The sequence below is a fragment of the Bacillus sp. FSL M7-0558 genome (assembly GCF_038003245.1).
Taxonomy (GTDB): Bacteria; Bacillota; Bacilli; order Bacillales; family Bacillaceae; genus Bacillus; species Bacillus pumilus.
Genome location: NZ_JBBOOU010000001.1, coordinates 2,016,508 through 2,074,178, shown reverse-complemented (window position 1 = coordinate 2,074,178; position 57,671 = coordinate 2,016,508). Strand labels below are relative to the sequence as shown.

Annotated in this window: 61 protein-coding genes, 1 other RNA gene, 1 pseudogene and 1 riboswitch (2 of these 64 only partly in view); of the genes and pseudogenes, 51 read left to right on the top strand and 12 right to left on the bottom strand. The window is 40.9% G+C overall.

What is annotated here, in order from left to right:
• The 8 genes from MHB79_RS10300 to ypjB form a co-directional block, all read left to right on the top strand.
• On the top strand, positions 1-489 hold the end of the coding sequence (locus MHB79_RS10300; protein ID WP_034620428.1) for a tetratricopeptide repeat protein. Its footprint begins 783 nt before the window's first position; the window shows 489 of its 1,272 coding nt (coding positions 784-1,272); its start codon lies beyond the left edge, outside the window; the stop codon is at positions 487-489.
• Positions 490-564: 75 nt separating this feature from the next.
• Positions 565-1,104 carry a ReoY family proteolytic degradation factor gene (locus tag MHB79_RS10295; RefSeq protein WP_003215573.1) on the top strand — a complete coding sequence of 180 codons (540 nt, stop codon included), beginning with the start codon at positions 565-567 and terminating at the stop codon, positions 1,102-1,104.
• 61 nt (positions 1,105-1,165) lie between these two features.
• Positions 1,166-1,612 (top strand): YpiF family protein, encoded by a 447-nt coding sequence (locus MHB79_RS10290; RefSeq protein ID WP_044141115.1) that lies wholly within the window; start codon positions 1,166-1,168, stop codon positions 1,610-1,612.
• Between the two features lie 144 nt (positions 1,613-1,756).
• A complete protein-coding gene (locus MHB79_RS10285) occupies positions 1,757-2,263 on the top strand; it encodes a ubiquinol-cytochrome c reductase iron-sulfur subunit (protein WP_007500911.1) in 507 nt (168 codons plus the stop codon).
• 2 nt (positions 2,264-2,265) lie between these two features.
• On the top strand, positions 2,266-2,940 hold the full coding sequence (qcrB, locus tag MHB79_RS10280) for a menaquinol-cytochrome c reductase cytochrome b subunit (RefSeq protein ID WP_003215804.1): 675 nt from the start codon (positions 2,266-2,268) through the stop codon (positions 2,938-2,940).
• A 42-nt stretch (positions 2,941-2,982) separates the two neighbouring features.
• On the top strand, positions 2,983-3,750 hold the full coding sequence (locus MHB79_RS10275; RefSeq protein WP_003215888.1) for a menaquinol-cytochrome c reductase cytochrome b/c subunit: 768 nt from the start codon (positions 2,983-2,985) through the stop codon (positions 3,748-3,750).
• 100 nt (positions 3,751-3,850) lie between these two features.
• On the top strand, positions 3,851-4,444 hold the full coding sequence (locus tag MHB79_RS10270) for a DUF1405 domain-containing protein (RefSeq protein WP_113387110.1): 594 nt from the start codon (positions 3,851-3,853) through the stop codon (positions 4,442-4,444).
• A gap of 65 nt (positions 4,445-4,509) precedes the next feature.
• Positions 4,510-5,313, top strand: coding sequence for a sporulation protein YpjB (gene ypjB, locus MHB79_RS10265; protein ID WP_310024821.1), 804 nt, complete (start codon positions 4,510-4,512; stop codon positions 5,311-5,313).
• Positions 5,314-5,343: 30 nt separating this feature from the next.
• Here the strand turns inward: ypjB and MHB79_RS10260 are convergent, their stop codons facing one another.
• Positions 5,344-6,216 (bottom strand): YitT family protein, encoded by an 873-nt coding sequence (locus tag MHB79_RS10260; RefSeq protein ID WP_003215598.1) that lies wholly within the window; start codon positions 6,214-6,216, stop codon positions 5,344-5,346.
• 137 nt (positions 6,217-6,353) lie between these two features.
• On the opposite strand from MHB79_RS10260, the gene MHB79_RS10255 reads away from it, so the two are divergent.
• From MHB79_RS10255 to MHB79_RS10175, 17 genes are all read left to right on the top strand, one after another.
• Positions 6,354-6,689 (top strand): nucleotide pyrophosphohydrolase, encoded by a 336-nt coding sequence (locus MHB79_RS10255; RefSeq protein ID WP_024422788.1) that lies wholly within the window; start codon positions 6,354-6,356, stop codon positions 6,687-6,689.
• A 5-nt stretch (positions 6,690-6,694) separates the two neighbouring features.
• Positions 6,695-7,498: a 4-hydroxy-tetrahydrodipicolinate reductase gene (dapB, locus tag MHB79_RS10250; RefSeq protein WP_058014826.1), complete on the top strand. Its 804-nt coding sequence runs from the start codon at positions 6,695-6,697 to the stop codon at positions 7,496-7,498.
• 17 nt (positions 7,499-7,515) lie between these two features.
• Complete coding sequence (gene mgsA, locus MHB79_RS10245; RefSeq protein ID WP_050943855.1) at positions 7,516-7,935, top strand: methylglyoxal synthase; 420 nt, start codon at positions 7,516-7,518, stop codon at positions 7,933-7,935.
• Positions 7,922-8,626, top strand: a complete 705-nt coding sequence (gene bshB1, locus MHB79_RS10240) for a bacillithiol biosynthesis deacetylase BshB1 (RefSeq protein WP_050943856.1) — start codon at positions 7,922-7,924, stop codon at positions 8,624-8,626. Before mgsA ends, bshB1 begins: the two co-directional genes overlap by 14 nt.
• 2 nt (positions 8,627-8,628) lie before the next feature.
• Entirely contained in the window at positions 8,629-9,774 is a 1,146-nt protein-coding gene (gene bshA / locus MHB79_RS10235) for an N-acetyl-alpha-D-glucosaminyl L-malate synthase BshA (protein WP_050943857.1), read from the top strand.
• Positions 9,767-10,969 (top strand): CCA tRNA nucleotidyltransferase, encoded by a 1,203-nt coding sequence (locus MHB79_RS10230; protein WP_340989678.1) that lies wholly within the window; start codon positions 9,767-9,769, stop codon positions 10,967-10,969. The genes bshA and MHB79_RS10230 overlap by 8 nt, the downstream gene beginning before the upstream one ends.
• The gene (locus MHB79_RS10225) at positions 10,942-11,925 is read left to right on the top strand and encodes a bifunctional biotin--[acetyl-CoA-carboxylase] synthetase/biotin operon repressor (protein WP_003215865.1); all 984 of its coding nucleotides are present in this window, start codon (positions 10,942-10,944) and stop codon (positions 11,923-11,925) included. The genes MHB79_RS10230 and MHB79_RS10225 overlap by 28 nt, the downstream gene beginning before the upstream one ends.
• Before the next feature lie 197 nt (positions 11,926-12,122).
• A complete protein-coding gene (gene panB / locus MHB79_RS10220; RefSeq protein WP_050943859.1) occupies positions 12,123-12,962 on the top strand; it encodes a 3-methyl-2-oxobutanoate hydroxymethyltransferase in 840 nt (279 codons plus the stop codon).
• A complete protein-coding gene (gene panC / locus MHB79_RS10215; RefSeq protein ID WP_340989676.1) occupies positions 12,959-13,825 on the top strand; it encodes a pantoate--beta-alanine ligase in 867 nt (288 codons plus the stop codon). Before panB ends, panC begins: the two co-directional genes overlap by 4 nt.
• On the top strand, positions 13,818-14,201 hold the full coding sequence (gene panD / locus MHB79_RS10210) for an aspartate 1-decarboxylase (RefSeq protein ID WP_034620444.1): 384 nt from the start codon (positions 13,818-13,820) through the stop codon (positions 14,199-14,201). Before panC ends, panD begins: the two co-directional genes overlap by 8 nt.
• A 113-nt stretch (positions 14,202-14,314) precedes the next feature.
• Positions 14,315-17,107, top strand: a complete 2,793-nt coding sequence (dinG, locus tag MHB79_RS10205; RefSeq protein ID WP_137055052.1) for an ATP-dependent DNA helicase DinG — start codon at positions 14,315-14,317, stop codon at positions 17,105-17,107.
• 132 nt (positions 17,108-17,239) lie between these two features.
• Complete coding sequence (locus tag MHB79_RS10200; RefSeq protein ID WP_003215469.1) at positions 17,240-17,410, top strand: YpmA family protein; 171 nt, start codon at positions 17,240-17,242, stop codon at positions 17,408-17,410.
• A 12-nt stretch (positions 17,411-17,422) separates the two neighbouring features.
• Positions 17,423-17,908, top strand: coding sequence for a cell wall elongation/penicillin-binding protein regulator TseB (gene tseB / locus MHB79_RS10195; RefSeq protein WP_050943862.1), 486 nt, complete (start codon positions 17,423-17,425; stop codon positions 17,906-17,908).
• Between the two features lie 115 nt (positions 17,909-18,023).
• On the top strand, positions 18,024-19,316 hold the full coding sequence (gene asnS / locus MHB79_RS10190) for an asparagine--tRNA ligase (RefSeq protein ID WP_088001079.1): 1,293 nt from the start codon (positions 18,024-18,026) through the stop codon (positions 19,314-19,316).
• A gap of 98 nt (positions 19,317-19,414) precedes the next feature.
• On the top strand, positions 19,415-20,119 hold the full coding sequence (locus MHB79_RS10185; RefSeq protein ID WP_034661036.1) for a DnaD domain-containing protein: 705 nt from the start codon (positions 19,415-19,417) through the stop codon (positions 20,117-20,119).
• 17 nt (positions 20,120-20,136) lie between these two features.
• Positions 20,137-20,799 carry an endonuclease III gene (gene nth, locus MHB79_RS10180; protein WP_012010351.1) on the top strand — a complete coding sequence of 221 codons (663 nt, stop codon included), beginning with the start codon at positions 20,137-20,139 and terminating at the stop codon, positions 20,797-20,799.
• Complete coding sequence (locus tag MHB79_RS10175; RefSeq protein WP_212045969.1) at positions 20,796-21,305, top strand: YpoC family protein; 510 nt, start codon at positions 20,796-20,798, stop codon at positions 21,303-21,305. Before nth ends, MHB79_RS10175 begins: the two co-directional genes overlap by 4 nt.
• Before the next feature lie 34 nt (positions 21,306-21,339).
• On the opposite strand, the gene MHB79_RS10170 is transcribed toward MHB79_RS10175, so the two are convergent.
• The gene (locus tag MHB79_RS10170) at positions 21,340-24,054 is read right to left on the bottom strand and encodes a PBP1A family penicillin-binding protein (RefSeq protein WP_212045970.1); all 2,715 of its coding nucleotides are present in this window, start codon (positions 24,052-24,054) and stop codon (positions 21,340-21,342) included.
• Positions 24,055-24,097: 43 nt separating this feature from the next.
• Complete coding sequence (gene recU, locus MHB79_RS10165; protein WP_050943864.1) at positions 24,098-24,709, bottom strand: Holliday junction resolvase RecU; 612 nt, start codon at positions 24,707-24,709, stop codon at positions 24,098-24,100.
• Between the two features lie 46 nt (positions 24,710-24,755).
• On the opposite strand from recU, the gene MHB79_RS10160 reads away from it, so the two are divergent.
• Positions 24,756-25,712, top strand: coding sequence for a DUF2515 domain-containing protein (locus MHB79_RS10160; RefSeq protein ID WP_340989674.1), 957 nt, complete (start codon positions 24,756-24,758; stop codon positions 25,710-25,712).
• Between the two features lie 23 nt (positions 25,713-25,735).
• On the opposite strand, the gene sspM is transcribed toward MHB79_RS10160, so the two are convergent.
• A complete protein-coding gene (gene sspM / locus MHB79_RS10155; RefSeq protein ID WP_012010346.1) occupies positions 25,736-25,840 on the bottom strand; it encodes an acid-soluble spore protein SspM in 105 nt (34 codons plus the stop codon).
• A gap of 196 nt (positions 25,841-26,036) precedes the next feature.
• Between sspM and MHB79_RS10150 the strand changes: the two genes are divergently transcribed.
• The 3 genes from MHB79_RS10150 (at position 26,037) to MHB79_RS10140 (ending at position 27,258) form a co-directional block, all read left to right on the top strand.
• Positions 26,037-26,270 carry a DUF5446 family protein gene (locus MHB79_RS10150; protein ID WP_223251159.1) on the top strand — a complete coding sequence of 78 codons (234 nt, stop codon included), beginning with the start codon at positions 26,037-26,039 and terminating at the stop codon, positions 26,268-26,270.
• A 57-nt stretch (positions 26,271-26,327) separates the two neighbouring features.
• Positions 26,328-26,699: a YppE family protein gene (locus tag MHB79_RS10145; RefSeq protein ID WP_340989672.1), complete on the top strand. Its 372-nt coding sequence runs from the start codon at positions 26,328-26,330 to the stop codon at positions 26,697-26,699.
• Positions 26,700-26,805: 106 nt separating this feature from the next.
• The gene (locus MHB79_RS10140; RefSeq protein WP_050943868.1) at positions 26,806-27,258 is read left to right on the top strand and encodes a YppG family protein; all 453 of its coding nucleotides are present in this window, start codon (positions 26,806-26,808) and stop codon (positions 27,256-27,258) included.
• Between the two features lie 20 nt (positions 27,259-27,278).
• On the opposite strand, the gene MHB79_RS10135 is transcribed toward MHB79_RS10140, so the two are convergent.
• Positions 27,279-27,698 (bottom strand): Hsp20/alpha crystallin family protein, encoded by a 420-nt coding sequence (locus tag MHB79_RS10135; RefSeq protein ID WP_003215994.1) that lies wholly within the window; start codon positions 27,696-27,698, stop codon positions 27,279-27,281.
• Positions 27,699-27,865: 167 nt separating this feature from the next.
• Here MHB79_RS10135 and MHB79_RS10130 point away from each other — a divergent pair, with 167 nt between their 5' ends.
• A complete protein-coding gene (locus MHB79_RS10130; RefSeq protein ID WP_003216086.1) occupies positions 27,866-28,372 on the top strand; it encodes a PTS sugar transporter subunit IIA in 507 nt (168 codons plus the stop codon).
• Between the two features lie 52 nt (positions 28,373-28,424).
• On the opposite strand, the gene MHB79_RS10125 is transcribed toward MHB79_RS10130, so the two are convergent.
• The 4 genes from MHB79_RS10125 to MHB79_RS10110 all read right to left on the bottom strand — a co-directional run bounded on the left by MHB79_RS10125 (position 28,425) and on the right by MHB79_RS10110 (position 33,597).
• Positions 28,425-29,543, bottom strand: coding sequence for an NADH-dependent flavin oxidoreductase (locus MHB79_RS10125; RefSeq protein WP_268458300.1), 1,119 nt, complete (start codon positions 29,541-29,543; stop codon positions 28,425-28,427).
• Positions 29,544-30,150: 607 nt separating this feature from the next.
• Positions 30,151-31,455 carry a (Fe-S)-binding protein gene (locus MHB79_RS10120; RefSeq protein WP_050943870.1) on the bottom strand — a complete coding sequence of 435 codons (1,305 nt, stop codon included), beginning with the start codon at positions 31,453-31,455 and terminating at the stop codon, positions 30,151-30,153.
• 1 nt (position 31,456) lies between these two features.
• On the bottom strand, positions 31,457-32,866 hold the full coding sequence (locus tag MHB79_RS10115; protein WP_050943871.1) for an FAD-binding oxidoreductase: 1,410 nt from the start codon (positions 32,864-32,866) through the stop codon (positions 31,457-31,459).
• Between the two features lie 23 nt (positions 32,867-32,889).
• Positions 32,890-33,597 carry a FadR/GntR family transcriptional regulator gene (locus MHB79_RS10110; RefSeq protein WP_050943872.1) on the bottom strand — a complete coding sequence of 236 codons (708 nt, stop codon included), beginning with the start codon at positions 33,595-33,597 and terminating at the stop codon, positions 32,890-32,892.
• A 287-nt stretch (positions 33,598-33,884) separates the two neighbouring features.
• On the opposite strand from MHB79_RS10110, the gene MHB79_RS10105 reads away from it, so the two are divergent.
• From MHB79_RS10105 to pbuX, 14 genes are all read left to right on the top strand, one after another.
• Positions 33,885-35,216 (top strand): MFS transporter, encoded by a 1,332-nt coding sequence (locus MHB79_RS10105; protein WP_050943873.1) that lies wholly within the window; start codon positions 33,885-33,887, stop codon positions 35,214-35,216.
• Positions 35,217-35,300: 84 nt separating this feature from the next.
• Positions 35,301-36,479 carry an iron-containing alcohol dehydrogenase gene (locus MHB79_RS10100; RefSeq protein ID WP_050943874.1) on the top strand — a complete coding sequence of 393 codons (1,179 nt, stop codon included), beginning with the start codon at positions 35,301-35,303 and terminating at the stop codon, positions 36,477-36,479.
• A gap of 137 nt (positions 36,480-36,616) precedes the next feature.
• Positions 36,617-38,041: an NAD-dependent succinate-semialdehyde dehydrogenase gene (locus tag MHB79_RS10095; RefSeq protein ID WP_326849205.1), complete on the top strand. Its 1,425-nt coding sequence runs from the start codon at positions 36,617-36,619 to the stop codon at positions 38,039-38,041.
• 72 nt (positions 38,042-38,113) lie between these two features.
• Positions 38,114-38,305 (top strand): hypothetical protein, encoded by a 192-nt coding sequence (locus MHB79_RS10090; protein ID WP_050943875.1) that lies wholly within the window; start codon positions 38,114-38,116, stop codon positions 38,303-38,305.
• Positions 38,306-39,258: 953 nt separating this feature from the next.
• Complete coding sequence (gene cotD / locus MHB79_RS10085) at positions 39,259-39,495, top strand: spore coat protein CotD (protein ID WP_080984739.1); 237 nt, start codon at positions 39,259-39,261, stop codon at positions 39,493-39,495.
• Between the two features lie 49 nt (positions 39,496-39,544).
• Entirely contained in the window at positions 39,545-40,087 is a 543-nt protein-coding gene (locus MHB79_RS10080) for a DUF1273 domain-containing protein (protein ID WP_306461733.1), read from the top strand.
• 75 nt (positions 40,088-40,162) lie between these two features.
• Positions 40,163-40,468: a cell division regulator GpsB gene (gene gpsB, locus MHB79_RS10075; RefSeq protein ID WP_003215578.1), complete on the top strand. Its 306-nt coding sequence runs from the start codon at positions 40,163-40,165 to the stop codon at positions 40,466-40,468.
• Positions 40,469-40,529: 61 nt separating this feature from the next.
• Positions 40,530-40,913, top strand: an RNA gene (rnpB, locus tag MHB79_RS10070) — RNase P RNA component class B.
• A gap of 110 nt (positions 40,914-41,023) precedes the next feature.
• Positions 41,024-42,178 (top strand): THUMP domain-containing class I SAM-dependent RNA methyltransferase, encoded by a 1,155-nt coding sequence (locus tag MHB79_RS10065; RefSeq protein WP_340989668.1) that lies wholly within the window; start codon positions 41,024-41,026, stop codon positions 42,176-42,178.
• 106 nt (positions 42,179-42,284) lie between these two features.
• A complete protein-coding gene (locus MHB79_RS10060) occupies positions 42,285-42,482 on the top strand; it encodes a hypothetical protein (RefSeq protein WP_050943878.1) in 198 nt (65 codons plus the stop codon).
• Between the two features lie 74 nt (positions 42,483-42,556).
• Entirely contained in the window at positions 42,557-44,494 is a 1,938-nt protein-coding gene (locus tag MHB79_RS10055; protein ID WP_113387102.1) for an ATP-dependent DNA helicase, read from the top strand.
• Positions 44,495-44,622: 128 nt separating this feature from the next.
• Positions 44,623-46,128, top strand: coding sequence for a carboxypeptidase M32 (locus MHB79_RS10050; protein WP_003216050.1), 1,506 nt, complete (start codon positions 44,623-44,625; stop codon positions 46,126-46,128).
• Between the two features lie 136 nt (positions 46,129-46,264).
• Positions 46,265-46,364: riboswitch (purine riboswitch) on the top strand.
• Between the two features lie 118 nt (positions 46,365-46,482).
• Positions 46,483-47,067 (top strand): xanthine phosphoribosyltransferase, encoded by a 585-nt coding sequence (gene xpt, locus MHB79_RS10045; protein ID WP_003215672.1) that lies wholly within the window; start codon positions 46,483-46,485, stop codon positions 47,065-47,067.
• Positions 47,064-48,383, top strand: a complete 1,320-nt coding sequence (pbuX, locus tag MHB79_RS10040; RefSeq protein WP_003215893.1) for a xanthine permease PbuX — start codon at positions 47,064-47,066, stop codon at positions 48,381-48,383. Before xpt ends, pbuX begins: the two co-directional genes overlap by 4 nt.
• Positions 48,384-48,433: 50 nt before the next feature.
• Here pbuX and MHB79_RS10035 read toward each other — a convergent pair whose 3' ends face one another.
• The gene (locus tag MHB79_RS10035; protein ID WP_340989666.1) at positions 48,434-49,288 is read right to left on the bottom strand and encodes a polysaccharide deacetylase family protein; all 855 of its coding nucleotides are present in this window, start codon (positions 49,286-49,288) and stop codon (positions 48,434-48,436) included.
• A gap of 363 nt (positions 49,289-49,651) precedes the next feature.
• Here MHB79_RS10035 and MHB79_RS10030 point away from each other — a divergent pair.
• The 7 genes and pseudogenes from MHB79_RS10030 to MHB79_RS10000 all read left to right on the top strand — a co-directional run.
• Positions 49,652-49,933, top strand: a pseudogene (locus MHB79_RS10030) (transposase); the annotation flags it as partial.
• 314 nt (positions 49,934-50,247) lie between these two features.
• Positions 50,248-51,348: a type III polyketide synthase gene (locus MHB79_RS10025; protein ID WP_340989664.1), complete on the top strand. Its 1,101-nt coding sequence runs from the start codon at positions 50,248-50,250 to the stop codon at positions 51,346-51,348.
• Positions 51,345-51,854 carry an isoprenylcysteine carboxyl methyltransferase family protein gene (locus MHB79_RS10020; protein WP_340989662.1) on the top strand — a complete coding sequence of 170 codons (510 nt, stop codon included), beginning with the start codon at positions 51,345-51,347 and terminating at the stop codon, positions 51,852-51,854. Before MHB79_RS10025 ends, MHB79_RS10020 begins: the two co-directional genes overlap by 4 nt.
• Before the next feature lie 64 nt (positions 51,855-51,918).
• Positions 51,919-52,026, top strand: a complete 108-nt coding sequence (fbpC, locus tag MHB79_RS10015) for a Fur-regulated basic protein FbpC (RefSeq protein WP_306172627.1) — start codon at positions 51,919-51,921, stop codon at positions 52,024-52,026.
• Positions 52,027-52,159: 133 nt separating this feature from the next.
• Complete coding sequence (locus MHB79_RS10010; protein ID WP_340989660.1) at positions 52,160-55,759, top strand: dynamin family protein; 3,600 nt, start codon at positions 52,160-52,162, stop codon at positions 55,757-55,759.
• Positions 55,760-55,800: 41 nt separating this feature from the next.
• Complete coding sequence (locus tag MHB79_RS10005) at positions 55,801-56,064, top strand: YpbS family protein (protein WP_050943884.1); 264 nt, start codon at positions 55,801-55,803, stop codon at positions 56,062-56,064.
• A 274-nt stretch (positions 56,065-56,338) separates the two neighbouring features.
• Complete coding sequence (locus MHB79_RS10000) at positions 56,339-57,226, top strand: 5'-3' exonuclease (RefSeq protein ID WP_050943885.1); 888 nt, start codon at positions 56,339-56,341, stop codon at positions 57,224-57,226.
• A gap of 16 nt (positions 57,227-57,242) precedes the next feature.
• Here the strand turns inward: MHB79_RS10000 and MHB79_RS09995 are convergent, their stop codons facing one another.
• Together MHB79_RS09995 and MHB79_RS09990 are read right to left on the bottom strand one after the other, a co-directional pair.
• Positions 57,243-57,368 carry a hypothetical protein gene (locus MHB79_RS09995; protein WP_003215584.1) on the bottom strand — a complete coding sequence of 42 codons (126 nt, stop codon included), beginning with the start codon at positions 57,366-57,368 and terminating at the stop codon, positions 57,243-57,245.
• A 44-nt stretch (positions 57,369-57,412) separates the two neighbouring features.
• A protein-coding gene (locus tag MHB79_RS09990) for a reverse transcriptase-like protein (protein WP_003215503.1) crosses the window boundary here: on the bottom strand, positions 57,413-57,671 show its 3' portion. 137 nt of this gene lie beyond the right edge of the window; 259 of the gene's 396 nt are visible here — the last part of the coding sequence; its start codon lies off the right edge, out of view; its stop codon occupies positions 57,413-57,415.

The following is a 57,671-nucleotide window of genomic DNA, read 5'->3' as shown; positions in this document are numbered from 1 at the left end:
AAAGAGGGTATTAAAATTGATGAGTATAACAAAGAATTATATTTATATGGTGCAAAGATTGACTTGAAAAATGGGGATTCAGAAGATGCGAAAAAGCTGCTTCAAGAAGCACTTGCTCTTGATCCGGGATATATTGAAGCGGTCCAAACATTGCTCGCGATCTATTTAAATGAAGAGCTTTTTGATGAAATTCTGGATGTCATAAAAGAGGTTAAAAGCTTTGGGGAAGATGATCCAAAATGGAATTGGTATGCTGCATCTGCATCTGTTGGACGAGAAGAATACAAAGAAGCAGCTGAGTACTTCAAGCTGGCTCTGCCTGATTTTGATGAGGAACGTGACTTTTTATATGAATACGCATCGTTCCTTTTAGAAGAAGGCAGACAAAAAGAAGCATTGCCGCTATTACGTAAAGTTCTTCAGAAAGATGGCACGAATGAAGAAATCGAAGAAACGATTTTAAGAATTGAAGACGAAATTTCCTTATAGTTTGCAGGAATGAAGAACTGGTTTGTTGAATAATTCATGTATAGCAATTTAATTTACGATAGAGGAGGGAATAACATGCAGACCCCTGTTTCTGTCAATGAAAAGAAGGAATTCATCCGGTGGTTTTTAAACCATTATCAGTTAAAGCGAAGAGAGTGCGTTTGGATATTAAATTATTTAATGAGTCACGACTCTTTGATGGAAAAGGTTCATTTTGTAGAGCAAGCAGAATTTTGCCCAAGGGGAATCATTATGTCAACACACTGTGTGGATGAAGTTCCCTTTAGATTTTATAAAGAGAATATCATGACGACAGATGCTGAAAAGTCATTTCATGATATTCGTTTGAATAAACAGCAAGATTTGTTTATTCAATTGAATTTCCGTTCTGCTTATCGTTCGCCGGAATATGCAGCTGTGCTTGAAACAAATCCTCATATTCCAAAGGATCTTTATGAGAATGAAAAAGATAAGGATCTTGCAGAGAAAGTGCTTGAACACTCGATCGCAACTTTCCAAAAAGAACGGCTTATGAAAGAGATAGATGAAGCACTTGACCGTCATGATCAAGAAACATTTAATAAGTTAGCAAGAGAATTAAGCCTATTGTCATAAACTGAACGAATAAGCCTTGCCCTATCCAGGCAGGGCTTATGTCATGAAAGAGGGGAAATTGATGAAGTTTCAAGCGGAGGATGCAGATCGCTTTTTGCAATCTAGAGATTACATTGATACCGCTATCATTCCATTAGTTGGAATAGATGTGAATCAAATCAAACAAACCGTATCTTTAGGGGAGTTTACCATTCTTGTAACAGAGGAACTTGAAAGACAGCTGAAAGGGCGGGTCTTTCTTTTTCCACCACATACATATGTAGAAGCCAATGACCGAAAACTAGAAGACATCTTCACGATGAAGCAGTCGCTAGAAGATCATTTTCAGCATGTTGTGTTGATCTCATCTGATCACCAATGGAAAGAGCATGCGGCGGTTAGTGAATCACTATTTTTGTTAAAGCCGGTTCCGCTCGAGCATTTAAAGGTAGAATTAAAGCAAAAAATTGTTCAAGACAGTGTAGAACAAATTTTGAACTTTTTGTTACAAAAGTGGAACCCTTCATAAAAACCCTTACATTTGCATTGTACATAGCTTTTTAGGATGTTGACCTTGTGAATAGATTGATATATTATGAGGGTGTCCTAGTTTTATGAAATTTTTTCTAATTCAGTTATAAAGTAGCTGACGACCTGAGGGGGGGAGAAAAAAATGAGCGAGAAGAGACATGGAGTGTCCAGGCGTCAATTTTTGAATTACACGTTGACCGGCGTGGGGGGATTTATGGCCGCTGGAATGCTCATGCCTATGGTTCGCTTTGCGCTTGACCCTGTGCTAAAAGGAACAGAGGATCAGGATATGGTTCAAGTTGTCAGTGTAGATGAACTGACGAAGGAACCGAAGCGCTTTGACTTTAAAATTGATCAAGTAGATGCATGGTATGAGTCAAAGGAATCTAGGTCAGCATGGGTGTACAAAGAAGGGGATGAAATTGTCGCTTTATCGCCTATCTGTAAACATTTAGGCTGTACAGTGAACTGGAACAGTGATCCGAAAAATCCAAACAAATTTTTCTGTCCATGCCACTATGGGCTGTACGACAAGGATGGTACAAACGTACCCGGAACTCCGCCACTTGCACCGCTTGATCATTATAAGCAGCAAGTGAAGGACGGATACCTCTATCTTGGAAAAGCTGTGCCGAAAGGGGAAGGGTAACGATGCTTAACAAGATTTATGATTGGGTAGATGAGCGGCTAGACATTACACCAATATGGAGAGATATTGCGGATCATGAGGTGCCAGAGCATGTCAATCCAGCACATCATTTCTCCGCTTTTGTGTACTGTTTTGGCGGTTTAACGTTTTTTGTGACAGTCATTCAAGTCCTTTCGGGCATGTTTTTAACGATGTATTACGTGCCGGATATTAAAAACGCCTGGGAATCTGTCTATTATTTACAAAATGAAGTGGCATTTGGTCAGATTGTCAGAGGGATGCACCACTGGGGTGCGAGTTTAGTTATTGTCATGATGTTTTTACATACGCTAAGGGTCTTTTTCCAAGGGGCGTATAAAAAGCCTAGAGAGCTCAACTGGATTGTTGGTGTGCTCATTTTCTTTGTGATGCTTGGACTTGGTTTTACAGGTTATCTCTTGCCATGGGATATGAAGGCGCTATTTGCAACGAAGGTTGGTCTTCAAATTGCAGAAGCGACGCCTTTCATTGGTAAAGAGATCAAAACGCTGCTTGCAGGTCATCCTGACATTGTAGGGGCACAAACGCTGACGAGATTTTTCGCTATCCATGTCTTTTTCTTGCCAGCGGCATTATTTGGGCTGATGGCTGCCCACTTTATTATGATTCGTAAGCAAGGAATTTCTGGACCGCTATAAAAAATTTGCGTTTGATGAATGTTCAATGAGGAGGGGATGACTTTGCATAGGGGAAAAGGGATGAAGTTTGTCGGAGACTCTAGAATTCCGGCAGAAAGAAAACCTAACATACCTAAAGACTATTCCGAATATCCGGGAAAAACAGAAGCCTTTTGGCCGAACTTTCTTTTAAAGGAATGGCTTGTAGGTGCCGTTTTTTTAATTGGATTTCTTGTCCTAACTGTGGTTCATGCACCTCCGCTTGAGCGGATGGCTGATCCAACAGATACCGGCTATATTCCGCTGCCAGACTGGTATTTCTTATTCTTGTACCAGTTATTAAAATATGAATTTGCTGCAGGTGGCTATACGGTAGTTGGTGCGATGATTATGCCCGGGATTGCGTTTGGTGCACTGTTGCTCGCACCATTTCTTGATTCTGGTCCTGAACGCAGACCGTATAGAAGACCGGTTGCAGTGGGGATGATGATCCTTGCAGTCGGCGCAGCAACATATTTAACGTGGGAGTCTGTTGCTACTCATGATTGGGAAGCAGCGGCAAAGCAAGGTGAAATTAAGAAAGAAGCAGAGATTGATACCTCAGCGGAAGAGTATAAAATTTATCAGGAGCAGACATGTATCTCCTGTCATGGGGATAACATGCAGGGCGGAGCAGCCGGACCGTCACTTGTTGACAATGGTCTTGCACCTGAGGAGATTGCTAAAATCGCTGTTGAAGGTAAAGGCAACATGCCTAAGGGTATCTTTAAAGGCAGCGATGAAGAACTTGAAAAGCTGTCTAAATATTTATCTGAGGTCAAATCTAAATAATTCAGTTGTTTAAATGCAAGTACAAGGATATACTCAAAAGAGAAAAAGCTGGCGCTGTCAGCTTTTTTCTGATTTTAATAGATCGTGAGTGAAGAGACGTATGAGATGGATTCAATATCTGCTAGCCACGCGCTATATGCTTGTGCTAGTCTTGATGATCAATTTCCTTGGCACTGTGTACGGCTACTATTGGTATATTCCACAGCTTGTAGAGACGCCGGCTATCTTTTTAGCTTTTGTTCCAGACAGTCCAACGGCAAGCTTTTTCTTTTTATTTGTTCTACTTGCGTTTTTGATGAAACGAAACGCTCCTTATTTTGAAGCACTTGCCCTCGTGACCTTAATGAAGTACGGGTTATGGGCTGTAGGAATGAATATCTTTGTCCTTTTATCTGTGGATGATTTTCCGTGGGAAGGGTACATGCTGATTGGGTCCCACTTTGCGATGGCGGTTCAAGCCGTATTGTTTGCACCGTATTATCGTTTTAAAATGCGTCATTTGGTGGTAGCTGGCATATGGATTTTACATAATGATGTGATTGATTATGTATTTGGTATGATGCCGCGTTATTCTATGCTGTCTGCCTATACAAACGAGATCGGCTACGTCACGTTTTGGTTAAGCATTGCCGTTCTTCTTGTTTCGTATTATTTCGTCCTATCGAAAAAATCGGTCAAGCTCGAACTCCCTTAACAATATTGGTCTAACCTTGTCCTTTTCTTCATACGCTGTATGGAGAAGGGCTAGGAGGGACTTGCATGAAACGAAAGCCAATCGCGATGATTCTATTATTTTTTCTCGTATTACAGCCATCTGTTGCCAAAGGCGAGGAAACAGCCGCTAGTGTGCTGCAAGAATTAACGGAACTATCAGATTCAATCTTTCAATTAACGAGACAAGCTAAATATGATGAGGCGTTACAGGTCGCATTGTATGTTGAAAAGACATTTAAAGCTGAGAATTGGCGCGGAACGCTGACAAATACGCAGATTCGGCAAATTACAGTTGGCTATCAAGATATCATAAAAGGGCTGCCGCAGGAAGAATTGAATGAGCGCGAAAAGCTTCGTTATGCCTCTCAGTTTAGAATGCTGCTCGATGCGATCCAGTCAGACTCTGAGCCACTTTGGGGTTCGCTGGAGAAGCCCATTATGGGGTCTTTTCCTACGTTGAAAAAAGAAGTGAAGGATCCGGAATCAACAACGTTTTATGAAACTTGGAATGAGCTGGTTTCTTTATACGATATGATCTATCCGAGTTTAACCATTGATGTTTCGCCTGAAAAGCTGCAAACGATTAAGCAGCATATGGAAGTGATTGAGCAAGGTGAATTTTTAAAAGCATCAAGTGGGACAAAGCTTGAGCGCCTCACGAAGCTTGAAGAGGATTTATCGAGTGTATTTTCCCTCGTTGATCAAGATGAGGCTGACCCATCGCTTTTATGGGTCATTTTAACAACGGGAAGCATCATTTTATTAACGTTAACGTATGTTGGATTTCGGAAATACCGTGCTGAAAAAGAGAAGAAGCAAAAGCGACAAGCTGATTATCCGAAATCATAAAAAAGAAGCACCATTTTTGGGCTTCTTTTTTTAATGCGGATTGAGCGGCTTTTTGTGTTCATCTAATGTGAAGCCTTCACCAAGCACATCATGCACGTCACTGACGGATACAAACGCATGAGGATCGACTGAGGTCACGACGCTTTTGAGATGGACAAGCTCGTTTTTTGGGACGACGCAATAAAGAACGTTGCGCTCCTGTTTTGTATAGGAACCGACCCCTTTTAAAATGGTCACACCCCGCTCCATTTCCTCTGTGATTTTCTTTTGAATGATGTCATCTTTTTCAGATATGATCATGGCACCTTTGGCTGCGTAAGCGCCTTCTTGCATGAAGTCAATGACCTTCGCAGCAACAAATACTGCGACGAGTGTATACATGGCTTCTTTGTAATTTAAATAAGTAAGAGAAATCGTAATGACGCAAGCGTCGAAGATGAACATTGTTCGTCCCATAGCCACCTGATAATGCTTGTTGATGAGTCTTGCGATGATGTCCACACCGCCGGTAGTACCGCCGAACTTAAAGATGATCCCGAGGCCTGTTCCGATAAACACACCTGCAAAGAGTGCGGCTAGGGCCAAATCGTGCTGGAGAGGCATATGTATTTGAAAGCGCTGGAAGATGGCGAGAAAGACAGAAAGACTGACAGTACCTACAATTGTATAAGTAAACATCGTTCTGCCGAGCATTTTCCAGCCGATAAAAAAGATCGGAATGTTTAAGACAAGGTTTGAAATGGATGGGTCAATGTGGAATAGAAAATATAAAAGCAGTGTAATACCTGTAAATCCGCCTTCCGCCAAATTGTTCTGCATATTAAAATGAACAAGACCGAAAGAAAAAATCGCAGATCCTATTAAAATAAAGACGATATTTTTAAGACGAATTTCTTTTAGCAAGAGACCACTCCTTTTTTTGCTTAGACAGCGATAATATTATATGGTATGGGAGAGAAACAAGCAAACTGAGTTTTAAACATTTGTCAAATATTTATGATTTCGCTAACATGTAAGAGATGGATAGGAGGATGAGCTTGATGACGAAAGAAAAAACGCTGCGTCACGTGCAGCAAGAAGTAGATGATTACATAGGACAATTTAAAGAAGGCTATTTCAGCCCGCTTGCCATGATGGCCCGTCTGACAGAAGAATTAGGCGAGCTGGCAAGAGAGGTTAACCATTACTATGGAGAAAAGCCGAAAAAAACAACGGAAACAGAAAAAAGCATGGAAGAAGAAATTGGCGATGTTTTGTTTGTGTTAACATGTCTCGCTAATTCACTAGATATATCACTAGAGGAAGCACATGATCGTGTGATGCATAAATTCAATACAAGAGACAAAGACCGCTGGACGAAAAAAGAAGGGAAGTAGAGACGATGACGAACCAAACCATCAAAGTAGTAATCGCTGGAGCAAGAGGAAGAATGGGGATAGAAGCTGTGAAGCTGGCAGAAGAAACGAGCCATTTTGAGCTTGTGGCAGCCCTTGATCACGCGCACGAAGGAAAAAAATTATCTGATGTGATTCATACGACATCTGAGGCGCCGATTTATACAGATATTGATGTGTGTCTTTCAGAGACAGCACCTGATGTATTAATTGATTTGACGACACCAGAAATCGGGAAAGTACATACAAAAAAGGCGCTTGAACATGGCGTGCGTCCAGTCGTCGGAACTACTGGTTTTTCTGAAGCTGACCTGAAAGAGCTCCAGCAATTAACAGAAGAAAAGGGCATAGGCTGTATTATTGCGCCAAACTTTGCTGTCGGTGCGGTCTTAATGATGAAGTTTGCCAAAATGGCAGCGAATTACTTTCCTGACGTTGAAATCATTGAGCTTCATCATGATAAAAAACTTGATGCTCCGAGCGGTACTGGGCTTAAAACAGCTGAAATGATTGCAGAAGTCAGAGAAAGCAAAAAGCAAGGACATCCAGAAGAGAAAGAATTAATCGAAGGTGCACGAGGCGCAGATTATGACGGTATCCGTCTGCACAGCGTAAGACTTCCGGGTATGATCGCACATCAAGAAGTACTGTTTGGAATGGACGGACAGACGCTCACCATTCGTCATGATTCTTATAACCGTGCCTCATTTATGTCAGGTGTAAAGCTTTCAGTTGAACAGGTTATGCACATTGATCAGCTTGTCTATGGTTTAGAAAATATCATCGACTAATAAGGAGTGGATTCCTGATGAACATTGCTTTAATCGCTCACGATAAGAAAAAAAGTGACATGATCCAATTTGCCATTGCGTACCGTGATATATTGGCAAATCATACACTTTACGCAACAGGGACAACAGGTTTGAGAGTGAAAGAAGCGACGGGGCTTCCCATTCATCGTTTTCAGTCAGGACCACTTGGAGGAGATCAGCAGATTGGTGCTTTAATTGCTGATAATGCAATGGATCTTGTGCTCTTTTTTAGAGACCCGCTTACCGCGCAGCCGCATGAACCGGATGTATCTGCACTTATTCGGCTATGCGATGTGTATACCATTCCACTTGCCACCAATATGGGGACCGCAGAGATTTTAGTCAGGAATTTAAATAAAGGTACGTTTGATTTTCGAGATGTAGCAAAAAACGGAGGAACAAATGAAACGACTTGATATCCTTGCATTCGGAGCCCATAGCGATGATGTAGAGATCGGTATGGGCGGAACGATTGCAAAATACGTAAAAAAAGGGGCGCGTGTCGGAATTTGCGACTTGACTCAGGCTGAATTATCCTCGAATGGAACGGTAGAGAGCCGTAAAGAGGAAGCGAAAGCGGCTGCCGCCATTTTAGGCGTGTCAACGCGAATCCAGCTCACGCTGCCAGACAGAGGTCTTTATTTGAATGACGAAGCAATGAAGGACATTGCGGGCGTGATTCGTACATACAAACCGAAGCTAATTTTTGCTCCGCATCACCAAGATCGGCATCCAGATCATGGTCATGCGGGTTCACTTGTAGAAGAGGCTGCTTTTTCGGCAGGTATACATAAATTTGAAGATTCATACAAGCAGCCAGCGCATAAAATAAGTCAGATGTATTATTACATGATTAACGGCCATCATCGTCCAGATTTTGTGATTGATATTTCTGAGGAAATGCACCAAAAGATTGATAGCTTGCATGCGTATCAAAGCCAATTTGTAAAATCGGCGCATTCAGTGGAGACACCTCTTGTGAACGGGTATATTGATTTTGTGAAAATGAGAGAGTCTATGTATGGAAGAGAAGTCAATAAAGCTTATGCAGAAGGGTTTATCACAAAGAAACCACTTTTGATCGATGACGACTTACTTGGGGGGTAATTATGAAAAAACTAAAGGTCGGAATCACTTGTTATCCAAGTGTCGGCGGATCGGGCATTATTGCGACGGAACTTGGAAAACGTTTAGCTGAAAAAGGGCACGATGTTCATTTCATTACCTCAAGTATTCCGTTTAGGCTCAATAAAGTGTATCCGAATATTTATTTTCATGAGGTGGATGTCAATCAATATGCTGTTTTTCAATATCCACCTTATGACCTTGCACTAGCTAGTAAATTGGCGGAAGTCGCAAAACGAGAGAAGCTCGATATTATTCACGCGCATTATGCGGTCCCTCACGCCGTCTGTGCGTTCTTAGCGAAGCAAATGACGGGACACACAGTGAAAGTCGTTACCACGCTTCACGGGACGGATATTACGGTTTTAGGCTATGATCCATCTTTAAAGGAAGTGATTCGGTTTGCCATCGAATCATCAGACCGGGTAACAGCTGTGTCGCATTCATTAGCTGCACAGACGTATGATCTGATTAAACCGGATAAAAAAATCGATACGATCCATAATTTCGTCGATGAGCGTGTGTATTTGCGTGAAGATCATGAAGTGCTGAAGAAACATTATGGTCTCATGCAGGACGAAAAGGTCATCATCCATGTATCGAACTTCCGAAAGGTAAAGCGCGTGCATGACGTGATTCATGTCTTTAAAAAGATTTCTGACCAGGTGCATGCAAAGCTGCTGCTGATTGGTGATGGTCCTGAAAAGTCGGTTGTATGCGATCTTGTGAAAAAGCTGGAACTAACTGATCGTGTGTTGTTTTTAGGAAAGCAAGAGAAGGTAGAGGAGCTTTATTCAATTAGTGATTTGAAGCTGCTGCTTTCTGAGAAGGAGAGCTTTGGGCTTGTACTTCTTGAAGCAATGGCCTGCGGTGTCCCTTGTATTGCAACAGATGTTGGCGGAATACCAGAGGTCATTGAACATGGAGAGACAGGTTTCCTTGTCCCGCTCGGCGATATAGAAGCGGCAGCTAAACACGCAGTCTCAATACTCAAAAACAAAGCGCTTCATGAGCAAGTGTCAGCGGCGGCCCAGTCTAGCGTTCAAGCCCATTTCTCTTCTGAAAAAATAGTGAGTGAATATGAAGAGCTTTACCTAGAATTGATCGAAGGTGATGATGAAGATGAATGAACCATTCACACATGCGATCCCTATTTTACATACACTGCACGAACATGGGCATCAGGCTTACTTTGTCGGCGGAGCAGTGAGAGATGTCCTGTTAGGCAGGGAAATCGGTGATATTGATATAGCAACCGATGCAACGCCTGATACGGTCGAGTCTTTATTTGAAAAAACAGTTGATGTTGGCAAGGAGCATGGCACTGTCATTGTGTTACATGATGGGGTCAGCTATGAGGTGACGACGTTTCGAACTGAATCAGAATATGAAGATTTTCGCAGACCGAAAGAAGTGGCGTTTATCACATCCTTGAAGGAAGATCTTTTAAGAAGAGATTTAACAATCAATGCGATGGCTATGGATATACATGGGGAGATTATTGACCATGTAGAGGGAAAAAAGGATATTGAGCGGAAACGAATTCAAACCGTAGGAGATCCTGCGTGCCGCTTTCAGGAAGATGCGCTTCGTATGATGAGAGCGGTCCGTTTTTTAAGCCAGCTTGGCTTTGAGCTCGCTCCTGAGACGGCTGAAGCGATGAAAAAAGATAAGCGCCTGCTTGCCAACATATCCGTTGAACGCAAAAAGATTGAAATGGAAAAGCTTTTAAAAGGTCGTTATTGTGAGCGGGCGATCAAGGTGCTCATTTCTACCAAATTGTATGAAGAATTGCCGGGTCTCAAAAAGGATCGTCTGCAAGAATCCTTTCAGTCATTTCCGTATTACTTACTGGATGGACTGGAAGAGGTATGGGGGGCTGTTATCCATTTGCTTGGCTTCGATGAAGCGGAGGCTGTGCTCTTCTTAAAAGAATGGAAGCTGTCAACAAAGCTTTTGAAAGACGCTGTGGCTATTAGTCAATACGTCGATTGTGACTGGGATGCGGAGAAGATGTTTGAGGCTGGTGAACACGTGCTCTTATCTAGCTTGAAGATCTCACAGCTAAAACACGAGCGCCGCATTTTCTTTGACGAGCTGGAGGCAGCAAAGCGTTCTTATGATGCACTGCCGATTAAAACACTTCAAGACCTCGCTGTTTCAGGAAAAGATTTAATGGCCTTTCGGCAAAAGACATCAGGAAAATGGATCGCAGAAGAGCTTGATTTGGTAAAAAAAGCCGTTCTGCACAATCATTTAGAAAACCGAAAAGAAGCCATAGAGGAGTGGCTTACAGCATGCGATCAGCAATTAGAAAACGATTAATCGAACTATTTACAGCATCTAGCCAGGATTTTGTCTCAAGTCAGCAAATTTGTGATGAGCTTGGCTGTTCTCGAACGGCTGTCTGGAAGCATATAGAGGACCTCAGAAAAGAGGGCTATGAGGTAGAAGCCGTCAGAAGAAAGGGATATCGCCTGCTGCGTAAACCGGACAAAATTAGTGAGGACGAAATTCTGTTTGGTCTCGACACAGAGAGCTTTGGCAGGCACATTTATTTTCAGAAAGAAGTCGCCTCCACCCAGCTGATTGCCCATGATCTTGTAAATGAAGGTGCGCCCCACGGTACGCTCGTTGTCAGTGATCATCAGACAAACGGGAAAGGCCGCCTTCAAAGGATGTGGCATTCACCAAATGGGACAGGCATCTGGATGAGTCTCATTCTACGGCCTGAAATTCCGCTGCACAAAGCGCCGCAGATGACGCTTTTAGCATCTGTAGCCATCGCAGAAGCCATTGCAGAGCAAACAGGACTCAGTCCATCCATTAAATGGCCAAATGATATTTTGTTAAACGGGAAAAAAGTCGTTGGCATTCTGACTGAATTAAAAGCAGAGGCGGACCAGGTTCATGCGGTGATTATTGGCCCGGGCATTAATGTGAACCAAACGGCTGATGACTTTCCGGATGAACTAAAGGATGTCGCCACGAGCCTGCGAATGGAATTGAATGAAAAAGTGGACCGTGCTGCGCTCATCCAACAGATCATGTCCACCTTTGAAAAAAGGTATGCTGATTATATGAAGCAAGGATTTGCGCCCATTAAACAATTATGGGAATCGTTTGCGATGACGATCGGGCAGCATATTGTGGCCCGCACCGTCAATGGGCAATACACTGGAAAAGCGCTCGGAATCAATGAAGAAGGTGTTTTATTGCTTGAAACGGAGGAAGGGATCCAAAAAATCTACTCCGCAGACATCGAGATCAAGTCAACTTAAGTGGAACACCCGGCACATTTTTGATATACTTCGTGTGGGCAGTATCTGAAAAGAGCTGTACCTGTTAGAAACAAAAATTTGATAAATTTCTGCCTTGATCCTAAGGGACTTGGACAGAGGGATGATTCGCCGCGCATGAGAGATCAAAACATGTGATGTGAGGCAAGCCATCTCCTCTCCAGAATGAGGAGGAACAAATGAAGACAAAGCTAGATTTTTTCAAAATGAAAGAACAAAATGAACCAATTGTAATGCTGACAGCATACGACTATCCATCTGCAAAGCAAGCAGAAAAAGCGGAAGTTGACATGATCTTAGTCGGTGATTCACTTGGGATGGTTGTACTTGGACTCGATTCGACAGTACAAGTCACGATCGATGACATGATTCATCACACAAAAGCAGTGAAAAGAGGCGCAAAAGACACATTTATTGTGACGGATATGCCATTTATGTCTTACCATTATTCATTAGCAGAAACATTGAAAAACGCAGCACGCATCATGCAAGAAAGCGGTGCGGATGCCTTAAAGCTAGAAGGCGGAGATGGCGTATTTGAATCCATTCAAGCTCTCACAAGAGGCGGGATTCCTGTCGTCAGTCATTTAGGCCTCACACCTCAGTCAGTTGGAGTACTTGGCGGGTATAAAGTGCAAGGAAAAGACCACGAAAGTGCGCAGAAATTGATTGAAGACAGCTTAAAATGTGAGGAAGCTGGTGCGATTGCACTTGTGCTTGAATGCGTACCTGGCGAACTGACAAAACGAATTACCGACATGCTGAAAATTCCTGTGATCGGGATTGGTGCAGGGGCTGAGGCAGACGGACAAGTTCTCGTTTACCATGATGTGGTAGGATACGGGGTGTCTAGAACACCTAAGTTTGTGAAACAATACGCGCAAATTGATACTGTATTAGAAGAAGCGCTTATTCAATATACGAAAGAAGTAAAAGGACACACATTTCCAGAAGACAAGCATACATTTCATATCAAAGAAGAAGTCCTTGATGGTTTATATGGGGGGATCAAAAAATGAACGTTGTCACCCATATTCACGAGTTGAAGGAATTGATCAAACTGCATCAAGAAAAACAGCATTCCATCGGCTTTGTTCCAACGATGGGCTTTCTTCATGAAGGACATCTGACGCTTGCGAAAGAAGCAAGGGATCAAAATGACATTGTGGTAATGAGCATCTTTGTCAATCCTTTGCAGTTTGGACCGAACGAAGACTTTGAATCCTATCCAAGGGATATGGAAAGAGATCAGCGCCTTGCAGAAGAAGCAGGGGTAGATATTTTATTTACACCTGATGTGAAAGAAATGTATCCAAATGAACCATCGATCACGATGACGGTTCAAAAGCGGACTGAAGTCTTATGCGGGAAAAAACGACCAGGACATTTCGACGGCGTTGTGACTGTGCTGACAAAGCTATTTCATCTTGTAGCACCAACAAATGTATACTTTGGTTTAAAGGATGCACAGCAAGTCGCTGTGATCGATGCGATGATCAAGGATTTCTTCTTTGATCTTCATCTTGTCTCAGTGCCGACAGTTAGGGAAGAAGACGGTTTAGCGAAAAGTTCAAGAAATGTGTACTTGTCTGATAAAGAAAGACAAGATGCTCCTGCTTTGTACCGCGCATTGAAAAAAGGACAGTCAGCGGTTGAAAAAGGTGAACGTGACGTCAGTCGCATTTATCAGTTGGTAGAAGAAGAAATTCTTCAAACGAGCGGGGAAATTGATTATATTGAGATTTACTCCTATCCAGAGCTTGAGCCGCTTCAGCAGTTAGCAGGCCAGGTCATCATTGCGATTGCGGTGAAATTCTCACGGGCAAGACTGATTGATAATGTGATAATCCATGTTCCTGAAAGCGGTGAAAAGCATGTATAGAACCTTTATGACTTCTAAACTTCATAAAGCGACAGTAACAGAAGCAAACTTACATTATGTAGGAAGCATCACCATTGACGAAGATTTACTTGATGCGGCAGGTATGATGGCAAATGAGAAAGTACAGATTGTCAATAATCATAATGGCGCGAGACTTGAAACATATATTATTCCCGGTGAAAGAAAGAGCGGTGTCATTTGTCTAAATGGCGCAGCAGCAAGATTGGTTCAGCCGGGTGATGAAGTGATTATTATTGCTTATGGGATGCTTTCAGAAGAAGAAGCAAAGACACATACACCAAAAGTGGTCGTGTTAAATAAAGAAAATCAAATTGAACAAATGATTGGGCAAGAGCCTGCGAGAACGATTTTATAACGCATGCTGCAATGAAACAGAACAGTTTAAGAAAAGGAGCTGTTCTGTTTCAGCTATTTTTGCCCAGAGCGTGTTTCACTTCGAGTGGAACGAGGAATTGAGGTGTCCATTTTATGGCCGATCAAAGGTTTGTTGTCGTTGATATTGAAACCACCGGAAATTCACCTAAAAAGGGTGATAAAATCATTCAAATTGCTGCGGTGGTCATTGAAAATGGACAAATTGTCGAACGGTATTCAAAATATGTGAACCCGGGAAAAGTGATCCCTGGATTTATTGAACAGCTGACAGGCATTCAGCAGCATATGGTAGACGATGCAGTGTTTTTTGAGGACATTGCCCAAGAGGTGTATGATCTCATTCAAGGCGCTTATTTTGTTGCGCACAATGTTCATTTTGACTTGAATTTTTTAAATGATGAACTAAAAGCATGCGGGAAAAATGAGCTGGATGTGCTAGCGATTGATACAGTTGAAATTTCTAGAATTCTTTATCCAGAGCTTGAAGGCTATAAGCTCACTGAATTAAGCGAAGAGCTCATGCTTCCACATGACCACCCGCACAGGGCGGATAGTGATGCGGAAGTTACTGCCATGTTATTTTTAACCTTACTCCATCAATTAACACATACACCGCCAAATGTGCTAAAGCAGCTGCGCAGATTATCCTCTTATCTCTTAAGTGATATAGGACTTTTAATCCAGCAGCTTGAAACGAGTGATGCTAGCCGCGAAGATTCTTTGGTAGAAGTCGGCTCTTTTGCTGTTAAAGATGTCACCAATTCTGAAAAGGATACGACAGATTCAGTAGGGGAAGACGATGAACAGCTATTTGAGGAGATCAAAAAGAAGCTTCCCCACACAGTGGAAGGCTATGAAGTAAGAGAAGGCCAGCTCAAGATGATGAATAAAGTGAGAGATGTGTTTCATGAAAGAGCTTATGCTTTAATTGAAGCGGCACCAGGTATTGGAAAAACGCTCGCATACCTCATACCAGCTGCATTAGAAGCAAAGAAATCAGGAAAACCTGTCATTATTAGTACATATTCCATTCTTTTGCAGCAGCAAATGCTTCAGCGTGATGTGCCTATTTTAAATCAATTGCTTCCATTTGAGCCAGCAGCCTGTGTATTCAAAGGTCGGGCGCATTATATTTGCTTAGATAAGTTTGAGCATGTGCTGCATGAGGAAGATGATAATTATGATGTGGTCTTAACGAAGGCGCAAATATTAATGTGGCTCCTTGTGACAGAAACGGGTGATTTATCTGAACTAAATTTACCGTCGGGAGCTGCCAATATAAAAGACCGGATTTCGTGTGTGCACATGCCGTTTACATCGAAAAAGCGCCGCTTTAAAGAATACTGCTTTTATGAGCGTGCGAAAAGAAGGGCCAAAACAGCTGATTTAATTTTAACGAATCATCGCCTGCTCTTATCACAAACGGAAGCATCATCTATCTTTCAGCATGCTGACGTATATGTGATTGACGAGGCTCACCAATTTGAGAAAACAGCCAATGAAACGCTAGGGGATAGTGCGTCGTATATTCAGCTTCATGCGAAATTAACGCAGCTTGGCTCCATGCAGGGCGGTCTGTTAAAGAAGCTCAAAAAGAGATTTCACGGTGCCGGCTTACAGACGGACACCTTTATCGAAATGGATGAGTATCTTCATCAGCTTCAAATGGAAAGTGACGCCTTCTTTAGTACCGTTCATTCTTTTGTCAAAAGGACAAAACCAAAAGCAGACATCAATCGTCTCATTCATAGAGTCCGTCATCATTCGAAGCATGCGCAGTGGAAACGGATTAAAGAGACGGCAAGTAAGCTTTGTTCTTTGTTAATTGCTTGTGAAAAGCTGTATGAGCAGCAAAAAAGCGAGCTTCTTCAAAAAAGTGATCAGTTGACAGAGCACTTTGCGTTTGAAGCAGAGGAATACGATCAAGTGATGTCGTTTATGCACACATTTTGCAGTACGCTGTACCGATTCATTTTTGAACCGAAAAACGATGAAACGGTTTGGATTGAGATTGATGCAAAGGGTGCCAAAAATGCTGTCTTTATGCATGCACAGCCGCTAGATACAGGAGAGCTTTTGGCGGATCGATTTTTTATGAACAAAAAAAGTGTTGTCCTCACATCAGGGACACTCACAATCAATGGGCGCTTTGATTATTGCTTAGAACGATTTGGTCTGCAGGATTTTTATCCGCATCTTGTACAGATTGAGTCACCGTTTGAACTTGAAAAACAGCTCAAGGTTATCGTACCAGCTGATATGCCGCCGATTACGAACCGTGATGAGCGCGACTATGTAAAGCAATCAGTACGGTACATTAAGATGATGGAAAAGCAGCATCAAGCGAAAATATTGGTGTTATTTAATTCACATGAGATGTTAAAAGCAGTGTATGATGAACTGAAAACAGAAGGGATGCAAGCCGCCCTTTTTGCTCAAGGTCTGACGGGCGGTAGCCCTGTTAAATTAACGAAGATGTTCAAATTAGCAAAACATGCGATTTTACTTGGTACGGGTAGTTTTTGGGAAGGTGTCGATTTTCCTGGATCAGAGCTGACAACAGTCATTATGGCACGCCTCCCGTTTCGGCCGCCTGATTCACCGCTCATTGAAGCAAAATGTGATGCCGCTAAAAAACAGGGGAAGAACCCGTTTAAAGCCGTTGCTCTCCCAGAAGCTGTGTTAACCTTTAAACAAGGTGCAGGACGCTTGCTGCGCTCTGAAAAAGACATAGGGACATTGCTCATTTTAGACCGCCGAGTGAAAACCGCGTCATATGGAAAACTATTTTTAGAATCACTCCCTCATGCGCCGGTCCACGAGATGTCAAAAGAATCACTTGAGGCGTATATAGAGAAACTCAACAACGAAAAGCCGCTGTCATAAGCGGCCTTTAGCTGGTGTGGGTTTGGAGTTAATTTATCGTAACGGCTTTTTGTGTTCCGTTGTAAAAATAGTATCGGTTCCTGCGCCGAAAAGTATGACTAACAATATTTACGTACCGAGGAGGAATTAGAAGTGGAAAGTAAAATAGAGGTACTTTCAACTGTTCACATTAAGCATTCAGAGGACCTGTATAAAATTGTTGACTTATTGAACAGAACGCTTAAAAGAGAAGATCTCATGTTTGGATTGGCATTAGATCAAGAAGATCAAAATCAAGCGATATTTACAATATATCGCACATAGGGGAAGCTTGACATGAAAAAAATAGTTTGGATCATCTCATCCGTTGTGGCTCTCGTTTTGCTCATTGGCATCATCAGCTTTACGTGGATTTATCAGATTGCCATGGGGCAAAAGGAACAAGGTCATGAGGCGGCGATTGAACGAGCAAAAAAACAAGCAAACATCGTACAAGTGGAGCAAGTAGAAACCTTTGTCGGAAAAGAAAAACAATTTATTGTTGAAGGGAAAAACAAACAAAACGAAACAACCTATGTTTGGGTACCTGCCAGCAAAAAAGAAAAAGTGATTGCAAAAAAAGCAAAAGACGGTATTACCTCAAATCAAGCAGTACAAGCTGTTCAAAAGGAGAACACAGTCTCTAAGCTAAAGGACGTTCAATTAGCAAGAGAAGGTGACGTACTCCTTTGGGAAGTGACGTACTTAAATGAAAACAATCAATACAGCTTTAGCTATGTCGACTTCTCAACAGGACATGTGGAAAAAAATGTAACACCATAGTTTCTCCTGTCTTGCGTTGACCATGCTGATTTAGAACGGTTATAATAAAATGTATGAAAAAAGAATCACACCTATCGAAAAGGTGAGTTTCTTTCTGGCTTTGGAGGGAATTATGTTGAAAACAACGATTAATCAAGTGTTCAAACATGTCGATGAAGATGTAACCATCGGCGCATGGATTGCCAATAAACGTTCAAGCGGTAAAATTGCATTCTTGCAGCTGCGTGACGGGACAGGCTTTATTCAAGGAGTCGTAGTAAAAGCAGAAGTGGAAGAGGAAGTCTTTAAGCTTGCGAAATCGGTCACTCAAGAAACATCTGTCTATGTGACAGGACAAGTAACAAAAGACGAGCGTTCACCTCTTGGTTTTGAATTGCAAGTGAAATCCATTGAAGTGATTCACGAAGCAACTGACTACCCGATTACACCAAAAGAGCATGGAACAGAATTCTTAATGGATCACCGTCATTTATGGCTTCGTTCTAAAAAGCAGCATGCCATTATGAAAATTCGTAACGAAATCATTCGTGCTACATATGAGTTCTTCCATCAAGAAGGCTTCGTGAAAGTAGATCCGCCAATTTTAACTGGAAGTGCACCTGAGGGCACAACGGAGCTGTTTGCGACGAAATATTTTGATGAAGATGCGTACCTTTCTCAAAGTGGACAGCTTTACATGGAAGCTGCGGCAATGGCACTCGGAAAAGTATTCTCATTCGGTCCAACATTTAGAGCTGAAAAATCTAAAACTAAACGTCATTTAATTGAGTTTTGGATGATCGAGCCTGAGATGGCTTTTGTCGAATTTAATGAAAACCTTGAGTACCAAGAAAATTATGTGACTCATGTGGTTCAAAGTGTACTTGAAAACTGTAAAGTGGAACTGCATACACTTGGCCGTGATACAGCAAAATTAGAAAACATCAAAGCACCATTCCCGCGCATCACTTACGATGAAGCAATTAAATTCTTGCAAGAAAAAGGCTTTGACGATATTGAATGGGGAGATGACTTCGGCGCACCTCACGAAACAGCGATCGCTGAAAGCTACGATAAACCAGTGTTTATCACTCATTATCCAACATCATTAAAACCATTTTACATGCAGCCTGCACCAGATCGTGATGATGTTGTTCTTTGTGCAGACTTGATTGCACCAGAAGGCTACGGAGAGATCATTGGCGGTTCTGAGCGTGTCCATGATCTAGAGCTGCTTGAAGCAAGATTGAAAGAACATGGGCTAGATCAAGAAACATACAAATGGTACACAGAATTAAGACAATATGGTTCTGTACCGCATTCAGGTTTTGGTCTTGGACTTGAACGTACTGTTGCTTGGATTAGTGGAGCGCCGCATGTGCGTGAAACCATTCCTTTCCCAAGATTATTAAACCGTTTATATCCTTAAGACGTGAAAGCCTCCAACATATGGAGGCTTTTTCAAACGTTTTTTGAAGGGGCACGTGAAATAAAACGTGATATACTTAAAGTGAAGAGGTGTATCCGATGAATAGGCAGCAATTTATTAATATGCAGCAAATGGGTTCGACCAGTTTGCCTAATTTGCTGATTGCTCATTATGAGCAGTTAGGACTGAATGAATCACAAATGATGGTGATGCTTAAGATTAAAATGAATGAAGAACAAGGTGTGTTCTTTCAAACATTTGAAGAGCTATCCCATGGCATGACCATTTCAGCTGAAGAGTGTGCGTATATGGTTCAGCATTTAATTCAAAAAGGATTTATTTCGATTCAGCCGTTTGAAGACGGGTCTGGTATTCAGCATGACCGTTACTCAGTTGAGCCTTTATGGGGCGTGCTGTATGACTTTTTAGAGGCAAAACAAGCGAAGGAAGGTCAAAAACTTCACGTACAGGCTGAAAAGTCTTTATATGCTTTATTTGAAGATGAATTTGGCAGACCGCTCTCTCCTCTTGAAGGAGAAACACTCTCGATCTGGATGGATCAAGACCATCATGATGCTGAAATGATTCGCCTAGCATTAAGAGAAGCGGTTTTATCAGGAAAATTAAATTTCCGTTATATCGACCGAATTCTGTTTGAGTGGAAAAAGAAAGGGCTAAAAACAGCGGAAGAAGCAAAAGAGCATAGCCAGCATTTCCGTTCTCAGCAAAAAGCGCCACCATCAAAAGAAGAGACGTCAACATATAAGCGACAAGTTCCTTTTTATAATTGGCTGGAACAATAACCAATGAAGGAGAAGTCATGTTATCAAAAAAACAAATCAATGAATGTTTAGATATTATAGGAGATATGTTTCCAGAGGCCGAGTGTGAGCTTGTTCATTCGAATCCATTTGAACTTGTGATCGCTGTAGCACTCTCTGCGCAGTGTACCGACGTGCTTGTCAACAAAGTGACCAAAACGTTATTTCAAAAATATAAAACACCAGAAGACTATTTAAGTGTACCGCTTGAAGAATTGCAGCAAGATATTCGTTCGATTGGCCTTTATCGAAATAAAGCCAAAAACATTCAAAAGTTGAGCAAAATGCTGATTGAAGAATATGGCGGCGAAGTGCCAAAGGATCGGGACGAGCTTGTGAAGCTTCCTGGGGTGGGCCGGAAAACAGCAAATGTCGTTGTTTCGGTCGCTTTTGGGGTGCCGGCAATTGCAGTGGATACACATGTAGAACGTGTTAGCAAGAGACTGGGAATCTGCCGCTGGAAGGATTCTGTTCTCGAAGTAGAACAAACCTTAATGAAAAAAGTGCCAGAAGAAGATTGGTCTGTGACGCATCACCGCCTGATCTTTTTTGGCAGATATCACTGCAAAGCGCAACGTCCGCAGTGCGAATCTTGTCCGCTTCTTGATATGTGTAGAGAAGGGCAGAAGAGGCTGAAAAAAGGATTGGTGAAGCTGGCATGAGCGGGGCAGTTGTTTTTTTCTCATATGTCGAAAAACTAAAAGGGAAAAAGGTAGAGATGAAAGGCGATCGAGTAGACATCCTTAGAGAGCATCCACTCGCATATGATCTATCTTCAGAACCTTTAAGAGATGAACTTCCATGGCAGAAAACAGAAGAATTTGTTCCTGTGATGTTCGAACTGTGGAATGAATTAAAAGGAAAAATGCTTCCTCGTTTTCAAACAAGAAAGTCCCGGTGTGAAGAAGATGATATGCTTCAAGGGATTGTCAGTATGATTGCGATGTTTTACTGGATCAAAGGGGAGAGACTGCAAACGCTTGATTGGGAACATATTAAGCAAGAGACATTTCCTGTTGCTCCTATTAATTGGACAGAACGTTTAGAGTTCATATTGGTAAAACCGACTCAATATCACTGCTTCATTCAACTAGACGAGCTATACACAGAACTAAAAAAGCAGTATGGAAAATATGAAGCACTTAAAAAAATCAGACAAAACCGTTAAAAAAGCACTTGCCATATAGGCAAGTGCTTTTTCATTATTCATTTTCTTTTCGATTAGGAGAAGTTGATTGCGAACTTGAGTTTTGAGAGTTCGTTTTCGCATCATCTTTCTTTTTATCTTTATTGTCAGTTTGTGAATTGCCGTTCCCATTTGTATTGTCTGAGCCATCATCCGAAGAACCATTATTTCCGTTTTCCGTATTTCCGCCTTGATCCTGATCTTTATCTTTGTCTTGATCTTTTTTATCATCTGGCTTTTGCTCATCAGTGCCTGGGGGTTGATTTTTGTTATCGTCAGTCTGGTCTGTCTGCTCGTCGTCAGGCTGCTGCGGTTCTTCTTCTTCTTTGTTCTCATCATCTGCTTTTTCTTCCTTATCTTCATCATCCTTGATGGTGAGGAAGGTAGAAGCTGCTTTACTTGTGACATCCTCTACAGTGGCTGTCACTTGGAATTTATAAGTAGAGCCAGGCTTTACATCAGAGATGACCGCTTCTTTAGCAGAACTGTTTTGAATTTCTTTATAGCCGCCGTTATCTACCGCTTGTTTTACATTAAATGTAGCATCTGCGTCGTTATCATAGCCCCAAGTCAGTGTGATGGATTTTTTCTCTTCATCATACACTGCTTTTAAATCAGAAGGCTTATCAGCTTCTTTTTTCTCATATGTGTCAGACACTTTTGTCGGAACCGTACCTTTTACAAAGTATTCTGTTGTCTTCTTCTCACTAGGTGTATTTGGTCCGGCCAATTTCGCTGGATCCGATCCTTTTTCAACCGTAGCTTCTACGACACTGTCTGGTTTTTCAAATGAGCCGCTTCCATCATCAATTTGAGAAATTAATCGCTGGAAGACGAGTTTGGCAACACGCTGCTCATAATCTGTGAGCCACATTTTGCCGTCCGCATCTTTTGAGTTACCGATTCCAGTCCAAACGGCTGCTGTATATTGCGGCGTATAACCAACAAACCACGAATCTTTCGCACCGCCAGAAGGAATATTGTATTTATTGATATCATCTTGTGTAAAGTTCGTTGTACCTGTTTTACCAGCTACTTGAACGTTCGGTACTTGTGCAAGTGTCCCAGTTCCAGATTGGACAGCAGTTTTCAGCATATCTGTGACCATAAAGGCTGTGTAATCACTCATAGCCGCTTTGGAATCTGGCGTTAGGTCAAGCTTTGTACCGTCATTAAATTCAACAGACTTGACAGCATGCGGTTCGTTATAATATCCATTATTACCGAATGCACTAAAGGCCCCAGCCATTTTTAGAGAGGACACGCCATCGTCAAATCCACCGATTGAGTAAGACTCAGGAATGTCAGACGGTAAGTCCATACCTAAATTATTGGCGAATTGAACGGCATTGTCTGTGCCAGCTTCTTGGAAAGCTTTTAGGGCAGGGATGTTTCGTGATTGTGCCAAAGCACTTCTCATCGACATTTTCCCTAAATGTCTTCTGTCAAAGTTATTAATTGGTGTACCGTTTGAGTACGTATACGGCGCATCATCAATTTGCTGGTACGTTGACCATTTTTTGTTTTCAATGACTGGACCGTAATCTAAAATTGGTTTGATTGTTGAACCTGGCTGACGTTTTGCATCAGTCGCATAGTTAAAGCCGCCGGCTGGTACATCACGTCCACCGCCAATAGCGCGAATTTCACCATTTTTCGTATCAAGCAGAGTAACACCTGCCTGCATACCTTTCGTAAATCCAACTGAATCTCCATTGATAATATCATCTAGGTGATCCTGAGCTTTTCGATCAAGTGATGTATAGATTTTTAGTCCATCAGTTGATACATCCACTTTGGCTTTTTTCTGTACTTCTTCCATGACTTCTTCAATATAAGCAGAATACTTACTTGAGTTCTGGCTCTTATATTTATCAGCAGGGATGACAGTTTTGCTGACAGGGGTTGCTTTTGCAACTTCATAGTCTTTCTCTGAAATGTAGCCTTGTTTTTTCATGAGCCCTAACACGATATTGCGGCGTTTTTCCGCTGCCTCAGGATTTTTCACTGGGTTATAAGCAGAAGGACTCTGCGGCATACCTGCAAGTGTGGCAGCCTGTGCAACCGTTAGTTTATTTAAATCTGTCACGCCGAAAAATTGTTCAGCCGCTTTCCCAACACCGTAAGCATAAGGTGAGAAGAAAATGCGGTTTAAATACATTTCTAAAATTTCATCTTTAGAGTACTTTTGCTCAAGCTGAATCGAGAGCCATACTTCCTGTACTTTACGTTTTAACGTTTTTTGATTGTTAAGTAGAGTGTTTTTCACAACTTGCTGTGTAATTGTACTTCCACCTTCAGCTCCAAAGCCGTCCTCGACGTTTGCGACAAGGGCACCGCCAATACGGATTGGGTCAATCCCGTGGTGTTTATAAAAACGTGCATCTTCCGTTGCGATAAATGCTTCTTTTACCACATCGGGTATATCTTTAATCGAGACATACGTTCTTTTTTCCGCACCGACTTCTGCAAACACTTTCTTGTCTATGTCATAAAGCTTTGAAGAATATGGTGTTTTGAGCTTACTATCATCAATTGAAGGAGCGCTCGATGCAAAAACGGCAAAAGTTGTGATTCCGGCCACTACACAAAGAAGACCGATCACGAGTAAAGATAAAAATATTTTTTTAAATAGACCTGCTTTCTTTTTGCCTTTTTTGTTCTTTTGCTTCTTATTGTTTTCTTGACTTGCTTTACGTCGCTGTTCACGACTTGTAAATTGATCAGACATCACATCTCAACCTTTCGTGTTAAACCTTTTTCGAACGTCATTGCTACTCACTTTCATCCGAAAAATGAAGTGTCTCCACTACTTTAATATAATCAATTCTTGGCGAATATCCAAGTGTCATTAAGTGGCCGGCTTCCATTAATTCATCTTTACTAATGGATTTCCGGCCGTTTAGCTTCTGCCGCTCCCAGAAGAAAAAGAGATCTGAAGCGGGCAAATAATAAACGGAGCCAAATGCGGATATAATAACGAAACAAATGCCGCCTAGCTTTTCAACCTGTTTCATATGCTCAATTTGATGGTCGTGGAAATTTTTGAGCGGAAACGAGGTGGTGCTTTTGGTCTCCTTTGCTTCAAAATCGATATAGCGCCCTTTGTACACTCCATTATAGTCTGTTGTGGATGATTGCTTAAAATAGGCTTCTTTGATCACAGCAGCGCTTCTTTTTGGATAATCCACATTCACAATCTGAACGGGGGTAGGCTTTTTATGAATGACTGCGATCCCATTGACCAAATAGTACTGGTTGGTTTCATTTAAGTCAGCCTCAAGCGTCATCCCGCGGTTACTATAAGAGGATTCGCCGCTGATTCTTTTTTTTGTCCCAATTGGTTGAATGGGCTGATACGATTTTCCGTTTGGATACCGAATCATCAAGTTTCAGCCTCCTTTTAATGCATTTTGTATTGGAGAGATACCTATGTTGTCACAAGAAGAGTACATCATCACTCAGCATATATTGCGTGAAACGAAAGTGAAAAATAAAGACAACCTGACGAGGACAAATGCTTACAAGCGCTTTTATGATCGTCATCCAGAGATGAAATGGTCGCTGCTTGCTTCCTTTGTCTCGAGAAATGCTGGATGGTCTATGACGGATCTAAAGGGCGAGCTCTTCCATCCAGGTTTAACAGATCAAGAGGGGCACCTTTTTTTCACAGCATATGAAAGAGCGAATTGGCTGATCTTTTCGGATGCTTACCCTCAGCTTCTTTTGTATGAATGGTCTAAGCGGTGCGGCAAACCCTTGTTCCATCTGCTTCCGTATTTTTCTGTATCTCGTTTTATGAGCACTGAGTGGGAACGTTTTTGGCTAAAGCGTGACACAGAGCGCCTGCTTTATGCACTCATCATAAATGAACAATATACTATACAATCTCCTATTATACAAAATCCTCTACTGAAAAAGAATGTTTTTCACTCGATTCAATATCTGTTTAGTGAGTGGGGACATTTTCAAACCGTTGTTTTTCCAACGGTGGACGGGCATTTGTACGGGTTAACCATACGGAAGTTTTCCCACGTAAAGGAGCGTATTTCATTAGGGAAAAAACTAGCGAAACTATTATTTCGGGCCGATTTATTTTCGGATTTTTATCATTTTTTGCATACTGTTCCGCATACCGGATCACGGTTTGATTTTGAGCCGTTTTTAGGGATCGCTAGAAGGTCAACACCTTTTCTTCGAACTGTTTATCCAGTGATGGCACATTCATTAGACGATCAAAGAGAAGATTGGTTTCAAAAGAAATTGAGCTCATCTTTGTTTGATGCAGAGACATTGCCAAAACAAATTGAGCTGACCGACTGGTATTTTCATAAAAAAAGACAGCTTCGTTTTCTTTTCTCATTAGAGCACTATTTTTTGCATAAATAAAAAGCAGGGGGTACCTGCTTTTTTTACGTGGATGGTCGATTAGGACCGCCGAGCTTTTTATCAAGCTGATCTGTACTGTTTTCTTTCCCTTTTGGCTTTTGCTCTTTTGGTGCTGGCTGCTTTTTCATGAAATCTACCTCCTTTGTCCTTAGAATTTACACAATCGGACGCAATCATACAAAGAAGGACAAGCATATGTCGAAAAGGAAGAAATAGCGCTCATCTACACTTAGATTGGCGATTTGCTTCTAGTTTTGTCATGTGTGAAGGAGGGTGTGAAAGAAAAGAGAATGTAACGAGAGACGATAAAGGAGGAATCTGATGATGAGCGAATTTGTATCAAAAGAATCCATTTTGCAGTTATTAGAGGAAATCGAGCGAAAAATTGATGCGGTGGAAGAAGAGCTGTCTCTTGCTGTGAACGAAACAACACGTGCAGCCATAGAGGAGCAAGAACAAATGATAGACCGGCTTGAATCAGAAGTAAAGGACTGTGAAGTGAAGATTCACGCAGCTGAGTATCAACTGGCGGCAAGACCGGCATACCACGCAGGGTAGCTTTCTATTTGAGCAATAAGTAAACGTTTGATAGGATGGTTCATAGAGGTGAACACTTTGGATAATCAAACATTACTTGAACATACACAAGAGCTGAGAATATGGATCGAAGAGGCGTATGAGCAGTACCAAAAGGGAAAGGCTGAAGAGGAATACCCCGTATATGATTTTCACACAGAAATTCAGCCGGCCGTTGAGTCATTTGATCAGAAAATGGAAGAGTGGCTCACTGCTGCGATCTCGTTTATTCATCTGGCGAAGCCTAGATATTTACACGAAGAACAGCTTGAAGCCGTCAAAGAAAATGGGAAAGAGGTTGTCCTGCAATCTTATTTTGGCAAACAGCATGCACCCCGTGTGAAAAATTTAGTTGAGTCAGTGATTTACACACTGAACCTTTTAATAGAAGAAATCAACAATCGCAGCTGAAGACATCGCTGCGTTTTTCTTATGGCTGCTTTAGGCACATCTTCTGCTTTTCGTCATAATATGTGAGTGACAAGACTATGTGTTGAGAGCGAGAGGAGCGAGATATATGATCCCTTATTCAAACCAGCAGCCGTATGAATTCAATCCATTCAATCAAGGGCCATTTCCGTATCCAGAAATGCAGCAGCAGCCTCCGCAGCCTCCAGAATATTTTATGCCGCCACATCAAGGTGGAATGAGCCAGGCATCACCTGCTGTCTATCCGCCGCCTTATGGATATCAAGAAAATGTGCCGCCTTTTCAGCCGCCCGAAGCGATCAATCAACCCCAGATGCAGCCACCAGGCATGATGCCCATGCAGCAGCCTATGAACCCTTATCCTTTGCCAAGACCGCAAAAACAGCAATCATCTCAATTTAAAAGTGTGCTATCGCAATTCAAAAAAACGAATGGACAATTCGACTTTAACAAAATGTTTGATACAGCTGGGCAAATGATGAGTACGATGAATCAAGTAGGCTCATTAGCGAAAGGATTTACGAGCATTTTTAAAGCATAGTTAAAACCCAATAGAAGGATCTATTGGGCTCTTTGCTTTGGTGCCGTCACACGAAGCGTTTGATCTTTCCACACGCTTTTCATGTTCGTTTCATCTATTTTTGCCGGCATTAAAATGGTTTTTGTAAAGCTCGAATACGAGGAAGTTGTATCCGTTTTAATTGTTTCCTGTACGGATAAGTGTAAATATTGGGCTTTTACTTCTAGTGCGATATCGCCTTCGACAAAATGGTCGGGAAATTGGATTGCGATATACACAAACTGCTCATCCTCTGTCACATCGGTCGTAATCGATGCAAGTGAATGCGATGTGGTCATGAGTGCCTCCGCACTATTTAATATCTCATGAAACGGGGAGGATGCGAAAAATTGTTCAATCGCTTCATAGAGAATATCTTCATTTGCCAGCAATTCATGTTTCTTTTCGCCTTCATGTTCCATTTGAATCACCTCTCATCTACAGCCTATGCAGAAAGGACTCAGGCGGTTATCAATTGATGAGAGGAAAAAATTATGATTAAATAGTGTTGAATGAAGCAAGGTGTATGAGCGCAGCGTTTCATACACGGAATAGATATAGAAGCAAAGCTTGAAGGGAGCAATTGACATTGCTAAAAAAATTATTCGGTTTCGGGAAAAACCAAGATGATGTAAAAGAAGAAATCATTTATTCTCCAGCTGATGGAGAGTTAATGGATATGACGGATGTACCAGACCCTGTTTTTTCTCAAAAGATGATGGGAGACGGCGTAGCAGTCAAACCAAATAGTGGCACGATTGTGTCACCAGTAGAGGGTGAAATCATCCAGCTCTTCCATACAAAACATGCAATTGGCATTCGAACACTCTCAGGGCTTGAGCTTCTGATTCATATCGGACTTGAAACAGTGGGATTAAATGGTGAAGGATTTGAAGCGCACATCAAAGAGGGCGATAAAGTGAAGATCGGTGACCCTCTCATTACGTGTGATTTAGAACTGATTGAAGAGAAAGCGGCAAGTACAGTGACACCGATTGTCATTATGAATGGTGACTTGATCGAGCATCTCGATAAAGAGCCAAAGGGATCTGTTGAAAAACAGACATCTAAGCTTTTTACCGTTAAATTAAAATAATCAGGACACAAAAAAACTACCCAATCGCATGAGGGTAGTTTTTTTGATGACATTAATCTTCCATCGGAACCCAGCCTTGACTTGCTTCCATAACAGACCACAATCCTTCTGGAATCAAATATTGATCTTTTTGGCTGCGTTTAATAACAGTTTCAATCTCGCTTTCTCTGCCTTCTTTAATCTTCTTTGCCCAATCTGGGTCGACGATTAGCTCACGTGCGACAGCGATAAGCGGAATTCCTTGGTTATAGGCACTTAGTGCATCTTCGGCTGTAATGACGCTGCCTACACCGATGAGCGGAAGGTTATCGCCGCAGCGATCTTTTAGCAGCTCCATACGCGTCTTATCCGTATCTGCACCGCGTCTTGCTTTAGAGTCAATCTCCATTAAAGAGATATGCAAATAATCAAGGTTTTTAGTTTTAAGAACATCGACTAAGGTAAACGTCTCTGTCATCGTTAAACCAGGCGTTTCTGGTTCTTCAGGGGATAATCGATATCCAAAGATAAACGGTTTTTTCGCATGCTTTTCGATTGCTTCTTTCACTGCATCCACAACAGCGATAGGGAAAGCTAGACGCTTTTCTTCATTTCCTCCCCACTGATCTGTCCGCTGGTTGCTATGCGGAGAGTAAAATTGCTGTAATAGATAACCGTTTGCACCGTGGATTTCCACGCCGTCAAATCCTGCTTCGACCGCTCGTCTTGCCGCTTCTTTAAAAGAGTCAATGATATGAACAATTTCCTCTTCTTTTAAAGCGCGTGCAATCTGCTTTCCATCTTTAAACACGTCACTTGGCGCAACCACATCACCATTTGGAACTAAGTGAGGGAGAGCCTGAGAGCCGCCGTGATGAATTTGAATGATGGCTTTTGTTCCCTTTGCCTGAATCGCAGAAGCTAGTTTTTTCAGGCCGGGTATATCTTCATCTCTTGCGATAGAAGGCTGTCCTTCAAATGCCTTACCATCTGGAGTCACGTTCGCACATGCTGTGATCACCATGCCCATATCACTAGATCTAGCTGTAATGAAATCAATTTCCTCTTTAGAAATAGTGCCATCCTCGTGAGAACCGAAGTGTGTCATTGGCGCAACGACTAACCGGCCATTAATAGACGCACCTCCTGGAAACGTAAATGGTTCAAATAATGGCTCAAAATCTTTTTTCATACGATTTCCTTCTTTCTTGAAATGTTTTCTCTTCTGAAGTGTAATTGATATGGTTACATGCAAACAAATAATTTGCTCAGAAAAACATTTCAAAAATTGTCGTCTGGTCATGCAAACAAATAATCGGTGCACTAGAATTAAGAGGTGGAACGTAATGGAAAGGAAAATAATGACTGATCTTATTGATGAATTAAAAGCAGATGAACAAGTTGTACATTGGCATGAAATAAATGAGAACACCGCAAAGACATCGATAATTTCGCAGCAGGTCGCTGAAAGATAAAAGTCGTGTTAGAAAAAAGGACGTGAGTGAGCTCTATATACATCAAAAAGAAGCCAATGAGCGTGTCATGGCAGGGTGGGGATGATCGGAAATCAATTAGGAGATGAAGATGCCCATAGCATGCAGGGAGAACTTTCCTATGTTTGTTGATTCGTCATGGCTTTATTCTGAAATGAAACCCACAAAAAGTGGGTTTCATACAGTAAGAAATAGAGAGAGGTTCATTCTTTAAAAAAGAAAGAACTTAGAAGGGGCTTGGGATGAAATCATTTCAATCTTCTTTTGTTTTTGGAATTGATCATGATCAAATAGTGAGAGAGAAGCTCATGAGATCCCAGAGGCTTCCGCTAAATATTCAATTAGATGCAGGGCACGCATAGAATGAGAGAGACCTTCACGTTCTATACCAAGTTTCATCTGCAATAGGCAACCTGGATTGGTTGTGATGACAACGGTTGCGTTTGTAGCTTTCGTATGCTTCATTTTTTCATCAAGAATCTGCATGGAAGCATCATAATTTACGATATTATAAATGCCTGCTGATCCGCAGCACATATTTGCTTGCTCCATTTCGATAAATTGTATTCCAGGGATACTTTTCAATAATTCCAAAGGTTCTTGATTTACTTTCTGAACATTGGTCATATGACAGGAGTGCTGATAGGTCACCCTTTCGCCATGACGGGGCTGTAAGTCTGGCAAACCACCGCAAGCGACAAGTACCTGGCTTATATCTCTTGATTTAGCAGAGAAAGCAGCAGCTTTTTCGGCCCACTCTTCGTCATTCGAAAGTAAATGTCCGTACTCATAAAGCTGGGCGCCGCAACCTCCTGCATTATTTACTATAAAATCGGCATTTATTTGTTCAAATGCGAGAATATTTTGCTTTGCTAGGTGACGTGCTTCGTCCATTTCTCCAGTATGAGCTTGTAGTGCTCCACAGCAGGTTTGTTTCGGAACCACCACAACATCACAGCCTACTTCTGAAAGTAACTTTATAGATAGTTGATTTATAGTGTGGAACATAGAGTCCATAATACAGCCAGTAAAAAATGCAACAGTATATTTTGCTTTTAGCTTTGCCTTCACTTCGGTTGATGCTCGACTACGCTCTATAGGGGAAGTAGGAGTAGGAATAATCGACTCAAATTCGCCTAAGTTATATGGGGTATTTTTCATAATGCCAGACGCCCGTGCAGCTTTTTGTAATCCGCTTGTTTTGTATAGCCAGATAGAATGACCAGCTACATTCATCATCTTTTTGTTCGGAATGACTTTTTTCAGCATCACTTTTCGTAATAGACGTACTGGTAAGGAAAATTTTTTACGTTTTACAATTGCTGCACGTGCCGCTTCTAGGATCGAACCATATTCTACACCTGTGGGACAAGCTGTCTCACACGCCCGGCAGCCCAAACACAAATTGAGTGGTTCTTCAAGAACGGATAAATCTGTAATCTTTCCTTCACCAACCATCTTTACTAGATTAATCCGACCACGAGGTGAGTGAGTTTCTGTACCGAAAGTTACATATGTTGGGCATACAGGTAAACAATAGCCACACTGAACACAATTTTTTGTTTTGTCATACTGAAGTTCTTCTCTTAATTCATTAAGTGGTACCGTCATGTTATCTCAACTCCAATTTTTGTCCTGGCTCAGGGAATATCTTACCAGGATTCATAATATTGTTCGGGTCCCATGCTTTTTTTATACGTTTCATCATATCAAGTCCAACTGCACCGAGTTCCATTTCCATAAACGGTGCTTTCATCGTTCCAATCCCATGCTCACCTGAAAGTGTCCCACCAAGCTCAACAGCAGCCGTAAAAATTTCTGCAACAGCTTGTTCAACACGAATCATTTCTTCCTGATCTGTTTTATCACAAATAATATTCGGATGAAGATTACCATCACCAGCATGACCAAACACAACAAGGTGAATGCCGTATTTATCACGTATGTTCAGTAATCTTTCACACATTTCAGGTATTTTACTTCGAGGGACGGTAGCATCCTCAGAGATTTTAGTTGGCTTAATCCGCGCGATGGCTGGTGATACAAGCTTACGAGCTTTCCAAAGCTCTGTTTCCTCGGCTTTATTCTTTGGAATTGTTACTTCTCTCGCCCCTACAGTACGGCATAATACAGCCGCTTGTTCCATTTCTTCTTTCAGAGAGAGGGGGTGGCCGTCAAGTTCAATTAATATAAGTGCTGCTGCGTCAGTGGGTAAACCAAGAGGTTCAAAATTCTCGACTGCTACAATAGAAGACTGATCCATTAGCTCCATTTTAGATGGCAAAATACCGGAAGAAAGAATTTTGGAAATGGCACTTCCAGCATCAACAAGGTTATCAAAAATGGCCATGATGGTCCCACTGGCCTGTGGTTTAGGAATGAGTCTCAATATTGCTTTTGTTATAATACCAAGTGTTCCTTCTGAACCCACAATGAGTTTCGTTAAATCGTAACCGGTAACATTCTTTACTGTTTTACCGCCGGTTTTGATGATTTCTCCTTCCGGGGTAATGATTTCAAGACCAATGACATAATCTTTTGTCACGCCATACTTCAGTCCTCTTGGGCCACCTGAGTTTTCTGCTAAATTACCAGCAATCGTAGAAACGTGAGAACTGCTTGGATCCGGTGGATACATGAGTCCTTTTTGTTCGGCAGCTTTATGAATGTCTGATGTCAATACACCTGGAGAAACAATTGCAATAAGATCTTCTTCATGAATTTCAAGCAAATCGTTCATAATAGATAAATCTATGACAATCCCTCCTTTAACAGGAAGAGGACCTCCACTTAGGCTCGTTGCCTGACCTCGTGGGCAAACAGGTATTTTTTCGCAATTAGCAAACTTCACAAGGGAGGCTAATTCGTCTACGCTTTTAGTCTGAATGACGATATCGGGTAAATAGGTTCCAAAAGAACCATCGAATGAATAACTAAAACGATCACTTTCATCTATGAGTATTCTCCCCGTTTTTATGATTGCTTCGATGTTCTCTATATGATAATCGGTCACTACTTTCATTTAATCCTCATCCTCTCGTTTTGCTATAAAGTGTAATCTTTTATAAACAAGCTTATTTTCTCTTCTGCATTTTTCAAATGAATCATAGACAGAACTTTGGCTAACTCAGGCTCTTCTGCTTCGATTGCAAGCAAAATATCTCGATGTTCTTTGTAGACAGCTTCTCTTTTAAGTTTTAACTCTGTATTTGGGCGAAGAGTAATTTGTAATGTTTTTTCATAAAGGGAAGCTAGGTTATTTTGTGTTTGAATCATAATAGGATTTTGTGTAGCTAAAGTAATAGAGTTATGAAAATCTATATCTTCCTTTCTAGCAGTTGTAGTATTCTCGATTGATTTTTTCTCCCATTCGTCTAATATTCTTTTCATGTTTTCAAGTTGTTTTGGCGTGCGACGGAGGGCAGCTAAGTAAGCAACTTCAGGCTCTAGCACTTTTCTCATTTCAAAGAGATATTTAATATTGTCAATATCATCAGTTTCGATATGAATTCTTTGAAGCAATGTTGAATTGGCAGAATCTTCTACGTAACTTCCCCCACCTTGACGTGAATAAATGACACCTGCAGCACGAAGCATGCTTAGCGCTTCTCGAATTGGAACTCTGCTTACTCCAAATTGTTCAGTTAGTTCCATTTCGGTTGGCAGCTTTGAACCTGGAGGAAACTCTCCATTTTCAATCATAGTTAATAATTTACGAGCAATTATCTGCGAAACTTTTTCTTTTTGAGACACGATACCATCCTCCATAAAATTTTAATTTGTATGATGAATTTTAAATTTTAAATTTACAAAACGTTCATTTATGTATAAAATGATAAACAAACTTACTAGGTTTTGCAATAGTTGTAATACAAATTATCAAATTGCGACAATTTAAGCATTGCTTTCAATGTTTTTGAACTGAAATGAAAGCACTTACAAATCTGAATATTTTAAAGTTCGTGGCTTACTCCACTTTATATATATTGAAGTTCATCATTTCAATACTTACATGCTTTTATACATTAGGAGGAATGGGTATGAACAATGCAGTTTCATTAGAAAAGCAAACAACTCGAAAAGTCACTAGACGACTCGTACCATTTTTAATTATTCTCTATATTGTTGCGTTCCTTGATAGGGCAAATTTAGGTTATGCTGCTTTAGAAATGAATCAAGCATTAGGACTAACGAGTCAGATGTTTGGAATTGCTTCTGGTATCTTCTTTATAAGTTATTTTTTGTGTGAAGTGCCGAGTAATATCATGTTAGAGAAGTTCGGAGCAAAAAAATGGATTGCACGAATTCTTATAACTTGGGGGATTGTAGTTGTTTTAACTGGATTCGTTCAAAATGCTACACATTTGTATATTTTACGTTTTGTACTCGGTGCATTAGAAGCGGGATTCTTTCCGGGAGTTATTTTGTATTTAACTTATTGGTTTAGAGCAAAAGAGAGAGCAAAAACAATTGCTATGTTTATGACAGCTATTGCTATTTCGTACATTATTGGGGCTCCACTTTCTACATGGATTATGGATAACATCCAATGGATGGGGCTTGATGGATGGCGTTGGATGTTTGTTCTTGAAGGTGTACCAGCTGTTATTTTAGGGATTGTGACGTTATTTTATTTAACGAATAGACCAGACCAAGCAAAATGGCTTTCAAGCGAGGAGAAACAATGGTTAATAGCTGAATTGGAGAAAGAAAGAGTAGAAAAAGCAAAGGTAGATGCTGACAAAAAACTAGTTGGACACAAACAAACCTTAACTAATCCACGAGTATGGTATCTAGCAATAATTTACTTTATGTTTAACATTGGTATATATGGTGTAGGCTTTTGGCTACCTCAAATTATTAAATCTCTTTCGGAAGTCCTAACTAATGTGCAAATTGGATTGCTTACAATGATTCCTTATATCGCAGGAGCCATTGTAATGAATATCTGGTCTCGTCGTTCTGACCGTTCAGGAGAGAGACGTATTCATGCGGCTATTCCGTTGATTGTGGGCTCATTAGGACTGTTTGCATCTGGAATGACCTCAAATCCGTTTCTTTCTATTGCATTTATGGTTATAGCTGTATCAGGCATGTACAGTTTCTATGGGCCTTTTTGGTCTTTGGCAACTCAATTTTTAAGTACTTCAGCTGCTGCTGTAGGAATTGCTGTTATTAATTCAATTGGAAATTTAAGTGGATTCGTTGGACCTTATGGTATTGGGATGATTCAAGATGCCACAGGAAATGTAAGTGTTGCATTGTTCTTCTTAAGTGGATCTTTGCTAGTAGCTAGCGCTCTGTTGTTTGCAATGCGAAAAAGCCAATTAAAAGTTTCACAAGATAATTCACATATCTCAACAAATCAATAATCTTTTCGTTTGATTCAAGTTCAATAGATTTGAAGAATGAGTTTTACTAAACTCAAAATGATTACTTATGGGGAGTTGTTAACAATGTCTTTAATGCCATACACATATTTTATGCCCACGCGAGTAGAATGTGGCAACGGAATTTCAAATAAAACAGGAGAAATGATTAGTGAATTAGGGATTAAGAGAGTACTGATCGTTACAGATAAAGGTATACGTTCAGCTAATCTTTTAGAAGGGATTGAGAAGTCACTTCAGGCTGTTCATTTGGAATATGAAATATATGATGAGATAGAGCCAAATCCATCAGATGATACGATTCATAAAGGAACAAACTGTCTTAAACAGCATAAAAGCGAGGCTGTATTAGCTGTCGGTGGTGGTAGTAGCATCGATACAGCGAAGGGGATAGCCGCAATGGCTACTAACCCTGGTCATATCTTTGATTATGAAGGGGTGGGGAAAATCACCATACCGCCTCTACCTATCATAGCCATTCCCACTACAGCAGGAACAGGAAGCGAAGTAACAGCCTCGACCGTTGTTACGAATAAAGATACATTATTTAAATTGGCAGTGATTAGTCCGAAATTATTTCCAATTTTAGCTATATTAGACCCTGCTCTTACGTTGCATCTCCCACAAGGGATTACAGCAGCAACAGGGATGGATGCGCTAACACACGCGATAGAATCATATACATCTAAATCTGCTAGTCCTGTTAGTCAAGGATTTGCTATACAGGCTATAAAAATGATTGGTGAAAATTTAACTAAGACTTATTTTGTTGGAACAGATATAGAAAGCAGGGAGAAAATGCTTGTTGGCTCAATGATAGCAGGGGTGGCATTTTCTCAATCACTTTTGGGAAATGTCCATGCCATATCTCATACGTTTGGTGGAGTTTTTAATATTCCTCATGGTATTGCAAATGCTGCATTATTGCCGTTCGTAATGAAATATAATTTACCAGCGTGTGCAGAACAGTATAAAGATATCGCAATTGCTTTAGGAGTAGATGTTAGCGGATTATCTACTCGATTGGCAGCAGAAAAAGCAATTGAAATTGTTATCCAAATGAATCAGTCGATGAATATCCCTCTTAATATAAAAGATTTGGGTGTTTCACTTGATTATTTACCAAAATTAGTAACCGATTCGATGAGAAGTGGTAATGTATTAAGAAACCCTAGACTGACAAAGGCTGAAGATATTCACTTGATTATTGAAAAAGCATATTATGGTGCGTTAGATGAGATGTAATCTACAAAAGATTGCAAGTGTAATGACAAACTAGACGCCTAAAATTTAGATTTTATATCAGTGATTGAAGATAATTTATTTAAGGGGGAATTTTTTTGTTAAAAGTCAATTCTTTAGTTGAATTAGAGAAATTAAAAATGTATGTCAATGGTGAATGGACAGCTGCATTAGATGGAAAAACATTTTCAATAACAAACCCATCAACTGGTCAAATTATTGCTCGAGCTCCAAAAGGGGGGCATCAAGAGACAAAGCTGGCGATTGAAGCTGCAGATCATGCTTTTAAATCCTGGTCCAAATTAACGGCAAACGAACGTGCTCACTATTTACTGAAGTTGTATGATCTTATGCATGAATATCAAGATCAATTAGCAGAAATCATCAGTTTGGAAATGGGAAAACCTTTTACGGAGGCAAAAGGAGAAGTAGCTTTTGCAGCTAGTTATTTACAATGGTTTGCTGAAGAAGGAAGAAGGATTTATGGAGAAACGATTCCTGCTTCTGCTGTTAACAAAAGGTTAATGGTTATCCGCCAGCCAATTGGTGTCGTTGCAGCAATTACTCCATGGAATTTCCCTTTAGCCATGATGACTAGAAAAGTAGGTCCTGCGATGGCAGCTGGGTGTACATCTGTTGTGAAACCAGCTGGACAATCTCCTATTAGTGCGATTGCGTTTGGAAAATTGGTAGAAATGGCAGGAGTGCCAAAAGGAGTTGTAAACATCGTAACAGGTGCTTCAGGCCCAATTTCTGATGAAATTTTTGAAAACCCAACAGTTAGAAAGATTTCATTTACAGGATCTACTGAGGTTGGGAAATTATTAGTGACCAAGTCTGCTGCACAATTGAAGCGGTTGTCATTGGAACTTGGTGGACATGCACCATTTATTGTTTTTGAAGATGCTGATTTAGAAGCTGCTGTTACAGGTGCGGTTGAAAGTAAATTTAGAAATACAGGGCAAACGTGCGTATGTGCAAATCGAATCTATGTCCAAAGCTCTGTTATAGATAAGTTTTCAGAACTTTTTGTAGAAAAAGTGAAAGCTCTTAAAGTTGGGAATAGTATTGATCCAAGTGTACAAGTTGGACCCTTGGTAAGTCCCGAAAGTTTAGAGAAAGTGGAAGAGCATGTAAATGATGCTGTTTCTAAAGGAGCTCGCCTTCTTTATGGCGGACAACGCCTTAAAGGTGAATTGTCTGAGGGGTTGTTTTATGAACCTACCATTTTGGGTGAAGTAAATTCAAACATGCTTATTACGAGTGAGGAAACATTTGGGCCAGTTGCTCCAATTATTCCATTCGAGACAGAAGAAGAAGTCGTTCGATATGCAAATTCGACAGAATATGGTTTAGCTGCGTATTTCTATACAGAAAATTTTAGTCGATCCGTCAGAGTTTCTGAAGCTCTAGAATTCGGGATTATTGGTATGAACGATGCAGTTCCTGCAGTTGCTCAAGCTCCATTTGGAGGAATTAAAGAGAGTGGAATGGGGCGTGAAGGCGGACATCAAGGGCTGGACGAATACTTAGAAGAAAAATATATTTCCATGGGTATTAAATAAAAAATGGTGTAATGACGAATAATAAAAAAACATTGTAACGATCAATATTCAAGATACTTCTGAGAAATTCTTATGAATGATAGTGAAAATGTTAGCAAAATAAATGAGGAAATTGCAATAGGAACTGAGCAGGCTGCTGCGCGTGTGAAGCAGACGGTGGTTTCAGCAGATCAATCGAGTAATGCGCTACAAACAGTTACAAAGAGTACGGATCAGTTGGCAGTAACCTCTAATAAATTAGAGGAAAGAAGTCAAACTCTTTAATGGATGATATCCGAAAGAGTTCTCCTGTTTTCGGATAATAAAGTTCTTTGATTGTAACCGTATTTAAGATCATAATGATCTTAAATACGGTTTTTTATTGTGAACATGGCAAAAAGAACGAGTAGGCAAACAGAAGAGGAAATTACACGATAAGTGTAGCTTTGAAATTTAGGATAAGGGGCGCAACTTAATTATCCTTATACACATACATGGAATATCAGTTCGTAGACTCTGCCAAAATTGTCTCACCCGTTCAAACTTTTAGAAACAACTGTTCAGCTGGTTGCAATTGTTTATTTGCTTCATACCGTTCTCGGACCAGATGTTTTTAACAACGAGTGTTCCAGTTTTTCTCTCCCCGATAATATCGGCTCGTCCAATGAAACTCTCGCCATATAATAGAGGCAGTACAGCGTACAACAGCAACAATACGAGCTTCGTGTCATAGCTGGCGGAGAACCTCTTTGAGTTGTGCTACATGATCTCTGCCTCATCGGGATCAAGAAAGCGCAACAAGGCATTTAAAAGAGCTCAGAACGGTTGATTTTGAACATACCAGTTAAAAAAAGTATTGAGCTCTCGAAATATGCTGAGCTCGAAAAAAGAATAACTCGTCTACTTCGGAAAGCTGGACAATGAAATTATTGCCCGGGAAAGCGCAAAACATGACAACGTTCGGCTCTCGGCCGAAAATAAAAATTGTTTAGCACTTTTATTGTAGAAAAGTCATGAATCCTGTAAAATAACGTTAGATATTGAATGAGGAGCGTAGAGCATGTATAAAGGTCTTTTCTACTTGTTTTTTCTTGTTGTCATTTTGGTCGCATTTGTGTTTTCAAACTATAAGGATGTTTTCCTTGCAAACTTTTAAAATAGGTTAATGCATTAGTACATGTACACCTCTTAATTCATACATTGTTAATGTAAGAAAATTAAGGAGAGGGGAATGCTACATGTACCATCATCATCATTGCCAACCGAATGTTACACAGCCAATTGTTCATCCGACGAATCATTGCTGTACACACAGTGATTCAACAACAATTGTGCCGCATATCCATCCGCAACATGTGACAAATGTTCACCATCAAAATTTCAAACATGTTCACTACTTCCCGCATACGTTTTCTCAGGTGGACCCGGCAACACATCAACACTTTAACTGCGGTGGACCTTGCTGTAACAGATAAAGTGAACTGGGACTTTTATAAGTCCCTTTTTTTAAAAGCAGGTGAAAAAATGAAAATTATTGCTGTCACAGGGTACAAGCCATTTGAACTTGGGATATTCAAACAAGACGAGCCTGCACTTCAATACATAAAAGCGGAGCTTCAAAAAAGGCTGACAGCTCTGATTGAAGAAGGCCTGGAATGGGTTCTCATATCAGGCCAGCTTGGGGCAGAAATCTGGACAGCTGAAGTGGTATTTGAGCTTCAAGAGGAGTATCCAGCGTTAAAACTTGCCGTCATTACGCCATTTTATGAACAGGAAGAGCGCTGGAATGAACAAAACAAAGAGTTGTATGAAGGAATTCTTGCACAGGCTGATTTTGTAGAAAGTGTCACGCATAGACCGTATGAAAGTCCGGCACAATTTAAACAAAAGAACCGTTTTTTTATTGAAAAAACAGATGGACTCCTCGCCCTTTATGATCCGGAGCATGATGGCTCGCCAAAGTACATGATCAAAGAAGCGGAAAACTATACCGATTACCCCATTATGTACATCACAATGGATGATTTGAGAGCGCAAGTTGAGGCGGAAGATCCGTTTTTTGACTAAAAGCAAGAGAAAATTTGACAACGTCACGTATTTCTGAAAAAATATACTATGAATTCACGATATGAGGTGAAAAAGATGCTTGCTGATAAAGTAAAGCTTTCTGCAAAAGAAATTTTAGAAAAAGAATTTAAAACAGGTGTCAGAGGATACAAACAAGAAGAAGTCGATAAATTTTTAGATATGGTCATTAAAGACTATGAGTCCTTCAACCAAGAAATCGAAAAGCTTCAACAAGAAAACCTCCATTTGTCTAAACAGCTTGAGGAAGCCGTTGAGCAAGGGAAAAGACAGCCTGCACAGTCTAATACAACAAACTCTGATATTTTAAAAAGACTATCTAACCTTGAGAAACACGTTTTCGGCAGCAAACTTTATGATTGAGCCTTGCTGAAAAAAGCTTGTGCCTGATGTCATTGTCGTTTATAATAACGCTTGTTGATTAACGTTCGGGTAATCGCTGCAATGCTTTTAGACATTGCAGAGGAAAGTCCATGCTCGCACGGTGCTGAGATGCCCGTAGTGTTCGTGCCTGGCGAAAAAATAAGCCAGGGCAGCCTGGGAAAGGCTGACGGCAGGAAAAATGCCTACGTCCTTTTAGGATATGGCAAAGTATCCTTGAAAGTGCCACAGTGACGAAGTCTCACTAGAAATGGTGAGAGTGGAACGCGGTAAACCCCTCGAGCGAGAAACCCAAACTTGGTAGGGGAACTTTCTCAAAGGAACCAAACGGAGAGAAGGACAGAGAATTCTGTAGATAGATGATTACCACCTGAGTACGAGGCATTTGCCGTTTGCAGTACAATGGAACAAAACATGGCTTACAGAACGTTATATCCGTTATGATAAACATGATGAAAACAAAGCTCTCCTATTTCAACATATGGAGAGCTTTTATCTTGGAATACATAAAAGGACGAGAAAACAGGTGATAAATCAATGAAAACCTATACACTTATCGCAACGGCTCCAATGGGAATTGAAGCGATTGTTGCAAAAGAAGTAAGAGACCTTGGCTATGACTGCACAGTAGACAACGGAAAAGTGATTTTCGAAGGAGACGCTCTTGCGATTTGCCGTGCGAACCTTTGGCTGCGTACAGCAGACCGTATAAAGGTACAAGTTGCTGAATTTTCGGCAAAAACCTTCGATGAGCTGTTTGAACGCACAAAGGCGATTGACTGGGCCTCTTTTTTACCGAAAAACAGCACGTTCCCAGTCATCGGTAAATCTGTGAAATCACAGCTTGCCAGTGTGCCGGATTGCCAGCGTATCGTCAAAAAGGCAATTGCGCAAAAGCTCATATCCTCTTACAACATACAGTCTGAATGGCTTGAAGAAACAGGGCCTGAGTATAAAATTGAGGTTGCCCTTTTAAAAGATAAAGCTGTGCTCACGCTTGATACATCTGGTGTAGGTCTTCATAAACGGGGGTACCGCATGGATCAAGGCGGAGCACCTATTAAAGAAACCCTTGCGGCTGCACTCGTGCTATTAACGAACTGGACACCTGACCGTCCGTTTGTTGATCCTTTCTGCGGATCAGGAACAATCGCCATTGAAGCGGCCATGATTGGGCAAAACATTGCCCCAGGATTTAACCGGGAATTTGCCTCCGAGTCATGGGAATGGATTGGTGAAGATGTATGGAACAAAGCGCGTCACGAAGTGGAAGAAAAAGCAAACTATGATAAGCCGCTCCACATTATTGCAAGTGATATCGACCACCGGATGATAGACATTGCAAAAATGAATGCAGAAGAAGCGGGACTAAGTGAATTGATTGAGTTTAAACAAATGCAAGTGAAAGACTTTCAAACAAAAGAAGATTACGGTGTGATTGTCGGAAATCCGCCTTACGGAGAACGACTCAGTGATAAACCAGCGGTTGAAAAAATGTATCAAGGAATGGGCGAAGCATTTAAAATCCTAGACACATGGTCCATTTACATCTTAACGTCACATGAAAAGTTCGAAGAGTGCTTTGGTAGAAAAGCAACGAAAAAGAGAAAACTGTTTAATGGTTTTATTAAAACAGACTATTACCAATATTGGGGAAAACGCCCGCCTAGAAAACAGACAACTGAATCATAAAAAAATGTCACACCTACAGAAGGTGTGGCTTTTTTTATCCCAGAAAGGTATAAACCTTCACGGGACGGAATAAACTGAACTTGATTTTAAAAAAAGAGGTGTCTCCATGATACAATATGATCAATTTCAGTTAATCCAAAAAGCACTCGCTTCGACTGCTCAACAAATTGAAGGGCAAGAAGGTGGACAATCTGCTCAGCTGACTGCAGCCATCGAAGATTTAGCGCTTGCTCAGGCTTACATAGAGCGTTCTGAGCACGCATTTTTAATGAAGGAAACCTATCAACATCGTTTGCGGTCATAAAAAAGATTGTCAATCCCCAGCATAAATGTTACTATAGAATGTCTGAATGATTCAAAAGTTGGGGGTTGAAGCAGGTGACAGCATCTCGTTTGCCTTTTTCATTATCAAAAGAACATAATTTTTACGAAGAACTGGGCAACTGGATTGGTGATGTGTTCTATGACATTTTGCCAGAAAAGGGCTTTGATCTTCGAGATGAACAAATATTCATGGCTTTTCAACTAGAAAGAGCCTTTAAAGAAAAAAGTGTGATGTTTGCCGAAGCTGGGGTAGGCACAGGCAAAACCATCGTTTATCTATTATTTGCGGTCACATATGCAAGGTATACAGGGAAACCTGCGATTATTGCATGTGCAGACGAAACGTTAATTGAACAGCTAGTGAAACAAGAGGGTGATATCTATAAAATTGCCAATCACCTTGATATTCAAATAGATGCGAGATTAAGTAAATCGCATGATCAATATTTATGCTTAAAGAAATTAGAGAAAACCATGCAGCGTGAAGATGATGAGAAGTGGCTCGATATTTATGAATCGCTTCCTTCATTTGTTCATGAATCACATGGCATGCAAAACTTTTATCCGTATGGTGATCGAAAAGAGTACCCAGAGCTATCCAATGATGAATGGTCACGCATTGGCTATGACTCGTTTCAGGACTGCTTGACGTGCGATATGCGTCATCGCTGTGGTCTGAATTTATCAAGAGATCATTACCGGAAAGCAACAGACCTCATCATCTGTTCTCATGATTTTTATATGGAGCATGTGTGGACGAAGGAATCACGCAAACGTGAGGGTCAGCTTCCGCTGCTTCCAGAACATAGCTCCGTTGTATTTGATGAAGGCCATCTTCTTGAATTTGCTGCACAAAAAGCACTGACATACCGCGTGAAGCAATCAATGCTCGAAACCTTTTTAGAGCGCCTGCTACAAAACGATATACGCGAAGAGTTTGCCGAGCTCGTTGAAGATGCACTTGCTACAAACGATGAGTTCTTTTATCTCTTAAAAACACATGCCAAAGAAATCAAGGGCTCACATCGACTTGAAATTGGACGTGTGGATGAGGTGAAGCGTTCAGCAAGTGAATTGTGTGATTTACTTGAAAAAATCGGAGAAGCACTCGTATTTGAATCAGAGATGTATACAATCGATCAATACGAATTGTCTGTTGTGGAAGAGTACATTGAACAAATGGCGTATTCTCTGTCGCTTTATCAAAAAAATGCGATTAGCTGGCTTGAAAAGCAGGAATTAGATACGACATTTGTTGTGATGCCAAAGACTGTCGCAGAGGTGCTTGGTGAAAAGGTATTCTCGCAAAAAAGACCATACATTTTCTCTTCTGCTACATTGTCTGAAAATCAATCCTTTGATTATTTAGCTGAAAGTCTTGGGATTAAAGATTACTTATCAATGAGTGTCGCTTCGCCGTATGATTACGATGAACAAATGAAGATTTATTTCCACGGGATTCAGCAGCTTCAAGAGCAAGAAGTAAAAGGACAGCAAGTGATCACTCAGCTGAAAGATAATGGAGGACGGTCTCTCATTTTGTTCCCTTCATTTGATGAACTTCATTTCTTTAGAAAGCAGCTTGAGGCATCGAATGAATCACTGCCTTTCGACGTGTACTTTGAGGGAGACGAGGAAATCAGTACAATTGTTCAAAAGTTCCAAGCAGATGAGACGTCTGTGTTATGCTCTGTTCACCTTTGGGAAGGATTAGATATTCCAGGTCAATCATTAACAAATGTGATCATCTGGGGACTTCCTTATCCGCCTCATGATCCGGTATTTGAGGCGAAACGGAATGAAGCAAAGGATGCTCGTGCTGAAGTCGATCTTCCGTATATGCTGCTGCGCTTACGACAAGGAATTGGGAGACTGATTCGGACAAGCCAAGATGCAGGAACCATTCATATTTACTTTGACCGTAAGGAAGATACAGAGCTTCAAAGTAAAATTGAATCCGTTCTGCCAGTAAAGCCAATCATCACATCTTAAATAACATATGAACGAGAAAAGAGAGGAGGATACCATCTGCGTATCCTCCTTTTTGATTGACAAAAGAACATTCCTTGAAGTAGCCTTGAAACGTACATACATATTTTATCGATTGGGGGAACAAACGTATGAGTCTTGAAGCAAAAGAGAAAGCGTTTTATCAATTACTAGGAAAAATCGCCCACTATACGGAGGCGCTCCATTTACTTTATTGGGACTCTAGAACACAGGCGCCTAAAAAAAGCGCCGATTTCAGAGCTGAAACGATCGGTCAATTATCAAGTGATATTTTTAATATGAAGACTTCTGATGAAATGAGAGATCTTCTCCACGCATTAAATAAACACCGAGATGAGCTGTCAAAAGATACACAAAAGGCGCTCGAATTATCACAAAAAGAGTATGATGAAAACAGCAAAATTCCGAAAGAAGAATTTAAAGAATACTCGATTTTACAATCAAAAGCAGAGCATGTCTGGGTAGAAGCAAGGGAGAAATCAGACTTTTCACTCTTTGCACCATACTTAAAACAGCTCATTGATTTTAACAAGCGTTTTATTCAATATTGGGGCGTGAAACAAACGCCATATGACGTGCTGCTCAATAATTATGAACCAGATATGACGGTTGAACAGCTAGATCAAAAGTTTGGTGCACTTCGTGATGCCATTGTTCCTCTCGTGAAAAAAATCGAAGCCTCTCCTCATAAACCGGATACTTCATTTTTATCGAAAAGCTTTCCGATCGACAAACAAAAGGAACTGAGTCTTTTCTTCTTAAAAGAATTAGGGTATGACTTTGACGCAGGACGTCTGGATACAACAGTTCATCCGTTTGCTGTGACATTGAGCAGAGGGGACGTTCGTGTGACGACCCGTTATGATGAGCATGATTTTCGGATGGCGATCTTTGGCACGATTCATGAGTGTGGTCATGCCATCTATGAACAAAACATTGATGAGGCGCTGAGCGGAACGTTATTATGTGATGGCACATCAATGGGGATCCATGAATCACAGTCTCTTTTCTTTGAGAACTTTATTGGCAGACATGAAGACTTCTGGAAAACGTATTATCAAAAGCTTCAAGAAGCGTCTCCTGAGCAGTTTAAAGATGTCTCTTTAGAAGACTTTGTGCATGCAGTGAATGAATCGAAGCCAACTTATATTCGAATTGAAGCAGATGAGCTTACATATCCGCTTCACATTATCATCCGCTATGAAATTGAAAAAGCGATATTTAATGAAGAAGTGGCAGTCGAAGACCTGCCTGCACTGTGGAATGAAAAATATAAAGCATATCTTGGCATTACGCCTCCTAATGATGCACTCGGCATCTTGCAGGATGTTCACTGGTCTGATGGAAGCTTTGGATATTTCCCTTCATATGCCCTTGGTTATATGTATGCGGCACAACTAAAGCACCAAATGATCAAAGATTTACCGAATTTTGATGAGCTGATTCAAAATGGGTCTTTTGCACCGATAAAAGAATGGCTCACAACACATGTTCACCAGCATGGAAAACGCAAAAAGCCTTCTGAAATCATTCAAGATGCGACTGGTGAGGAATTAAATGTACAATATTTAATCGATTATTTAACGGATAAATATACGAAACTGTATTTATCTTAAATAAAAGGCACCCTTTGCTTAGAAGGGTGCTTTTTTGATGCTTGAATATTCTAAAAACGAACGTTTTGATCTGATCTATTATTTAAGTTCGGTATTTTTCTAGAAAAGTGCTTTCCAAGCGTCTGAAATCTTGTTATAATTTGAACACTATAACACTCATATAATCGCGTGATGATGGCACGCAAGTTTCTACCGGACACCGATACCGTCCGACTATGAGTGAGCAAATGAAACAGCTCTTGTTTGAGCTGAAGATCCGTGGATCGTTTTCGCATTGCTTGCTCCTCATGGACAGCAATGCTTTTTTTATGCAAAAAAATGAAAATGTTTGCCAATATGATGGGAGGAAGAATGATGGAATTGTTACGTCAAAAAATTGAGAACGAAGGAATCGTTCTGTCAAATCAAGTGTTAAAGGTAGATGCCTTTTTAAATCATCAAATTGATCCTGTGTTAATGCATGAGATCGGGCAAGAGTTTGCTAGATTATTCAAGCATGATGGCATTACAAAAATTATCACAATCGAATCTTCGGGCATTGCACCTGCTGTGATGGCAGGACTAGCTCTTCAAGTACCCGTTGTTTTTGCTCGAAAACGTCAATCATTAACACTAACAGAAAACCTATTAACAGCGAGTGTGTACTCTTTTACAAAAAAAGTAGAAAGCACGATCGCTGTCTCAAATACGCATCTCGGTGAAAAGGATTGTGTATTAATCATTGATGACTTTTTGGCGAACGGTGAAGCCGCTAAAGGACTTGCCGCAATCGCAAAGCAGGCGAAGGCAAAAGTAGCCGGATTTGGCATTGTCATTGAAAAGTCATTCCAGCCGGGAAGAGATGCACTTGTTCAAATGGGCTACCGCGTCGAATCCCTTGCACGGATTGAATCACTTGAGGAAGGGAAAGTCACGTTTGTACGAGAGGTACAATCATGAGTGCAGCTAAAAAAGCCAAAACGCTCTCGCTAGGGATTCAGCATGTGCTGGCGATGTATGCAGGGGCCGTTCTTGTGCCGCTCATTGTGGGAGATGCACTCGGCCTCACACCTGCACAACTGACTTACTTAATCTCGGCAGATATTTTCATGTGCGGGGCTGCAACACTCCTTCAAGTATGGAAAAATCGTTTCTTTGGTATCGGTTTGCCTGTTGTATTAGGCTGTACATTTACTGCGGTTTCTCCTATGATTGCGATTGGCTCTAAATACGGGATTTCGTCTATCTATGGAAGTATTATCGCTTCGGGGTGTATCATCATTCTGCTTTCCTTTTTCTTTGGGAAGCTGGTGAAATTTTTCCCGCCTGTCGTGACAGGTTCTGTCGTCACCATTATTGGCATTACCCTTATTCCAGTAGCGATGAACAATATGGCAGGGGGAGAAGGAAGTGCTGATTATGGTTCTTTTGAAAATCTAGGCCTCGCTTTCCTTGTGCTGTTTATCATTGTGCTTCTCTATCGATTCACAAAAGGCTTTATGAAGGCGATCGCCATTTTAATCGGTATTCTCCTTGGGACAGCCGTTGCTGCATTTATGGGGAAAGTGGAAACAGCTGAGGTGGCGAACGCTCAAGTTTTCCGTATGATTGAACCATTTTATTTTGGCATGCCTACCTTTGAATTTGCACCCATTATGACGATGACGTTAGTTGCCATTGTGTCATTAGTCGAATCAACAGGTGTTTATTTCGCATTAGGTGATTTAACAAACCGCTCATTAAAAGAGAAGGACTTAGCGAAAGGTTATCGCGCAGAAGGGATTGCTGTGTTATTAGGTGGTATCTTTAATGCTTTTCCTTACACAGCCTACTCGCAAAACGTTGGGTTGATCCAGTTGACAGGGGTCAAGAAAAATCAAGTCATCGTTGTGACAGGCGCATTGCTCATGTTATTTGGACTTTTTCCTAAAATTGCTGCATTTACGACGATTATTCCAAAGTCAGTTCTTGGCGGCGCAATGGTTGCCATGTTTGGGATGGTCATTGCCTACGGTATTAAAATGCTCTCGCGTGTGGATTTTGCCAAACAGGAAAACCTACTGATTGTTGCTTGCTCAGTGGGGATTGGCTTAGGTGTCACCGTCGTGCCGCAAATGTTTGAGCATCTGCCAGAATCAATCAAATTATTAACAAGTAATGGCATCGTGGCCGGTAGCTTTACCGCTATTTTGCTTCATATTATTTATCACATGATTCCTTTTAAAAAAGAAACCGGGCAGGACCTGATGGAAGAGCCTAAGAAATCTGTTGTGTAAACACTGAAAGCCCGCATCTTTTGGATACGGGCTTGTTGTGATTAGCGCTATTAATGTTGTACCGGCTGCATTGTTTCGTTAATGACTGCAAATGTATAGCCCCTTGCTTTTAGCTGTGTAATCAGGCTATCTAAATAGTTTGTGGTAGAGGGTTGATCATGCATTAAAATAACTTTTGGTTCCCATGGTTTAGTTTTCTCAAACAATTGCAGTTGATTCAATACCTCTGGAACATATTGTGAGTTTTTATATCTCCAGTCAAGGCTATCAATCGTCCAATCCCAGTAAATAAAGCCATTTTGGTTTAAACGTACTTTTTGATGATATGTTAAATTTGGAACACTGCCATATGGTGTTCTCACAAGACGGGTGTAAACGCCTGTAACAGAAGCAAGAATGCGCTGAGCTTCTCTCATTTCATTTGCGGGAGACTCACTGTTCTGATAAAAGCGGTTTATATCATGCGTCATGCCATGAAGCCCTAATTGATGTCCTTCTTGATAAAGTCTTTTCACAGCTGCTTGGTGTGCTTGGATTTGCGGTCCAAGCATGAAGAATGTCGCCTTCACGTGATGTGCTTTTAATACATTTAACAGTTGATTTGATGTAGCAGTGGGACCATCATCAAATGTTAAAAAGACCGTTTTATTCGTTGTCTGTTGGTTTGGATTGGTCTTAAAATGTGTATCCAATGTTCTTGTAGAATGATCTTTTGCTTTCAGACTGATGCTTGTGTCTCGGAAGTCACTGCTGGCAACAATTTTTGCTTGCCCATTTGTCGCCTGCAAATGGGGTTTAGACATATCCCAGATAAAAAAGAGAAACAGTGTAAGAAGCACTAAACTAATTATCTTCGAGAGAAGTATCGTGTTGTAGGGTGTCTGTTTTTTGGACACCTTTTTCATTACAATCACTCCAGTCAATTAAATTTTGTGCCGAATCATGTAGTAGATTCTATCTTTTTTCACTGTTTTTCATGGTGTTCATATTGATTAAGTATACAGGAAAAAAACACCTTTTTATATATAATTATCAAATAAATTAGCATTTCATGGTTATTGCTTTGTATTGATCAGAAAAAAAGGTGATCCATTCATGTTAAATGAAATCATTCTGAATAATGATCGAAACGTTGATATTTATACGCTAAGATAGCATCAGATTTAACCATTAATGCAAAGCGAAAGGGAGATTCCGTATGAAAGTGTTGTATAATGACGATTTCATTGAAAAAAAGGATGCTCATGTGGATATTGGAGATAGAGGCGATCAATCGCGAAATACATAGAGAAAAGCTCTTACCCCTACAAAATAAAGAAGAAACAAAAGAAATCAAAGTCAGTACAACTGAATCAGAGATTGGCTACTATGTAAAAGGTGAACGTGAAAAGTCATTTACTTATTCCTTTCATACAGCTTGTGATTCAACAGGATTTATTTTTGGATTACTGGTCACAGGTGGCAATGTTCATGATACTCGTATGTTAGATTCACTCGTAAAACAGGTGACAAAGAAAATCGGAAAACTAAATGTAGACACGGTAGATGCTGAATGTCCAGCGTAACCCTTTATAATTATGTGAAAACCCCACTTTTACTTAAAGTAAAAGTGGGGTTTGTCTACGGTCTGCACTTCTCTTTTAGAGGTGTTTTTTTGCATAAAAAAAGCAGGTTCGCTTGGCTTGGAACGAACCTGTGAAGGAGGAAAACTACATCATGTTTTCACCTATATTATCCAATATTTATCAATTGTCGTCAAGACAAAAAGTTAGACGGAGGAAAATGTTTTGACTGAATTGTGACGGTTCGGCATGTATATCCTTTTTTCGATAGGGGATATTAACCGAAAAAAGAGGTGAAGCCGATGGCGTACATTCTTTCAGTTGGAACGAGTCACCCGAAGCATCACGTGGATCAGAAAACAGCTGCTGATTTTGCTAGGTCTCAATTTAAACGATCGTTTAAAGATATTGACCGGCTGCTGAGAGCTTTTCAAAATGGAGAAATTCAGAGCAGGCAGTTTGTGCAGCCCATTGAATGGTATCAGACGCACCACTCTTTTGAAGAGAAAAACAATATCTATTTGGAAAAGGCACTGGCTCATGCAAAGGAAGCGATCATACATTGTCTTCAAGAGAAGGAGTTTCTAAAAAAACCAGTCCCGGTTGAAAAGATCGATGCATTGTTTTTTATTTCAAGTACCGGCTTATCGACCCCAAGTCTTGACGCAAAGCTCATGAACGTCCTTCCTTTTTCTCCTTATACGAAACGAGTACCGATCTGGGGCCTAGGGTGTGGGGGCGGTGCGGCAGGGCTGTCGCGAGCTTATGAATACATAAGGGCATTTCCAGAAGCAAAGGTACTTGTCGTTGCCTGTGAGCTGTGCAGTTTAACCTTTCAGCCGCAAGATCAATCAAAAAGCAATTTAATCGGCACCTCCTTGTTTGGAGACGGGACGGCAGCGGTTCTTTTAGCTGGGGAAAAAGCTGCGCTTGAATATGCCCATTTAAAAACGGTCCCTAAAGTACTAAGCACGCAATCTGTCACAATGAAAGATTCTGAGGATGTGATGGGCTGGGAATTTACAAGTGACGGCTTTCGGGTTATTTTCTCCCGTGACATTCCGAGTTTGATTTCCGGCTGGTTAAAAGAGCAGGTGGATCAATTTTTAGAGGAGCAAGGATATTCAACTAATGACTTATCCGTATTTCTAGCCCATCCTGGAGGAAAAAAAGTGATTGATGCCTATGTTGAAAGTCTATCTTTACGAGAGGATCAGCTGTTTTCTTCAAAAGAAGTACTCAAACAACACGGAAATATGTCCTCTGCCACAGTTTTGTATGTCATCAAGCATTTCCTGGAACATCAATCAGCTGAAGCGGGGGAGATGGGACTTTGCGGGGCGCTTGGTCCGGGCTTTTCCTCAGAGCTGCTGCTTATGAAGTGGGAGGAGGTCTTGTCATGATCATTTGGCTTGTCATCGGTTTCTTCGTTTGTCAGCGGCTCATTGAAATGCTTGTGGCCAAAAGAAATGAAAAGAAAGTAAAAGCACTAGGTGCCCTTGAATTTGGTGCTAGTCATTATCCCTATATGGTCGCTATGCATACGGCTTTTTTTCTCTCACTTATAGTTGAGATAGGGCTTTTACATAAGGGGCCGTCCCGTTATTTTCTTGTGCTGCTCCTTTTTCTCATGGCTACACAGGTCATTCGATACTGGGCATTATGCTCCCTTGGGACGTACTGGAATACGAAAATTTTAGTCGTACCAAACGCGATGATTGTAAAAAAAGGACCGTATCGCTGGTTGAAACATCCTAACTATGTAGTCGTGGCGATTGAGCTTTTACTGATCCCGCTATTGTTTGATGCGTATGTCACTGCCATTTTGTTTACATGTTTAAATGCATGGATGATGGCTGTACGAATTCAAACAGAGGAGAAAGCATTAAATCAGTATTTGCTAAATTAATATTGAAAATCATTATCAATTGTGCTACACTTTCATTAATGATAAGCATTCTCAATCATGAAGGATGGACGGTGATCACATGACAATGATTTTCTTACTCGGTACGGTGTGTGTGTACAGCCTATTAATTGGCTTCGTATTAAAAGGTGTCTCCAAAAAATCTGCTTCCTGATTCCAGTCAACTGCGACTGATCGGGCAGCAGATTTTTTTTATTTCCTCAGATCAGAAGAAAAATCTCTTTATTTTGTGTAAAATGGTATCACATACATAACTGACTTTTCTAAAAACAAAGGGGTTTATCGTCATGAAAGACTTGTCTATTCGAGATTCGCTCGTTCAAACTACAGGAGCTTTATATCAAAGCTTTCTCAAAAGGGATGATCATGAGCGCGCTGCCAAACTTGCATCGATTATCAAAAAGGAAGCAGAAGAAGAAGTATATATCGCATTTACCGGCCACTATTCTGCTGGAAAGTCATCACTTGTGAATCATCTGCTTCATGATCACATTTTGCCAACGAGTCCAATCCCAACAAGTGCAAACTTGGTCGTCGTGAGGAAAGGGGAAAGTGAAGTGCAGCTTCACACCTCTGATGGCCGTTTTGCAAAAATGAGCGGCTCCTATGATAAAGAAGCAGTACAGCGTTTCTGTAAGGATGGAGAACAGATTGAGATGGTGGAAATTAGCGGTGACTATATAGGCCTTGAAGAAAAAGTGGCACTGATTGATACGCCAGGAATTGATTCCACGGATCATGCCCACTTTTTATCTGCTGCGTCTATTCTTCATCAAGCAGATGCTCTTTTTTATGTCGTTCACTACAACCATGTTCATTCTGAAGAAAACATTCGTTTCATTCGCTCCATCAAAGAAAAAGTGCCAAATCTCTATTTCATCGTGAATCAAGTGGACCGGCATGATGAGCATGAGACAGCATTTGAAGACTACAAAAATCAAGTGGTTGACATGCTCCTTAAAGAAGGCATTGAAGAAGATCATCTATACTTTACATCTGTAACCGATGAGACGCATCCAAGAAATGAAATGATTCGTTTAATCAAAAAACTGCAAGAATTACAGACGTTGCCGAAAGCCTCACTTCGGGCTTATACGGAGCAGAAAATTGAGCATGTCTTAAAAGAACACATTGACTCGTTAAAAGAAGAGCTGCAAGGTGAAGAGCTTGAGTCACAGCTCCAAGAAAAAAGAAAAGAAGTAAAGGATTTGGAAGCGAAAAATCACTTCATTGAAAATGGAGCCAAACAGTTAGAAGAAGAAGTATCTACTGAAGTCGAGAGCATTTTGAAAAATGCCAACCTAACTCCATTTAAAATGAGAGAACTCGCAAGCGACTATATTGAATCAAAAGCACCTGGCTTTAAAGTGGGACTGCTTTTTGCTAAAAATAAAACTGAGCAGGAAAAAGAAAAACGGGCAACTGACTTCTTAACAGATGTCAAAGCGAGAATGAAGGCAGAAGTGGACTGGCACATTGCTGAGCTACTAAAAAAAGAAGTCAAGAAGCATCAGCTTGGTGAAGAGTTATTAAATCAAGTGATGGCGTTTGAAACACCTGTACAAGAATCACTTCTTGAAAGTGTGATTCATCATGGAGCAACGTTCTCCAATGAATACGTACTGCAATATGCAAAAGATGCTGGCGAAGCCTTGAGAAGACAGGCTAAGCAGCAAGCGATGCCACTGATTGAACAAATGGTGGAGTCGCTGAAAGCCAAGCTTATGGAAGATCAAGCAAAGCAGCAAGAAAAATGGGCTCAGTCTGCAAAAGAGCTCCAAACACTCGAGCAATGCATCAGAAAAAATGAACAAATGAAGCGAGATATTCAGCATGTATGGGATATTTGGCAAAATGGAACGGATGAACAGATCGAAGAAGATTGGTTTTATGCGAAAAAGAGACAAATGCAGCATGATCTGCTAAAGCAGGAGCAAGCGACCATTCATCCTGCTGAGAGCGACCAAGAAAAACCGAACAAGCAGATTGATCAACCTCAAATGCGTCAGTCACAGCATGTCACGACGGCACAGTCGATTGACCAGTTTGAGCAGCTTTCTCAGATTTTATTGCCATTAGATGCGCTCCAATCTCAAAGAAAGTCCTTTGAAAAACGAACAAAACGGCTGCAAGCGAAAGAATTCACACTCGCTTTATTTGGGGCTTTTAGTTCGGGGAAATCTTCCTTTGCAAATGCACTCGTCGGGAGAAAGGTGCTGCCATCCTCTCCCACGCCAACAACGGCAACCATTAACAAGCTAACGCGGCCGACGGAAGATCACCCGCATGAAAGTGTCAAAGTGGTGTTCAAAACAGAGCAGGATATATTAGAGGAGCTCAATCAGATCCTAGGATTTCCGATCTCAGAAGAAAAAGGGGAGGCGTTTACATCCAAGCTCAAACGAACGCTTAAAAAAAGACAGCTTGAACAAGATCACCGCGTCATTGTTGAACATTTTTTACAAGCACATACCCGTTTCGTTGATCACATTACTAAGCAAACGCCGCTTCATGTCACCCTTCAAGAACTGAGACCATATGTGGCGGAAGAAGCTGTTTCTTGTGTGGTGAAGGAAGTAACGGTTTATTTGAGTACACCTCTAACAGATAAAGGGCTGACTATTGTTGATACGCCAGGCGCTAGCAGTATGAATAAGCGTCATACAGAGATCGCCTTTCAATATATGAAGGACGCAGATGCGCTTCTTTATTTAACTTACTACCAGCACTCTTTTTCGAAGGCAGATCGGTCATTTTTACGTAAGCTTGGGCTTGTAAAAGATTCATTTAGCATGGATAAAATGTTCTTTATTATCAATGCAGCTGATCTCGCAAAGGATCAAGCAGAGCTCGACACCGTCTTTGACTATGTGAAAAATGAGCTCACAAAAGAAGGGATAAGAAACCCAAACCTTCATCATGTATCCAGTAAGGAAGAGATCGAAGGAAAGGGAGAGACAGCTTATAATCAATACGCAAAGCTTAGAAAGCAGCTCGACTATTTTATAGAGGAAGAATTAACGAAAGATGCGATCGAGCTGTTATATTTTGAAGCACGTACGTTATGTAGAACGGTCGACAAACTGCATGCGACGCTGCATCAGTCAGAAGATGAGAAGCAAGCGGAAAAGAAAAAGATAGACGCATCCTATGAAGCGATTCTTGATCAAATGAGTCAGATAAAACAATCTAAGCTAGTGACAGAAAGCGTGAAAAAGGACTTACATGAACAGCTCTATCATATTGTGCAGCGCCTCTCATTATTTGCGAATGATCTCTTTAAGACAGCCTTTTATCCTGGAATATCTCAAGGGAATTTCGGACAGCAATTGAAAAAAGCACTTGAGAAGGCACTAAAGGATTATGAATTTGAATTTGTACAGGAGTTAAAGGCGCTTGATATCCGAATGGAATCGTTTATTCATCAATACTTCCAAGAGGAGTGGGAGAAAGGATTGCAAGCGGCATGTGCAGAAGACCCTTACTTTTCTCTCTCACTGTCGCCGCCTGAAGAGAAAAATGCTGAGCTGAAACAAATTGAAATCGAAGCTGAACTAACGCCATTCGAACCGCTCTTAAAGAAACAAAAATCACCGAAAGTTTTCTTTGAACAGAATGGAAAGGCTGCGTTTATTGAAGCGATTCGAGACATTCTTCATCAGTTAACCACGAAATGGGCTGATAAAGAAAAAGAAGAATTACTGAGCAGGTACGACATGATGGTGAAGACGTTTACGGAAAGATATGAAACAGAAGCGCTCGAGCAGCTAAGTGAACAAAAACAAACATTTATCACGAGCCTAACGACAGATGCCAAAGAGCAGGCCGTCATTGAACAAGTTTATGAACAAACAGACGAATGGAAGAACCAGTTGAAAACCATTTGATTCATGGTAGACTAAATAAAAAAGAAAGCAGTTGATACAAAATGACGAGCGTACACGAAGAGATTTCAGCACACTCACAAAAGCAGCATGCTCATATTCAGTCCTTTCTTGAGCTTGAACAGAAAAGAGAACAAGCAATAGAGATGGCTGTTGTCAAATGTGAGCAAAACGAGCCATTTACAACAGACGAGATCAACGCCATTACGTCGAAGATGAATGAGCTTGCACGAGGCGGTATTGTTCCGCTTCGTAAGCTTGTGACGAATGATATGGTCAGAGAGTATGTCGAGCAGAAACAGAAGTAAAGAGTAACTTTCTCTTTTTTGGTCATCTTAATGAATGTACCGAGAAAGGGGAATGATCATGAAAAAAAAGCAACAGACAAAGCAGCAGGATGAGCGTGACCCTAAACAAAAAGACATGCCGTCCTATGCAGAAGCAGAAACGAAAAAAATGCAATACGGTCAAAAGTAAACGGGCTGCCTCTTCTTTTGTAAAAGAAGAAGGCGCCTTTTTCATGTCCAGTTTTGTGTTCTGTGATAGAATGGGAGTATTGTTTTGAAAAGGGAGTTTAAGAGAATGAATAAACACGTACTGCTTGTAGATGGAATGGCGCTTTTGTTCAGATCGTTTTATGCGACGGCTGTCCATCGCAATTTTATGATAAATGACCACGGTGTACCAACAAATGGAGTGAATGGCTATTTGAAGCACTTATTAACAGCTGTACAGACATTTGAGCCAACTCATATTGTGTGCTGCTGGGATATGGGAAGCCAAACCTATCGAAACGAATTATTTCAAGATTATAAAGCAAATCGAGGAGAGGCGCCTGTCGAGCTCATTCCGCAATTCGATTTAGCAAAAGAAGCTACAGAAGAACTAGGAATTGTGAACATTGGTTTAAAGGGCTTTGAAGCAGACGATTGTATTGGTACACTTGCTACGCTTTACCAAAAAGAAGCACGCGTGACTGTCCTAACTGGTGACAAAGATTTGCTGCAAATTTTGAATGAACAAGTGACTGTTGCCCTGATGCAAAAAGGAATTGGCAATTATAAGCATTATACAAAAGCCTTATTTGAAGAGGAAATGGGAATCTCGCCAAAGGCACTCATTGATATGAAAGCACTCATGGGTGATGCAAGTGATAATTATCCAGGTGTCAAAGGAATCGGAGAAAAAACTGCTTTAAAATTTATTCAAACATATGAAACGATTGACGGTTTGTTAGAAAATGTCCATGAACTAACGGCTACGCAGCAAAAGAAAATGCAAGCAGGATTAGAAGATTTGAAGCTTTCTCGTCTATTGGCAGAGATTAAATGTGATGTCCCGCTCAGCTGTCCAATGGATGAGACGAAAATGAACATCAATCAAGAACGTGCTGCTGCTATGCTGAGGCACCATCAAATCAAAGGAATCGAACCGATGATGAATCGTTTAAGTACAATAGAGATCAGCTAAAGCCGATCTCTAAGGTTCATCTTTTTGTATTGCTTTTCTTTGCTCTATTTTCCAGCTGAGATAGTGGCTGTTTATCTTTTGTTTGCGCATCACCTTGTGGGGTTGTCCCATTTGTGACACGACCTTTATTTTCTTTATCCAATCAGTATCACCTCACACACATTAGCATAACCGAAAAAAAGCGATTCATCCTTTAGATAGGTGAATCGCTTTTCTGGCGAGCTGATCTGCTATTTGGTTTTCCTTACTCGGAATCCATTTAATAAAAAATAAATCAAACTGGCTTTGAAGCTCGATCATCTCTTTGATAAAGTGCTGAAAGGCTGGATTTTTAGCAAATCCTGCATTGGCTGCGCGGTCAACTACTTGTGAATCTGTTCGAAATGAAACGGTACGCAATCCTTTTTCTGCGCATATTTTCATCCCCTCGATCAGAGCAGAAAAT

Coding starts and splice junctions, on each gene's coding strand:
- MHB79_RS10230 (WP_340989678.1), top strand. CDS start 9,767: ATGAATGAACCATTCACACATGCGATCCCTATTTTACATACACTGCAC.
- MHB79_RS10090 (WP_050943875.1), top strand. CDS start 38,114: ATGAATGATAGTGAAAATGTTAGCAAAATAAATGAGGAAATTGCAATA.
- MHB79_RS10135 (WP_003215994.1), bottom strand. CDS start 27,698: ATGGAACATGAAGGCGAAAAGAAACATGAATTGCTGGCAAATGAAGAT.
- pbuX (WP_003215893.1), top strand. CDS start 47,064: ATGAGTGCAGCTAAAAAAGCCAAAACGCTCTCGCTAGGGATTCAGCAT.
- bshB1 (WP_050943856.1), top strand. CDS start 7,922: ATGAAACGACTTGATATCCTTGCATTCGGAGCCCATAGCGATGATGTA.
- MHB79_RS10270 (WP_113387110.1), top strand. CDS start 3,851: ATGAGATGGATTCAATATCTGCTAGCCACGCGCTATATGCTTGTGCTA.
- panD (WP_034620444.1), top strand. CDS start 13,818: ATGTATAGAACCTTTATGACTTCTAAACTTCATAAAGCGACAGTAACA.
- qcrB (WP_003215804.1), top strand. CDS start 2,266: ATGCTTAACAAGATTTATGATTGGGTAGATGAGCGGCTAGACATTACA.
- MHB79_RS10170 (WP_212045970.1), bottom strand. CDS start 24,054: ATGTCTGATCAATTTACAAGTCGTGAACAGCGACGTAAAGCAAGTCAA.
- MHB79_RS10125 (WP_268458300.1), bottom strand. CDS start 29,543: ATGAAAAAAGATTTTGAGCCATTATTTGAACCATTTACGTTTCCAGGA.
- MHB79_RS10100 (WP_050943874.1), top strand. CDS start 35,301: ATGTCTTTAATGCCATACACATATTTTATGCCCACGCGAGTAGAATGT.
- MHB79_RS10160 (WP_340989674.1), top strand. CDS start 24,756: ATGTTGTCACAAGAAGAGTACATCATCACTCAGCATATATTGCGTGAA.
- MHB79_RS10025 (WP_340989664.1), top strand. CDS start 50,248: ATGGCGTACATTCTTTCAGTTGGAACGAGTCACCCGAAGCATCACGTG.
- MHB79_RS10115 (WP_050943871.1), bottom strand. CDS start 32,866: ATGAAAGTAGTGACCGATTATCATATAGAGAACATCGAAGCAATCATA.
- MHB79_RS10140 (WP_050943868.1), top strand. CDS start 26,806: ATGATCCCTTATTCAAACCAGCAGCCGTATGAATTCAATCCATTCAAT.
- MHB79_RS10080 (WP_306461733.1), top strand. CDS start 39,545: ATGAAAATTATTGCTGTCACAGGGTACAAGCCATTTGAACTTGGGATA.
- dinG (WP_137055052.1), top strand. CDS start 14,315: ATGGCCGATCAAAGGTTTGTTGTCGTTGATATTGAAACCACCGGAAAT.
- MHB79_RS10255 (WP_024422788.1), top strand. CDS start 6,354: ATGACGAAAGAAAAAACGCTGCGTCACGTGCAGCAAGAAGTAGATGAT.
- MHB79_RS10005 (WP_050943884.1), top strand. CDS start 55,801: ATGACGAGCGTACACGAAGAGATTTCAGCACACTCACAAAAGCAGCAT.
- MHB79_RS10000 (WP_050943885.1), top strand. CDS start 56,339: ATGAATAAACACGTACTGCTTGTAGATGGAATGGCGCTTTTGTTCAGA.
- gpsB (WP_003215578.1), top strand. CDS start 40,163: ATGCTTGCTGATAAAGTAAAGCTTTCTGCAAAAGAAATTTTAGAAAAA.
- panB (WP_050943859.1), top strand. CDS start 12,123: ATGAAGACAAAGCTAGATTTTTTCAAAATGAAAGAACAAAATGAACCA.
- sspM (WP_012010346.1), bottom strand. CDS start 25,840: ATGAAAAAGCAGCCAGCACCAAAAGAGCAAAAGCCAAAAGGGAAAGAA.
- MHB79_RS10105 (WP_050943873.1), top strand. CDS start 33,885: ATGAACAATGCAGTTTCATTAGAAAAGCAAACAACTCGAAAAGTCACT.
- MHB79_RS10295 (WP_003215573.1), top strand. CDS start 565: ATGCAGACCCCTGTTTCTGTCAATGAAAAGAAGGAATTCATCCGGTGG.
- tseB (WP_050943862.1), top strand. CDS start 17,423: ATGAAAAAAATAGTTTGGATCATCTCATCCGTTGTGGCTCTCGTTTTG.
- MHB79_RS10065 (WP_340989668.1), top strand. CDS start 41,024: ATGAAAACCTATACACTTATCGCAACGGCTCCAATGGGAATTGAAGCG.
- MHB79_RS10175 (WP_212045969.1), top strand. CDS start 20,796: ATGAGCGGGGCAGTTGTTTTTTTCTCATATGTCGAAAAACTAAAAGGG.
- dapB (WP_058014826.1), top strand. CDS start 6,695: ATGACGAACCAAACCATCAAAGTAGTAATCGCTGGAGCAAGAGGAAGA.
- MHB79_RS10120 (WP_050943870.1), bottom strand. CDS start 31,455: ATGACGGTACCACTTAATGAATTAAGAGAAGAACTTCAGTATGACAAA.
- cotD (WP_080984739.1), top strand. CDS start 39,259: ATGTACCATCATCATCATTGCCAACCGAATGTTACACAGCCAATTGTT.
- MHB79_RS10150 (WP_223251159.1), top strand. CDS start 26,037: ATGAGCGAATTTGTATCAAAAGAATCCATTTTGCAGTTATTAGAGGAA.
- ypjB (WP_310024821.1), top strand. CDS start 4,510: ATGAAACGAAAGCCAATCGCGATGATTCTATTATTTTTTCTCGTATTA.
- MHB79_RS10050 (WP_003216050.1), top strand. CDS start 44,623: ATGAGTCTTGAAGCAAAAGAGAAAGCGTTTTATCAATTACTAGGAAAA.
- mgsA (WP_050943855.1), top strand. CDS start 7,516: ATGAACATTGCTTTAATCGCTCACGATAAGAAAAAAAGTGACATGATC.
- MHB79_RS10020 (WP_340989662.1), top strand. CDS start 51,345: ATGATCATTTGGCTTGTCATCGGTTTCTTCGTTTGTCAGCGGCTCATT.
- MHB79_RS10095 (WP_326849205.1), top strand. CDS start 36,617: ATGTATGTCAATGGTGAATGGACAGCTGCATTAGATGGAAAAACATTT.
- MHB79_RS10225 (WP_003215865.1), top strand. CDS start 10,942: ATGCGATCAGCAATTAGAAAACGATTAATCGAACTATTTACAGCATCT.
- recU (WP_050943864.1), bottom strand. CDS start 24,709: ATGATTCGGTATCCAAACGGAAAATCGTATCAGCCCATTCAACCAATT.
- MHB79_RS10185 (WP_034661036.1), top strand. CDS start 19,415: ATGAATAGGCAGCAATTTATTAATATGCAGCAAATGGGTTCGACCAGT.
- fbpC (WP_306172627.1), top strand. CDS start 51,919: ATGGACGGTGATCACATGACAATGATTTTCTTACTCGGTACGGTGTGT.
- panC (WP_340989676.1), top strand. CDS start 12,959: ATGAACGTTGTCACCCATATTCACGAGTTGAAGGAATTGATCAAACTG.
- nth (WP_012010351.1), top strand. CDS start 20,137: ATGTTATCAAAAAAACAAATCAATGAATGTTTAGATATTATAGGAGAT.
- MHB79_RS10290 (WP_044141115.1), top strand. CDS start 1,166: ATGAAGTTTCAAGCGGAGGATGCAGATCGCTTTTTGCAATCTAGAGAT.
- MHB79_RS10035 (WP_340989666.1), bottom strand. CDS start 49,288: ATGAAAAAGGTGTCCAAAAAACAGACACCCTACAACACGATACTTCTC.
- MHB79_RS10060 (WP_050943878.1), top strand. CDS start 42,285: ATGATACAATATGATCAATTTCAGTTAATCCAAAAAGCACTCGCTTCG.
- MHB79_RS10010 (WP_340989660.1), top strand. CDS start 52,160: ATGAAAGACTTGTCTATTCGAGATTCGCTCGTTCAAACTACAGGAGCT.
- bshA (WP_050943857.1), top strand. CDS start 8,629: ATGAAAAAACTAAAGGTCGGAATCACTTGTTATCCAAGTGTCGGCGGA.
- xpt (WP_003215672.1), top strand. CDS start 46,483: ATGGAATTGTTACGTCAAAAAATTGAGAACGAAGGAATCGTTCTGTCA.
- MHB79_RS10285 (WP_007500911.1), top strand. CDS start 1,757: ATGAGCGAGAAGAGACATGGAGTGTCCAGGCGTCAATTTTTGAATTAC.